The sequence below is a fragment of the Thermosynechococcus sp. FA-CM-4201 genome, from assembly GCF_054689355.1.
The window spans coordinates 1-57,671 of sequence record NZ_CP079920.1 but is presented as its reverse complement, the minus strand read 5'-3'; the positions used below and the strand labels follow the sequence as shown (position 1 = coordinate 57,671).

The 57,671-nt window shown below is 52.3% G+C and carries 56 protein-coding genes (1 of these 56 running past the window's edge); 31 read left to right on the top strand and 25 right to left on the bottom strand.

Going from position 1 to position 57,671, the window contains the following annotated elements:
* Positions 1–85, bottom strand: partial view of a GGDEF domain-containing protein gene (locus tag KV190_RS00280; protein WP_460194042.1) — the beginning only. 956 nt of this gene lie to the left of the window's left edge; 85 of the gene's 1,041 nt are visible here — the first part of the coding sequence; the start codon lies at positions 83–85; the stop codon falls past the left edge of the window.
* Positions 86–229: 144 nt separating this feature from the next.
* Positions 230–445, bottom strand: coding sequence for a helix-turn-helix domain-containing protein (locus tag KV190_RS00275; RefSeq protein ID WP_149817070.1), 216 nt, complete (start codon positions 443–445; stop codon positions 230–232).
* 164 nt (positions 446–609) lie between these two features.
* On the opposite strand from KV190_RS00275, the gene KV190_RS00270 reads away from it, so the two are divergent.
* The 8 genes from KV190_RS00270 (at position 610) to urtE (ending at position 8,095) form a co-directional block, all read left to right on the top strand.
* Positions 610–975 carry a helix-turn-helix domain-containing protein gene (locus KV190_RS00270; RefSeq protein WP_460194040.1) on the top strand — a complete coding sequence of 122 codons (366 nt, stop codon included), beginning with the start codon at positions 610–612 and terminating at the stop codon, positions 973–975.
* A 121-nt stretch (positions 976–1,096) separates the two neighbouring features.
* Complete coding sequence (gene ispG, locus KV190_RS00265) at positions 1,097–2,305, top strand: (E)-4-hydroxy-3-methylbut-2-enyl-diphosphate synthase (RefSeq protein WP_460194039.1); 1,209 nt, start codon at positions 1,097–1,099, stop codon at positions 2,303–2,305.
* Positions 2,306–2,334: 29 nt separating this feature from the next.
* The gene (locus tag KV190_RS00260) at positions 2,335–2,679 is read left to right on the top strand and encodes a histidine triad nucleotide-binding protein (protein ID WP_149817064.1); all 345 of its coding nucleotides are present in this window, start codon (positions 2,335–2,337) and stop codon (positions 2,677–2,679) included.
* A gap of 149 nt (positions 2,680–2,828) precedes the next feature.
* Positions 2,829–4,142, top strand: coding sequence for an urea ABC transporter substrate-binding protein (urtA, locus tag KV190_RS00255; protein WP_460194038.1), 1,314 nt, complete (start codon positions 2,829–2,831; stop codon positions 4,140–4,142).
* Between the two features lie 111 nt (positions 4,143–4,253).
* Positions 4,254–5,411 carry an ABC transporter permease subunit gene (locus tag KV190_RS00250; protein ID WP_460194037.1) on the top strand — a complete coding sequence of 386 codons (1,158 nt, stop codon included), beginning with the start codon at positions 4,254–4,256 and terminating at the stop codon, positions 5,409–5,411.
* Positions 5,404–6,573 carry an urea ABC transporter permease subunit UrtC gene (urtC, locus tag KV190_RS00245; protein WP_460194036.1) on the top strand — a complete coding sequence of 390 codons (1,170 nt, stop codon included), beginning with the start codon at positions 5,404–5,406 and terminating at the stop codon, positions 6,571–6,573. Before KV190_RS00250 ends, urtC begins: the two co-directional genes overlap by 8 nt.
* 5 nt (positions 6,574–6,578) lie before the next feature.
* Entirely contained in the window at positions 6,579–7,346 is a 768-nt protein-coding gene (gene urtD, locus KV190_RS00240) for an urea ABC transporter ATP-binding protein UrtD (protein ID WP_460194035.1), read from the top strand.
* A gap of 50 nt (positions 7,347–7,396) precedes the next feature.
* Complete coding sequence (gene urtE / locus KV190_RS00235) at positions 7,397–8,095, top strand: urea ABC transporter ATP-binding subunit UrtE (protein WP_460195308.1); 699 nt, start codon at positions 7,397–7,399, stop codon at positions 8,093–8,095.
* Positions 8,096–8,098: 3 nt separating this feature from the next.
* Here urtE and KV190_RS00230 read toward each other — a convergent pair whose 3' ends face one another.
* On the bottom strand, positions 8,099–9,436 hold the full coding sequence (locus tag KV190_RS00230; protein WP_460194034.1) for a MotA/TolQ/ExbB proton channel family protein: 1,338 nt from the start codon (positions 9,434–9,436) through the stop codon (positions 8,099–8,101).
* 47 nt (positions 9,437–9,483) lie between these two features.
* Positions 9,484–10,425, bottom strand: coding sequence for a bile acid:sodium symporter family protein (locus tag KV190_RS00225; protein WP_460194032.1), 942 nt, complete (start codon positions 10,423–10,425; stop codon positions 9,484–9,486).
* A 421-nt stretch (positions 10,426–10,846) separates the two neighbouring features.
* On the opposite strand from KV190_RS00225, the gene KV190_RS00220 reads away from it, so the two are divergent.
* The 7 genes from KV190_RS00220 to KV190_RS00190 all read left to right on the top strand — a co-directional run bounded on the left by KV190_RS00220 (position 10,847) and on the right by KV190_RS00190 (position 21,031).
* Positions 10,847–11,989, top strand: coding sequence for a response regulator (locus tag KV190_RS00220; protein ID WP_460194031.1), 1,143 nt, complete (start codon positions 10,847–10,849; stop codon positions 11,987–11,989).
* Positions 11,990–12,367, top strand: a complete 378-nt coding sequence (locus KV190_RS00215) for a response regulator transcription factor (protein ID WP_460194030.1) — start codon at positions 11,990–11,992, stop codon at positions 12,365–12,367.
* On the top strand, positions 12,364–12,879 hold the full coding sequence (locus KV190_RS00210) for a chemotaxis protein CheW (protein WP_460194029.1): 516 nt from the start codon (positions 12,364–12,366) through the stop codon (positions 12,877–12,879). The genes KV190_RS00215 and KV190_RS00210 overlap by 4 nt, the downstream gene beginning before the upstream one ends.
* On the top strand, positions 12,876–14,435 hold the full coding sequence (locus KV190_RS00205; RefSeq protein ID WP_460194027.1) for a methyl-accepting chemotaxis protein: 1,560 nt from the start codon (positions 12,876–12,878) through the stop codon (positions 14,433–14,435). Before KV190_RS00210 ends, KV190_RS00205 begins: the two co-directional genes overlap by 4 nt.
* A gap of 13 nt (positions 14,436–14,448) precedes the next feature.
* Positions 14,449–17,061, top strand: a complete 2,613-nt coding sequence (locus KV190_RS00200; RefSeq protein WP_460194026.1) for a hybrid sensor histidine kinase/response regulator — start codon at positions 14,449–14,451, stop codon at positions 17,059–17,061.
* Between the two features lie 108 nt (positions 17,062–17,169).
* Positions 17,170–20,487: a tubulin-like doman-containing protein gene (locus KV190_RS00195; protein ID WP_460194025.1), complete on the top strand. Its 3,318-nt coding sequence runs from the start codon at positions 17,170–17,172 to the stop codon at positions 20,485–20,487.
* A 76-nt stretch (positions 20,488–20,563) separates the two neighbouring features.
* A complete protein-coding gene (locus KV190_RS00190) occupies positions 20,564–21,031 on the top strand; it encodes a type IV pilin-like G/H family protein (RefSeq protein WP_460194024.1) in 468 nt (155 codons plus the stop codon).
* Here KV190_RS00190 and KV190_RS00185 read toward each other — a convergent pair.
* On the bottom strand, positions 21,028–21,396 hold the full coding sequence (locus KV190_RS00185; RefSeq protein ID WP_460194023.1) for an ArsR/SmtB family transcription factor: 369 nt from the start codon (positions 21,394–21,396) through the stop codon (positions 21,028–21,030). The genes KV190_RS00190 and KV190_RS00185 overlap by 4 nt on opposite strands.
* A gap of 118 nt (positions 21,397–21,514) precedes the next feature.
* Between KV190_RS00185 and KV190_RS00180 the strand changes: the two genes are divergently transcribed.
* Positions 21,515–21,682 (top strand): metallothionein, encoded by a 168-nt coding sequence (locus KV190_RS00180; protein ID WP_460194022.1) that lies wholly within the window; start codon positions 21,515–21,517, stop codon positions 21,680–21,682.
* Here KV190_RS00180 and KV190_RS00175 read toward each other — a convergent pair.
* Genes KV190_RS00175 through KV190_RS00165 form a run of 3 tightly spaced genes read right to left on the bottom strand, consistent with a single transcriptional unit; the run spans position 21,679 to position 23,843 of the window.
* Positions 21,679–22,653: a glycosyltransferase family 2 protein gene (locus tag KV190_RS00175; RefSeq protein WP_460194021.1), complete on the bottom strand. Its 975-nt coding sequence runs from the start codon at positions 22,651–22,653 to the stop codon at positions 21,679–21,681. The two genes, KV190_RS00180 and KV190_RS00175, sit on opposite strands and share 4 nt — an antisense overlap.
* Positions 22,650–23,396: a glycosyltransferase gene (locus KV190_RS00170; RefSeq protein WP_460194019.1), complete on the bottom strand. Its 747-nt coding sequence runs from the start codon at positions 23,394–23,396 to the stop codon at positions 22,650–22,652. The genes KV190_RS00175 and KV190_RS00170 overlap by 4 nt, the downstream gene beginning before the upstream one ends.
* 27 nt (positions 23,397–23,423) lie before the next feature.
* Positions 23,424–23,843: a DUF4168 domain-containing protein gene (locus KV190_RS00165; RefSeq protein WP_460194017.1), complete on the bottom strand. Its 420-nt coding sequence runs from the start codon at positions 23,841–23,843 to the stop codon at positions 23,424–23,426.
* A 322-nt stretch (positions 23,844–24,165) separates the two neighbouring features.
* Between KV190_RS00165 and psaC the strand changes: the two genes are divergently transcribed.
* Entirely contained in the window at positions 24,166–24,411 is a 246-nt protein-coding gene (psaC, locus tag KV190_RS00160; RefSeq protein WP_011056855.1) for a photosystem I iron-sulfur center protein PsaC, read from the top strand.
* A gap of 117 nt (positions 24,412–24,528) precedes the next feature.
* On the opposite strand, the gene KV190_RS00155 is transcribed toward psaC, so the two are convergent.
* A complete protein-coding gene (locus KV190_RS00155; protein WP_460194015.1) occupies positions 24,529–24,807 on the bottom strand; it encodes a hypothetical protein in 279 nt (92 codons plus the stop codon).
* 235 nt (positions 24,808–25,042) lie between these two features.
* Between KV190_RS00155 and KV190_RS00150 the strand changes: the two genes are divergently transcribed.
* The 5 genes from KV190_RS00150 (at position 25,043) to KV190_RS00130 (ending at position 31,858) form a co-directional block, all read left to right on the top strand.
* The gene (locus KV190_RS00150; protein ID WP_460194014.1) at positions 25,043–25,510 is read left to right on the top strand and encodes a type IV pilin-like G/H family protein; all 468 of its coding nucleotides are present in this window, start codon (positions 25,043–25,045) and stop codon (positions 25,508–25,510) included.
* A 66-nt stretch (positions 25,511–25,576) separates the two neighbouring features.
* Complete coding sequence (locus tag KV190_RS00145; protein ID WP_460194013.1) at positions 25,577–28,969, top strand: O-linked N-acetylglucosamine transferase family protein; 3,393 nt, start codon at positions 25,577–25,579, stop codon at positions 28,967–28,969.
* Between the two features lie 7 nt (positions 28,970–28,976).
* Positions 28,977–29,963 carry an FkbM family methyltransferase gene (locus KV190_RS00140; protein WP_460194012.1) on the top strand — a complete coding sequence of 329 codons (987 nt, stop codon included), beginning with the start codon at positions 28,977–28,979 and terminating at the stop codon, positions 29,961–29,963.
* Positions 29,964–30,313: 350 nt separating this feature from the next.
* Entirely contained in the window at positions 30,314–30,610 is a 297-nt protein-coding gene (gene petF1 / locus KV190_RS00135) for a ferredoxin PetF1 (RefSeq protein ID WP_460194011.1), read from the top strand.
* 105 nt (positions 30,611–30,715) lie between these two features.
* A complete protein-coding gene (locus KV190_RS00130) occupies positions 30,716–31,858 on the top strand; it encodes an N-acetyltransferase family protein (protein WP_460194010.1) in 1,143 nt (380 codons plus the stop codon).
* Here the strand turns inward: KV190_RS00130 and KV190_RS00125 are convergent.
* From KV190_RS00125 to KV190_RS00110, 4 genes are all read right to left on the bottom strand, one after another.
* The gene (locus KV190_RS00125) at positions 31,855–32,610 is read right to left on the bottom strand and encodes a hypothetical protein (RefSeq protein ID WP_460194007.1); all 756 of its coding nucleotides are present in this window, start codon (positions 32,608–32,610) and stop codon (positions 31,855–31,857) included. The two genes, KV190_RS00130 and KV190_RS00125, sit on opposite strands and share 4 nt — an antisense overlap.
* Before the next feature lie 29 nt (positions 32,611–32,639).
* Complete coding sequence (locus KV190_RS00120) at positions 32,640–34,115, bottom strand: hypothetical protein (protein WP_460194005.1); 1,476 nt, start codon at positions 34,113–34,115, stop codon at positions 32,640–32,642.
* An 80-nt stretch (positions 34,116–34,195) separates the two neighbouring features.
* Positions 34,196–35,746: a DUF697 domain-containing protein gene (locus tag KV190_RS00115; protein WP_460195307.1), complete on the bottom strand. Its 1,551-nt coding sequence runs from the start codon at positions 35,744–35,746 to the stop codon at positions 34,196–34,198.
* Positions 35,743–36,126, bottom strand: coding sequence for a hypothetical protein (locus KV190_RS00110; protein WP_460194004.1), 384 nt, complete (start codon positions 36,124–36,126; stop codon positions 35,743–35,745). The genes KV190_RS00115 and KV190_RS00110 overlap by 4 nt, the downstream gene beginning before the upstream one ends.
* Positions 36,127–36,329: 203 nt before the next feature.
* Here KV190_RS00110 and gatA point away from each other — a divergent pair, with 203 nt between their 5' ends.
* Complete coding sequence (gene gatA, locus KV190_RS00105) at positions 36,330–37,778, top strand: Asp-tRNA(Asn)/Glu-tRNA(Gln) amidotransferase subunit GatA (protein ID WP_460194002.1); 1,449 nt, start codon at positions 36,330–36,332, stop codon at positions 37,776–37,778.
* Positions 37,779–37,781: 3 nt separating this feature from the next.
* Here gatA and pstB read toward each other — a convergent pair whose 3' ends face one another.
* The 4 genes from pstB to pstS form a co-directional block, all read right to left on the bottom strand.
* Positions 37,782–38,582, bottom strand: a complete 801-nt coding sequence (gene pstB / locus KV190_RS00100; protein WP_460194001.1) for a phosphate ABC transporter ATP-binding protein PstB — start codon at positions 38,580–38,582, stop codon at positions 37,782–37,784.
* Positions 38,583–38,604: 22 nt separating this feature from the next.
* Positions 38,605–39,495: a phosphate ABC transporter permease PstA gene (pstA, locus tag KV190_RS00095; protein ID WP_460193999.1), complete on the bottom strand. Its 891-nt coding sequence runs from the start codon at positions 39,493–39,495 to the stop codon at positions 38,605–38,607.
* An 8-nt stretch (positions 39,496–39,503) separates the two neighbouring features.
* Positions 39,504–40,472 carry a phosphate ABC transporter permease subunit PstC gene (gene pstC, locus KV190_RS00090; protein WP_460193998.1) on the bottom strand — a complete coding sequence of 323 codons (969 nt, stop codon included), beginning with the start codon at positions 40,470–40,472 and terminating at the stop codon, positions 39,504–39,506.
* A gap of 115 nt (positions 40,473–40,587) precedes the next feature.
* Complete coding sequence (gene pstS, locus KV190_RS00085; protein WP_460193997.1) at positions 40,588–41,625, bottom strand: phosphate ABC transporter substrate-binding protein PstS; 1,038 nt, start codon at positions 41,623–41,625, stop codon at positions 40,588–40,590.
* 771 nt (positions 41,626–42,396) lie between these two features.
* Between pstS and KV190_RS00080 the strand changes: the two genes are divergently transcribed.
* The 5 genes from KV190_RS00080 to KV190_RS00060 all read left to right on the top strand — a co-directional run bounded on the left by KV190_RS00080 (position 42,397) and on the right by KV190_RS00060 (position 47,420).
* Positions 42,397–43,446, top strand: a complete 1,050-nt coding sequence (locus KV190_RS00080; RefSeq protein WP_460193996.1) for a PstS family phosphate ABC transporter substrate-binding protein — start codon at positions 42,397–42,399, stop codon at positions 43,444–43,446.
* A gap of 9 nt (positions 43,447–43,455) precedes the next feature.
* Positions 43,456–44,229, top strand: a complete 774-nt coding sequence (locus KV190_RS00075; protein ID WP_460193995.1) for a PH domain-containing protein — start codon at positions 43,456–43,458, stop codon at positions 44,227–44,229.
* Between the two features lie 486 nt (positions 44,230–44,715).
* On the top strand, positions 44,716–45,882 hold the full coding sequence (rpoD, locus tag KV190_RS00070; RefSeq protein ID WP_460193994.1) for an RNA polymerase sigma factor RpoD: 1,167 nt from the start codon (positions 44,716–44,718) through the stop codon (positions 45,880–45,882).
* A gap of 10 nt (positions 45,883–45,892) precedes the next feature.
* Complete coding sequence (locus KV190_RS00065; protein WP_460193993.1) at positions 45,893–46,225, top strand: hypothetical protein; 333 nt, start codon at positions 45,893–45,895, stop codon at positions 46,223–46,225.
* Positions 46,218–47,420, top strand: a complete 1,203-nt coding sequence (locus tag KV190_RS00060; protein WP_460193991.1) for a PQQ-dependent sugar dehydrogenase — start codon at positions 46,218–46,220, stop codon at positions 47,418–47,420. Before KV190_RS00065 ends, KV190_RS00060 begins: the two co-directional genes overlap by 8 nt.
* Here the strand turns inward: KV190_RS00060 and KV190_RS00055 are convergent.
* Complete coding sequence (locus tag KV190_RS00055; RefSeq protein WP_460193990.1) at positions 47,406–47,657, bottom strand: Asr1405/Asl0597 family protein; 252 nt, start codon at positions 47,655–47,657, stop codon at positions 47,406–47,408. The two genes, KV190_RS00060 and KV190_RS00055, sit on opposite strands and share 15 nt — an antisense overlap.
* 105 nt (positions 47,658–47,762) lie before the next feature.
* Here KV190_RS00055 and dpsA point away from each other — a divergent pair, with 105 nt between their 5' ends.
* Entirely contained in the window at positions 47,763–48,293 is a 531-nt protein-coding gene (gene dpsA / locus KV190_RS00050; RefSeq protein ID WP_460193989.1) for a DNA starvation/stress protection protein DpsA, read from the top strand.
* Positions 48,294–48,429: 136 nt separating this feature from the next.
* Here the strand turns inward: dpsA and lipA are convergent, their stop codons facing one another.
* From lipA to KV190_RS00025, 5 genes are all read right to left on the bottom strand, one after another.
* Entirely contained in the window at positions 48,430–49,326 is an 897-nt protein-coding gene (lipA, locus tag KV190_RS00045) for a lipoyl synthase (protein WP_460193988.1), read from the bottom strand.
* A gap of 2 nt (positions 49,327–49,328) precedes the next feature.
* On the bottom strand, positions 49,329–50,333 hold the full coding sequence (locus KV190_RS00040) for a permease (RefSeq protein WP_460193986.1): 1,005 nt from the start codon (positions 50,331–50,333) through the stop codon (positions 49,329–49,331).
* A gap of 16 nt (positions 50,334–50,349) precedes the next feature.
* Positions 50,350–51,495, bottom strand: a complete 1,146-nt coding sequence (locus KV190_RS00035; RefSeq protein WP_460193985.1) for a sugar phosphate nucleotidyltransferase — start codon at positions 51,493–51,495, stop codon at positions 50,350–50,352.
* A 160-nt stretch (positions 51,496–51,655) separates the two neighbouring features.
* Positions 51,656–52,348 carry a helix-turn-helix domain-containing protein gene (locus KV190_RS00030; RefSeq protein WP_460193984.1) on the bottom strand — a complete coding sequence of 231 codons (693 nt, stop codon included), beginning with the start codon at positions 52,346–52,348 and terminating at the stop codon, positions 51,656–51,658.
* A gap of 95 nt (positions 52,349–52,443) precedes the next feature.
* Positions 52,444–53,478 (bottom strand): PstS family phosphate ABC transporter substrate-binding protein, encoded by a 1,035-nt coding sequence (locus tag KV190_RS00025; RefSeq protein WP_460193983.1) that lies wholly within the window; start codon positions 53,476–53,478, stop codon positions 52,444–52,446.
* A 404-nt stretch (positions 53,479–53,882) separates the two neighbouring features.
* Between KV190_RS00025 and KV190_RS00020 the strand changes: the two genes are divergently transcribed.
* Together KV190_RS00020 and KV190_RS00015 are read left to right on the top strand one after the other, a co-directional pair.
* On the top strand, positions 53,883–55,064 hold the full coding sequence (locus KV190_RS00020) for an aldo/keto reductase (RefSeq protein WP_460195306.1): 1,182 nt from the start codon (positions 53,883–53,885) through the stop codon (positions 55,062–55,064).
* 100 nt (positions 55,065–55,164) lie between these two features.
* Positions 55,165–55,554, top strand: coding sequence for a hypothetical protein (locus tag KV190_RS00015; protein ID WP_460193982.1), 390 nt, complete (start codon positions 55,165–55,167; stop codon positions 55,552–55,554).
* Here KV190_RS00015 and ispD read toward each other — a convergent pair.
* On the bottom strand, positions 55,551–56,258 hold the full coding sequence (gene ispD / locus KV190_RS00010; protein ID WP_460193981.1) for a 2-C-methyl-D-erythritol 4-phosphate cytidylyltransferase: 708 nt from the start codon (positions 56,256–56,258) through the stop codon (positions 55,551–55,553). The genes KV190_RS00015 and ispD overlap by 4 nt on opposite strands.
* Before the next feature lie 51 nt (positions 56,259–56,309).
* Complete coding sequence (gene dnaA, locus KV190_RS00005) at positions 56,310–57,671, bottom strand: chromosomal replication initiator protein DnaA (protein ID WP_206200529.1); 1,362 nt, start codon at positions 57,669–57,671, stop codon at positions 56,310–56,312.

The following is a 57,671-nucleotide window of genomic DNA, read 5'->3' as shown; positions in this document are numbered from 1 at the left end:
TGATTGCCAGAATTTCACCTCTACTGTTCACAATTGCGATCGGCTCAGGGAAAAGGCGAATATATTCAGCAAGTGTGCCCCTCATTTGTTTCGTTTAAGCCTATCAAAGGAATGGTTATACTAATAAGAAATATTTCAGGAACACACCAAAAAATTAAAGGTTAGTTGTCAAAGTAAACTTTTTCTAATTGTTAGGCTACACTAAAAGATAGACAATTAGAGAGAAAAATTAATCCGAGGGCGATTGACAACTGTAGTAATCGGGGAAAACAACGTAAAGGGGCTTTTCAAGAATCGTTGCTATTTCCTTCTCAATCATTGCCGAGCGGGAGCGGCCACGAATTACTGCCGATACACAATGACGGGAAACCCCTAGCTTTTGGCCAATTTTGGCTCCATTCCAGCCCCGTTTCCGCAGTTCCGCCTTGATGTCCTCAGGATGCATAGTGCTGTTATAAATCTGTGCCCAACAGTTCAATGCTAATTGCGGGCATTAAGGTTGTCAAGCGACAACTTTTGACAAGGTGGCAGGGGTGTTCATTGATGAGGTTGACATGTAAAGTTAGTGAAAGACGCAGTGCCCTTTCCAAGGGTATATTTAGGTTTCGCATGGTTAGTCCACTCTCTCGCAAACAACTCTCTAGGCTTCTACGCCAAAAACGGGGGATACGCAGTCAACGTGCCTTTGCCGCCGAGCTGGGAATCTCCTATACCTGCCTGCAAAAATGGGAAAATATGGCGTCATTTCCAAATACTGAAAATCTATTAAGGTTATGTCGTGTTTTTGGCTTTGAGGATTTAGAAAGTTTTATTGCCTACCTCAATCAAACAGATGCCACCAATCGGGAAGAGGAACAACTGGTAACTGAGATTCTTGGCAAATTGCGTCACTTACCTCCGGCGACAGCAGTTCGGGTGCTGGAAACAGCCTTAGGGTTGTTAAAGGCTGCTGCTCACAATGAAGGGAACGCTTGAGAAGTTTTTAGGTTCCGAGAGAATTATAGCAAATGTTTTGGGGGGCGATCGCCTGCCGCAGCTTGCCGCTTCTATGGCATCCTGAAAGGGAGACGTTGCGCAATTTGGCCACTCACATCCTATGCAAACGCTGCCGAGTCCTGTTCAAGCTACTCCGACAGAAACCGCCATTGTCCGTCGCAAAACCCGTCCTGTGCCCGTTGGCTCTGTCATCATTGGGGGCGGGCATCCCGTGGCGGTGCAATCGATGATCAATGAAGACACCTTGGATATTGAAGGCTCAGTGGCGGCCATTCGTCGTCTCCATGAAATTGGCTGTGAAATTGTGCGGGTGACGGTGCCCAGCCTTGCCCATGCCAAAGCCATGGAAGAGATTCGCGATCGCCTCTACAAAACCTACAAACCTGTGCCTCTTGTCGCCGATGTCCACCACAACGGCATGAAAATTGCCCTCGAAGTCGCCAAGTATGTGGACAATGTACGCATTAATCCGGGGCTATACGTCTTTGAGAAACCCAAGCCCGATCGCACTGAATATACCCAAGCGGAATTTGAGGAAATTGGTGCCAAAATTCGCGAAACCCTTGAGCCACTGGTGATCTCGCTGCGGGATCAGGGCAAATCCATGCGCATTGGCGTCAATCACGGTTCCCTTGCTGAGCGGATGCTCTTTACCTATGGCGATACCCCAGAAGGAATGGTGGAATCGGCTCTGGAATTTATCCGTATCTGTGAGTCTTTGAACTTCTACAACCTTGAAATTTCCCTCAAGGCCTCACGGGTACCCGTGATGATTGCCGCCAACCGCCTCATGGTCAAGCGCATGGACGAACTGGGCATGGACTACCCCCTCCACTTGGGAGTCACCGAAGCCGGCGATGGCGAGTATGGCCGCATCAAATCCACTGCTGGCATTGCCACCCTCCTCGCCGAAGGCATTGGCGATACGATTCGTGTCTCCCTCACAGAAGCCCCCGAAAAAGAAATTCCTGTCTGCTATGGCATTTTGCAAGCCTTGGGACTGCGGCGAACCATGGTGGAGTATGTAGCCTGTCCCTCCTGTGGCCGGACGCTCTTTAACCTTGAGGAAGTGCTGCACAAAGTCCGCGAAGCCACCAAACACCTGACAGGTCTCAACATTGCCGTTATGGGCTGCATTGTCAATGGCCCCGGGGAAATGGCCGACGCCGACTATGGCTATGTGGGCAAACAACCCGGCTATATCTCCCTCTATCGCGGCCGTGAGGAAGTCAAGAAAGTCCCTGAAGCCGAAGGAGTGGCTGCCCTTGTGGAATTAATCAAGGCTGATGGCCGCTGGGTGGATCCCTAAACCATCAGGCATCTCTGAGGAGTGAAACCATGACCACGGAAACCATTTTTAGCCGCATCATTCGCCGCGAGATTCCAGCGGATATTGTCCACGAGGATGAGCTGTGTCTGGCTTTTCGCGACATCAACCCCCAAGCCCCCGTGCATATTCTGGTGATCCCCAAAAAGCCGATTCCCCAACTCAGCTTGGCAGAACCAGAAGATCACCGTGTGCTGGGGCACCTGCTGCTGACGGCGAAACGCATTGCTGAGGCAGAGGGTTTAACAAATGGCTATCGGATTGTCATTAACAATGGCCCCGATGGCGGTCAAACTGTCTATCATCTGCACCTGCACCTGTTGGGGGGACGAGCCATGCAGTGGCCACCGGGCTGAAAAACGGTAAATACCAATACAGTTGCTTTTTAGAGTCAATTGTTCGTGGGGAGCGATCGCCCAAACTTAGTAGTCTAGGATACAGTTTGCGCCAATAACGTCCCCTTAACCTATGGGAGATTATTGCTTATACGAGACAGCAAAACCCCATGGCTCAACAATTTGGACTCGGACGACGGAAATTTTTGGTCTATGGCTCAGCCGCATTGGGAACGAGCCTACTGATTAAAGGGTGTGCTCCAGCCACAGAAACGGGAGGCGGCGGACAAACGCCAGCTTCTGGAGGGGACACGATCAAAGTGGGGATTCTGCATTCCCTGAGTGGCACGATGGCCATTAGTGAAAAGAGTGTGGTGGATGCTACCCAACTGGCCATTGAGCAAATCAACCAAGCGGGAGGGGTTCTTGGCAAGCAGATTCAAGCCATTCTGGAGGATGGGGCATCCGACTGGCCGACCTTTGCCGAAAAAGCGACGAAGTTAATCGATCAAGATAAAGTGGTAGCAGTTTTTGGCTGCTGGACGTCTGCTTCTCGGAAAGCAGTGCTGCCCGTCTTTGAAGCCAAGAATCACATGCTTTGGTACCCTGTGCAGTACGAAGGCCAAGAGTGCTCGAAAAACATTTTCTACACGGGTGCCGCTCCCAACCAGCAAATCGAACCCGCCGTAGATTGGCTCCTGCAAAACAAGGGTAAGAAATTCTTCTTGGTGGGGTCAGACTACGTCTTTCCTCGCACGGCCAACACAATTATCAAGGCGCAACTGGCAGCCAAAGGTGGTGAAACAGTGGGCGAAGACTATCTGCCCTTGGGTAACACTGAAGTCACGCCGATCATTACTCGCATCCGCAATGCCTTGCCCGATGGCGGTGTGATTTTCAACACCCTCAATGGCGATAGTAACGTGGCCTTCTTTAAGCAGTTGCAGGGGGCAGGTCTCACACCCGATAAATACCCAACAATGTCGGTGAGTATTGCCGAGGAAGAGGTGCAAGCCATTGGTGTCGAGTACCTCAAGGGCCACTACGCCGCTTGGAACTACTTTATGACCGTGGATACCCCTGAAAATAAATCCTTTGTTGAGGCCTTCAAAGCGAAGTTTGGCCAAAACCGCGTCACCAACGACCCGATGGAGGCCGCCTACATTGCCGTTCACCTCTGGAAACAGGCCGTGGAACAGGCGGGCACCGCCGATGACTTAGAAAAAGTGCGTCAAGCCGCCATTGGCCAGACATTTAATGCGCCGGAAGGTCCTGTGAAGATGTTCCCGAACCACCACATTTCCAAGACGGTGCGCATTGGTGAGGTGGGTGAAGATGGTCTCTTTAAGATTGTCTATTCCACACCCCAACCCGTGGATCCGCTGCCTTGGAACCAGTTTGTGGCGGAAACAAAGGGATTTGCCTGTGACTGGACGCGCACCGATGTGGATAACCCCGGCAAATTTAAGGCTGCAGGGGCTTGATTCCCTAATTTCTGTAATTTAGTAGTCCTGAAAACAGTTTTTGCCCCCCAAGGCGGTTGACGATCGCGGTTAACTGGCCGGGGTGGCTTTTTTCCCACAGGTTTGAGAACCATGACCTTTTTGCTCGAAAGTGTCTTCAATGGCATGAGTATTGGTGCGGTGTTGCTCTTAACCGCACTGGGGCTGGCGATCGTCTTTGGCATTATGGGCGTGATTAACCTTGCCCACGGTGAACTGATGATGCTGGGAGCCTACACCACCTTCGTGGTACAAAATGGCTTCCGCCAATTGGGGGAGGGTTGGTTTGATGCTTACCTTTTGATAGCAGTGCCCTTGGCCTTTGCCGTGGCAGCGGGGATCGGTGTTCTCTTGGAACGGGGCGTCATTCGCTATCTCTATGGTCGCCCCCTCGAAACCCTCTTGGCCACTTGGGGCGTGAGTTTGATCCTGCAACAGTTGGTGCGCAGTATCAGTTGGCAGATGACGCTGCAAATTGCCCTCTTTTGTCTGCTCTTCTTTGGTGGCCGCTGGCTCCTCTCCAAACGGGCGATCGCCCCCCGTTGGCAAACTTGGGTAACGCCAGTGTTACTCGTGCTCTCTGTCGGGATTGGCCTAACGGCTGGCCTTGTGGCTGGGGGCGCGGTGGGTCTGGCCATGACAAAGCCCTGGTTTGGTGCGCAGGGGGTGGATGTGACGGCCCCGAGTTGGCTGCGGGGAGGGGTGAATCTGTGGGGGGTGCAGTTTCCCTTTGTCCGCCTCTTTATTATTGCCCTGACGGCAGTGTGTCTGGTGGCGATTTACCTCTTTCTGCTGCGATCGCAATGGGGGCTACGGATTCGCGCTGTGACCCAAAACCGCAGTATGAGCGCCTGCTTGGGGATTCCCACCCAAACGGTTGATGCCCTCACTTTTGCCCTTGGCTCTGGCCTAGCGGGGGTAGCAGGCTGTGCCATTAGCCTCTTGGGTTCTGTGAGTCCGAATACGGGTCAGAACTACATTGTCGAAGCCTTCATGGTTGTTGTCGTGGGCGGGGTCGGCAAAATTGTCGGTTCGATTGTGGCTGCCCTTGGCATTGGCTTTGTCAACTATGTCATTGGTTCGGGGTTGATGACCCGCTTTCTAGAACCGCAAACGGCACTGTTTGACTTCTTTGAATTTTTTGCCAGTACCAGCATGGCACGGGTGATGGTCTTCATCCTGATCATTGCTTTCCTGCAACTGCGTCCCGCTGGTCTTTTCCCACAAAAAGGACGGACGGTCGATGCCTAAGCTCTCGCAGTTCTCTTTTCCCAAAGATCGCCTCAGTGGTCGCGAGTTAATCGTGGTGGCGGCCCTTGCTCTGATTCTGATTTTTGTGATGCCACCTCTGTTGCCGGGGTTTCGCTTGGATTTGCTGCACCGCTATCTCGCCTTAGCGATTGTGGCGTTGGGGATTGATCTGATTTGGGGCTTTACGGGGTTGCTTAGCCTTGGCCATGGCATTTTCTTTGCCTTGGGGGGGTACGCGATCGCGATGCATTTGAAACTACAGGTGCCCGCCACTGCCTCTAGCCCCCTGCCGGACTTTATGTCCCTCTACGGCGTCACGGAGTTGCCGTGGTTTTGGTATCCCTTCTATTCTTTTGCCTTTGCCGTCGCGGCAGTGGTGCTGATCCCAGCCCTGCTGGGGGCACTCTTGGGGTACCTTGTCTTTCGCAATCGCATCCGGGGGGTCTATTTTTCCATCCTGACCCAAGCGGCGATCATCGTCTTTTTTAACTTCTTCAATGGTCAGCAAAAGCTCTTTAACGGCACCAATGGCCTGACGGATTTTCAAACGCTGCTGGGGTTCCCTGTGCGCGATGCCCAGACCCAGTATTGGTTCTATGTCCTAACGGTGATTTTCTTGGCCTTGGCCTATCTTCTTTGCCGTTGGCTGACGATGGGACGTTTTGGGCGCTTGCTGGTTGCCATCCGTGATGATGAAGCCCGTGTCCGCTTTTCGGGATACAACCCCACTAGCTATAAAGTACTCGTTTTTGCGATTTCTGCGGCCTTGGCGGGGATCGGTGGTGCTTTCTTTACCCTGCGCACAGGCATCATTTCACCACGGGCGATGGACATTGCCTTCTCGATTGAGATGGTGATTTGGGTAGCGGTTGGCGGTCGTGCCAGCCTGATTGGAGCGGTACTGGGGGCACTCTTGGTCAACTTTGCCCGTAGTCTGTTGAGTGAGCAGTTTGCCGATATTTGGCTCTTTTTCCAAGGGGCGCTGTTTTTAATTGTGGTGTTGGCGCTACCTACGGGCATTGTCGGCTGGCTGCGCACTGAAGCCCCCAACCTGATTGCGAAACTCTTGGGGCGGCCGCAACCAGTGGCAACATATCCCGAACTGGAGTTTGATCCCGAGGTGCAATATGAGCGTGAAGTTCTCGAGCAGGAGGGCAAATAATTGCTGTGACACCCATTCTTGAAATTGAGGATCTCACCGTTAGCTTTGATGGCTTCAATGCCCTGAATCATCTCTCGTTTCAGATGCAGGCGGGGGAGCTACGGGTGATTATTGGCCCCAATGGTGCGGGTAAAACCACCTTCCTCGATGTAATTACGGGCAAAGTCAAGCCGACCCAGGGGCGAGTGCTCTTCAAGGGGCGCAATCTGCGTCGCTACAGCGAAGATCAAATTGCCCGTATGGGGATTGGTCGCAAGTTTCAAACCCCCCGCGTCTATCTCAACCTCACGGTGCGGGAAAATTTGGAGTTGGCAGCAGCCCGCCATAAGGGCGTTTTTGCAACGCTGTTTCAGCCACTGTCACGGGAGGAGCGCGATCGCCTACACACCTTGATTGACACCATTGGTCTGCGGCCAAAGGCCAACTTTCCAGCAGGACTCCTCTCCCACGGTGAAAAGCAGTGGCTAGAAATTGGCATGCTGGTGGCGCAATCTCCCGATCTGCTGTTGGTGGATGAACCCGTGGCCGGTCTCACCGATGAGGAAACGCACCTCACGGGAGAGCTTCTCGTGGCCTTGGCTGAAAGCCACTCCATTATTGTCATTGAGCATGATATGGAGTTTGTCCGCCAAATTGCCCGCACAGTCACGGTTCTCCATGAAGGCTCGGTACTCTGTGAAGGCTCTATTGAAACCGTACAAAATGATCCCCGCGTGATTGAAGTTTATTTAGGCGCTCCCCTCGAAGAATCCCACTCGACACAACGACCATGACCCGCGTTGATCACTATCCCCTCCCCACGACAGCAGTGGATGCCGATTGGATGCTGCGCATTCGTGGCCTCAATGTCTATTACGGCGAAAGCCATATCCTGCGGGATATTGACCTAAGTGTGCCCGCTGGCAAAATGGTGTGCCTCATTGGCCGGAATGGCGTTGGCAAAACCACACTCCTGAAAACCATCATTGGTCTGCTCAAACCCCGTAGTGGCCAACTGGACTGTCAAGGGGGATCCCTCCTGCCGTTGCGCCCGGATCAGCGAGCCAAGCTAGGAATTGGCTATGTGCCCCAAGGACGGGAAATTATTCCGCGGTTGACGGTGAAGGAGAATCTGCTCCTTGGTTTAGAGGCGCGTCCGCGGCAGCGGGCAAAACAGGAGATTCCAGAGGAAATTTTTGAACTCTTTCCTGTACTGAAGAAAATGCTCCACCGCATGGGCGGAGATCTCAGCGGCGGGCAGCAGCAACAGTTGGCGATCGCCCGCGCCCTCATGGGCGAACCCAAACTTCTCCTATTGGATGAACCCACCGAGGGAATTCAACCCTCGATCATCCTTGAGATTGAGGCGGCAGTTCGTCGCATTATTGCCGCCCGAGGCATTTCTGTCCTCCTCGTGGAGCAGCACCTCCACTTTGTCCGTGAGGCGGACTGGTACTATGCGATGCAAAAGGGGGGCATTGTTGCCTCTGGTCCCACCAGTGATCTCAGTCAAGAGGTGATTCAGCGGTTCCTCGCGGTCTAACCTCTAAATCGGGCGATCGCTCCCATCCAAGGAACTGGGTTGCTCCACCAGCGTTACCCGTCGCGGTTGTGCCAGTTGCCGTAGCACCGGTTGCAGATTCCCCAGCGTGTGGTTGAGGCTATCGAGGAGCAGTTGCAGATTACCGGTATCGGCGAGGGCTTGCAGGGCTTGGTTGAGAGTTTCTAACAGTTGTAACCGCTGTTGCAGCGTGCGATCGCTCTCCGCCAAGAGTTGAGCAATATATTGGCTCTGTTGCCGCAGTTCTTGGGCAATAGCGGTCTGTTCCTGATTGACCTGCGCCAGTAGTTCCCCTTGGTTGTGCTGAATCTGGGTGACGAGGCGCTCAAACTGCTCAATGGACTGTTGCTGGCGCTCCTCTAGTGTGGCCACAAATTGCTGCCGATCCCTGACCACGGCACGGGCAAGTTGATTTAAGTTGTCCAACAGTTGTTGCAGCCGTTCCTCGGTGGGCAGCTCCGTGCGAATGGTTTCCTGAATCACTTCTTGGAGAGTGTCGCGATCCACCCCTGCGGACGTATTTGTAACGGGGAGGCGGGGCAGCAGTTGATCGTTAATGTAGGTGTCAATTTGCAGCAGCAGCTTATTCTCCCAACGTTCAACGATCACCATCGGGATCATGACGAGAACACTCAGCACCAAAGCCACGAGGGTAGTATCAAAGGCCACCGCTAGCCCCGTCGTCACACCGCCAATCCCCTCCTTGATTTGGTTCACGTCCTGAGCCGTCTCCAAAAAGCTGGAAAAGCCACTGACCGCTTGGCTAATCCCAACCACAGTGCCAATAAAGCCCAGCAGGGGAATCGCCCAGACTAGGACACGGGGAATCGTATAGGAGGCATCGGTGGCTGCTGCAGCACTGCCACTATCTTCAGCGGCGGCTTCAACGGCAATCTCTCGCTGGCCACTACTGAGAAACGCTCCTAAAACACGGGCACAGCGATTGGGCAGCAGTGTCCGCCGTTGGGCAAGGGTTTGCTGCAGTTGCAAAATATCCCGCATCGAGGTGAAGGGGTAGTTGGCGGGAATCCAGATTTGCCGCAGGCTGGGGGCTTGCTGAAAGAGGGCGATCGCCTTCAAAATCGCAAACACCAAAACTGTCCACGCAAAAAAGACAGCCACAGGTTGCGTCCAGCCACGATTGAGGAGCAGTTGGCCAAGGTAGGTGCCCTGAAGGGGCAAAAAGAAAATGTAAAGGATAACCGTGGCAACGGCAGCGATCGCCAACGCTAACCACAGCGGCACAGTGAGATCACGGCGGGGTACCGCCACTGGCGTTAGGGAAGGGGCAGTTGTTGTGGAAACGGGGGAAGAAGCTGTCATGACGATACTCAGGGCGCAAACATCTTTCAATCTATCGCGAAGGCGCCTCAAATTTTGGGAACCACTGCTGCTCCCTGCTGCCACCGCCAAATACCCGCCAAGAGACTGCCAATCAGGGAATGAACCACCCCCGAAATCGCACAGGGTACTGCGGTGAGAGGATTCGTAAAGGCTTGCCGCGCCAACGCCACCCCTAACCCAGAGTTTTGCATGCCCACCTCGATGGCGATCGTCCGACAGGTGCGCTCTGAGTAGCCCACAGCGCGGGCAAGATAATAGCCACCCAGAAAGCCCAGACTGTGGAGAGACACAACGGCTGCCAACAGTTGCAAACCATGACTAAGAATCGCCTTGGCACTTGCCGCAAACACGCCACCACAGATGACACAAATACCGACAACTGAAACAAAGGGAGAAATGGGGAGCACTTTTTTCACCACGTTGGGCGCTTTGGTATTCAAAGCTAAGCCGACGAGAATGGGCAGCAACACCACCTGTACCGTACCCCAAAATAGTTGGAGAGCATTGACTTCAACGTATTGACCCGCCAGTAGCTTGGTTAATAGGGGAGTCAAAATAATCGCTGCCAGCGTTGAGCACAGGGTCATGACGACTGACAACGCCACATGGGCGCGGGCAATAAAGGTCACCACATTGGAGGCGGTTCCCCCAGGGCAACAAGCCACTAAAATCAACCCGACAGCAAAGGGCGTGGGTAATTGATATAACTGGGCAACCAGCCATCCCGCCGTCGGCATAATTAGGTATTGGGCAACAAATCCAAGAGCAACCGTGCGAGGCATCAACCCCACGGCTTGGAACTCCTGCCAACTCAGCGTGATCCCCATCCCCAGCATCACAATCATCAGTATCCAGACAATGAGATCGCTACTTACCCACAGAAATAGGGGTGGATATAGCAGCGCCACAATTACCGTCAGCAGTACCCAGAGGGGGAATAGGTTGGTCAGCCATTCGAGGCGGGACATCAGGAAAGACCTTTAAGGTGTTTAAGCATCCTAGTCAAGAACGTCAAAAAAAACGTTAAGTAGAATACATTTTTCGGGAAGACATCAGCTTTACAATGGACGATACAGTAAAAATACTGAAAAGCATAGAGGTTGGGGGGGATAATTCAAAAAATTGGAGCAGCTACAGCCCTTTTCTAAAGTATGGTGTAAATACAAGGGATGGGAACGTGTCTGAGAACGGTTTTCACTGTTTTGAGCCTGTTCAATCCTGATAACAAGGGCAATAAACTAGCCCTCTTTTGAAATAAACATAAAATTTTAGCATTGGGTAGCCTCTATATTTTGACCCTAACTATGTCAAAAAATTTATAGACCTTTAACGCAGTGGTTGTCTATTGCTGATTCAGCGATCTATCAGATTGTCAAAGGGACAATTTCTATGACGACGAGCACACCTACGTCAAGTTCAGTAGCGCACGTGAGCGACAAAGCATTGGCATTTCCAGCACGGGTGATTCAGAAGGTGATTGGCGATCGCCTTTCTGGCCACTTAACCTTTACCGATCCGAGGGACTCCTCCATCGGTTGGAACCTGTATGTGGGCAATGGTCAACTGCATTACGCCAATAGCACTGTCGGGCATCAGGAACGCTTCACCTACCTGTGTCAACGCTATTGCCCCCAACTCAGCACCACATTGGCAACCAACGAAACGGAGTATCAGTATCTCTGTCGTCTTTGGCAACAGGGGCAATTGACCCTTCCCCAACTGCGTAAGCTGCTCTTTCTCTTTAGTCAAGAAGCGCTGGTTCATATCTTTGCCATGCCCCAAGCCTCAGTGCGGGTGGAGCGGGTGGCGGGTCTCGATCACTTGGTGCTCTGTGTGCCGATCAAGCAAACCCTGAGTCAACTGCGGCAAGCGATTACCCAAGCGGTACAGGTGCGCACCTATTTGAACTCGCCACTGCAACGCCTGGTGCTCACCACCACTGAACGAATTCCCGCTGATCTGTGGCCGATGGATTATGGCCGCGATATTGCCGCTGCCTTGCCTCAACTCTTGGAGCAAACCCCCGTACTCTATGAGGTGGCGACTCAGTTGCGCATGGAGGCGATCGCCACCGCTCAGTTGCTGCAACCTGCCCTCGTCAATGGCTTGATTGCCCAGCATCCCTACAATGCTCCCACCAGTGATACTCGTCCGATCGTGGCTTGTATTGACGACAGCCGCACTATTCAGCGCAATGTCCGCCTCATTTTGGAGACCTGTGGTTATCGGGTGCTCGGCTTGATGGAGCCAACCCATGCCCTGAATGCCCTCAATGACACTAAGCCTAACTTAGTCTTGATGGATATCTCGATGCCAGAAATGGATGGCTATGAGCTATGCCGTCAACTGCGGCAAACAGAAACCCTTAAGGATGTGCCAGTGGTCATGCTCACGGGGCGGGATGGCCTAGTGGATCGGATTCGGGCACGGATGGTGGGGGCGACGGACTATTTAACGAAGCCCTTTACCCCCCAAGAGTTACTATCGTTAGCAGAGCGATTTACCCAGACTGCGGCGATGGAGAGTCATTAAATGAAGCAGGTGCTAGTCGTTGAGGATTCCCGCACAGAGCAAACGATGATTGTCTCAATTTTAGAGAAATTGGGACACCAAGCCCATGTGGCGGAAACAGCGGAAAAGGCCATGGAATGGTTGGCCACGCATCAGCCTCCCGATTTAATTGTGCTCGATATTGTGATGCCGGGAGCCAATGGCTTGGAACTGTGCCGCGAAGTACGGGCGAATCCCCTCCTCAAGACAGTGCCAATTATCTTTTGCTCCTCTAAAGATCAGGACTTTGATCGCTTTTGGGCCTTGCGGCAGGGGGGCAATGCCTACGTTACGAAACCCTTTGAACCCGAAGATTTAATTGAAACCATTAACGAGTACTTACCTCCCTTGCCTCAATGATGTCTGTCAGTGCCCCAGCCATTCAGGAATACTTTCATGTGGAACTGCCCCGACGGGTGAATGTGGCGATTCCCCTTGGGCAAACGGCTGAGGTCTTAAGTGTTGAGCCACGGGATATTTGTCTGGTGCCGGGGGTTTCAGCCGCTCTTTTGGGCATTAGTAACCAGCGGGGGCGGTTATTGTGGATGCTTGACCTGTTGCAATTGCTGGGGGTGCAGCATGCTTGGGGGCGATTACCCACAGGGTACGCTACGCGATCGCCCCACCAACGTTGGACAGCACTGGTGATGCGAGACGGCTCATCGCCGCGGCAACTGGCTTGTTTGGTGAGTCAACTGCGGGGGATTATTCATGTTTCGCCAGAGCAGCAGCAACCGGTGCCGCAGCGACTTCAGCGGGAGGTGCAGCAGTATTTGCAGGGTTTTGTGCAGTTGGATCGCCTGCCAATTTTACTATTGAATGTTGAGGCTGTTTTTGAAGCTGTCGCCCGTTCACCCGCTCCTGCCCTATGACCTCCCTTGCGAATTCCACCCCCCCCACCTCATCCCTGAGCGATCGCTACTTCAATGCCATCCTTACTCAGGATATTCCGACCCTGCGTGCCCTCCTTGAGGAAGACCCCACTGATCGCTTGGTACAGTTGACCTTGGCCACTGCCCTAGAACAGGCCGGTGATGTTGCCGCTGCCCAAGCCCTCTATCAGGCGATCGCCGAAGCGGATCAGGGGATTTTTGGCCAAAGTGCCCGCAATGCCTTGGCGCTATTGCAGGGAAGCCCTGCTGCCCCCCCTCCCCCCCCACCAGCCAGTGCCCCCGTTGCGCCGACGCCCATTCCCCTCGGACGGGGTCAAATCAAGCAGTTGCGGCAGGGACTGCACACTTTAGAAACATGGCTGGTGCAACTCCAGCAACAGGAGTGGGATGCACCCATTCCCGAGATCACGGATCCGCAACTCGCTGCCATTGGCCAAGGAATTGCTGCCTTGGTGGCTCAACTACAGCAGCAGCAGGATCAGATTCAAACCCTCGAAGCCCAACGTCAAGGGGAAGTCCAGCGGCAGCGCCAAGAACGGATGAAAATGCAGGAGGCGGTGATTAACCTATTGTTGGATATTGAGGGGGCACAGCGGGGTGACCTCACCGTACGCGCCAAGGTAGACGAAGGGGAAATGGGATCCATTGCCGATGCCTTCAATGCCACGGTGCGCAGTTTGCGGCAAATTGTCGTGCAAGTCCAGACCGCTGCCAACCAAGTACAGGCTGCTGCCCAAACCACCCAAGAGGCGATCGCTGGACTTGTGGCAGGGGCAACCCAGCAAGCCGCCGACATTGATCGCAGTGTAGAAGCGGTTGAGAGGATGGCCGCCTCAGTGCAAGCAGTCGCCAATTCTGCCCAAGAAGCAGCCGCGATCGCCGCAGAGGGGTTGACGGCGGCACAATTGGGGGATGCAACCATGGACACCACCGTGGAGAGTATGGAAAATATCCGCCTCAGTGTGGCCGACACCGCCAAGAAAATGAAACGCCTTGCTGAATCCTCCCAAGAGATCTCCAAAATCATCAACATCATCTCCAGCATCTCTGAGAAAACCAACCTTTTGGCCTTTAACGCTTCGATTGAAGCCGCACGCGCCGGGGAGCACGGCCAAGGCTTCCGGGTGGTGGCCGATGAGGTGCGCCGCTTGGCCGAGCGGGTGACAGAATCAGCGCGGGATATTGAGCAGTTGGTGACGGGGATTCAGCAGGAGACGGCTGAGGTGCTTCAGGAAATGGAGGGCAGTACGGCGCAAGTGGTCAAGGGTACCCAGTTAGTGAGTCAAACCAAAGCAACATTACAGGGACTCGCTCGCCTCAACCAACAGATTGATTCACGGCTGCAAATGATTTCTGAGCGCACTGCTTCCCAAACGTCCACAGCCGCAGAAGTGACGCAGATTATGCAGGGGGTTGCCCAGATGGCTCAAACAACAACTTCAGCCGCTGCTGCTGTGGTGGATGCCATGGAAAGCCTAGTGGCCGTTGCCGCAGAATTGCAAGCCTCGGTATCGCGGTTCCGTGTGGATGCCTAAGGAGGGCTAGCCCATGACCCTCAACGCTGCCGACCTTGACGCCATTACCCAAGAGGCACGCCATTGCTTCCTCTACGAAGATGCCCCGGAGTACTTACTGCTCCTCGAACAATGGGCAGAACAGGTGACCACCGATCCCGAGCGTCACTACACGGCTGAGGATTACAACACGCTGATGCGGGCGGCACATTCCCTCAAGGGGGGGGCTGGGATTGCCCAACTCAGTGAGCTACAGGCCTTGAGCCATTGCCTAGAGGATGTTCTGGAAGCCCTCAAAGAGGGTCGCATGGGCGATCGCCCCCGTGCCCATCAGCTTCTAGTGCAAGGGATTGAGCAAGCCCAAGAACTCTTGACCGCCGCCAAACAGAACCATTCCCTAACACCCACTCCCCGCTATCAAGCCCTGCTGGCAGACCTGACAGAACTCCTTGGCACCGTCGCAGCCACCCCCTCATCCCCCACTGCGGCTCCCCCCGATCTGCGCACCGCCTTGACGCAAACCCTTGAGGCATCCCTGCAGAGCCTAGAGGCTAGTACCACGGATGCAGAGCGGGAGACCGCTTTGGCTCACCTGATTGCCACCGCCCAAACCCTAGGGGAACAGTGCGCGATTCCTTGGTTGCAGCAACTGGCCGCAGAATTACCGCAGCTCGCAGCGGATTTACCCCTTGGGGAATTAGTGCCCGCCGTTGTCACTGAGTTTCGGCAATTGCAGCAGGCAGAACTAGCCAAGTTGCCGCCACCCGAACCGACCCCTAACCCGCCTGCAGAAACCGCCTCCCCCCAAGACAACTATCTGCGCATTCCCGTCAGTCGCCTAGATCGCCTCGGTAATACCGTCAGTGAATTGCTCATTGGTCAAGAACGCCTCACCCTTTATCAACAGCAGTTTTTGCGTGCCAATCGCGAACTGAAGCACCGCCTTGAGCAATTTCGCCCGATTCGCGATCAGGTGCAGACGTTCTACGATCGCTTGGCCACCCCCCTTGGGAGTCGAGGTTTAGTTGCAAATGGTCATAACGACTTTGATGCGCTGCAATTTGACCGCTACACCGAACTGCACACCGCGCTCCAAGATTTTCAAGAATTGCTGGTGCGAATTCAGGAGACGGGCGCCGATATTGATCTGCTCAACCGCGATCTCCAAGAAGCCCTTGATCTCAACCGCCAGCACTTAAACAGTCTCTACGGTGAACTGACAAATTCCCGCTTAGTGCCCTTTCGCCAACTGGCAGAAAAGTTTGTGACCGCTGTGCAAACCTTGGGCGATCGCCACCATAAGCCCGTCCAACTGGTGATTGAGGGGGGCGATACCCTTGTGGATCAAGTGATTTTGCAGCAACTCAAGGCACCCCTGACCCATCTGGTGCGCAACGCCTTTGACCACGGTCTTGAGCCGCCCCAACAGCGGCAGCAACTGGGCAAGTCCCCGACGGGAACCATCTGGCTGCGGGCACGACTGCGGGGGAATGCCGTGGAAATTCAGGTGGCCGACGATGGTCGGGGGATTGATCTAGAGCGGGTGAGTCAAAAGGCGGTGGAACTTCAACTTTGCTCTCCCGAAAAAATGCCCCACCTGAGCCGCGAGCAGATTTTGGAATTTCTCTTTGTACCGGGGTTTTCAACCGCCAAGCAGGTGAGTGATCTTTCCGGTCGGGGGGTGGGCTTGGATGTAGTGCGCGAGCAAGTCCAGCGATCGCGGGGGCGTCTGCAGATCACCACTGAACCCCAGCGGGGCACAACCTTTACCCTTACCCTGCCCTTGACCCTCAGTCTGCTGCCCATGGTGCTGTGTCAAGTCGGGGAGCTAACCTTGGCCATCCCAGATCTGAGTATCCGCGAAGTCATTGCCCTGAAGGAATACACCGATATTCGCCACCCCAGCGCCACCATTGACTGGCAGGGACAATCCATTCCCCTGTATCCACTGCATCAATTCTTGCCCTATCAGCGTCCCCTGAGTGCGCCAACGCAGCCCCTTGGTGTGGGTGTGGTGGTGGATGTGGCGGGTCAGGCGGTGGCCTTGGCAGTGAACTATCTCATTGCCGAGCGGGAGTTGGTGGTCAAGCCCTTTGATCAAACGGTACCCGTGCCCCCCTACGTCATGGGTTGTACGGTTCTAGGAAGCGGTGAAGTGGTGCCGGTTCTCGCTCCCGACAACTTTACAGTGCTGCTCACGCCCATACCAGCCTCGCCGGTGACGGCCACAGCCCAGCAGCGCACCATCCCCCAAGTGCTGATTGTTGATGATTCGATTGCCGTGCGACGGCTCTTGGATCGTGTGCTGCGGCAGGCGGGCTACGATGTCGTGCAATGTCGCGATGGCAAAGAAGCATTGGATTTTCTCCTTGGCCAAGGGGATCAGGTGTCCCTTGTGATCACCGATATCGAGATGCCCCGCCTCGATGGCTATGGTTTGCTAGAGGCGATTCGTCTTTCGGCGCGTTTACGCCATTTACCGGTTGCCATGTTAACGTCACGGGGAGGGGATACCCACCGCCAAAAAGCCTTTCAACTGGGTGCCAATGACTACATTACCAAGCCCTTTCAACCCCAAGGGTTGCTGCAAACGGTGACCCAACTGCTCGCCGGTCGTCCTGCTGCTGTGGTGACCCTCAGCCGCTAAAACTATCAGATTGCATTGCGGCAAAAATTTTTTATGAAAGATTGCGATCGCCAGATTTCACGGACATCCTTGCTAGGATCGGGGTGACTTGCGGCGGAGAGAGCAACCATGCCTGCACAGGTGGAAGAAAAATCAATTGTGCCGACGGTAATTGTGGGAGTGGGTGGCACAGGAATTGAGGTACTATCGCGGGTGCGGCGACTGGTGGAGGAAACCTACGGCAGCCTGAAACAGTTTCCGGTGATTAGCTTCCTCGCCATTGACACCGATCGCGACTACAAAGTGAGCAACCCCCTCGCCGCTGGCTCTCCCCTCAAGGACAACGAAAAGCACTGGGCCAGTGTCAGTGGCAAAAACGTGCAGCAAATCATTCAAAACCTCGACAACTACCCGTGGATTGCCTCTTGGTTTCCCAAGGAACTGGAGCGCAACATTACTGCCCTAGAGGCCGGAGCCGGTCAAATCCGTGCCTGTGGTCGGTTTGCCTTCTTTTGCAACTACCATGCGATTCAACAAAAGTTCCAAGCGGCTAGCGATCGCGTTAAAGGCCACGAAAGTTATATGCAAAGCCGCTACGGCCTCAAGGTCAACAATAGTAGCCTCAATGTCTTTATTACAGGTTCCCTCTCTGGGGGCACGGGTAGCGGTATGCTCATTGACCTCGGCTATTGTGTCCGCCACTGGTTAAAGGGGCAGTCGAGTCCCCTCGTCACGGGAATTGTGCCCATGCCCAATGCCTTTGCGGCAATTAGTGTCGGCGATCGCGTACTGGCCAATGGCTATGCCGCCCTCATGGAACTCAGTTACTTTGCCGACTACCGCACCGAGTACGTGGCGCAATTTAGTAGCAGCCTCAGCGACGAAGTGCGCTACAACTCCCCTCCCTTTGACTTTACCTACCTCGTGGGCACCAAAAATGGCGAGAATGAATTCAAGCTCGATGAGATCCGCGAGATGATTGCCCAAAATATCTTTTTGGATCTCACTTCTGACTTTGCTCCCCACAAACGCTCGATTCGCGACAACATTAAGGCGGCTTGGGCCTCTCAAGATGCCGGCGGGCGGGGCTATCCCAAGAGCTTTATGGCCTTTGGCCTCTCCAGTGTCGAAATTCCCATTGCCCAAATTCGCGCCTCCTTGACCTATCGCCTCTGCCAAGACTTTATTCACTGGTGGCTGAATGAATCGGTGCAATTGCCACCCCAGCTTTTAGAGGTGACCCAGAGTCTCCTGAAACCCATGAACTTGCTGGATATGGATTTAGTACTGGCCTTAGCAGCAGCGGGCGATCGCCCCTACATGCAGGAAATTTCCCGCTGGATTAATGATCTACGCAATCAAATTAGCCGTGAAAACCTCCTTGAATGTACCCAACAGGGGGTAGGGGGCATGATTGGTGCGGAAAGAGGCAAAATTTTGCAGTTTGTGCCTTGGCTGAGTGAACAGGTGGACAATTACCGCGCTGCCCACTTGCGCGAACTGAGTCCGGATGAGCGCCTCCATGGTGACTTTTTGCAGCGCATGTACGACAACCGCCATCAAATTATCCAGCAGGCTCGCCAAAGTCTTGAGGAGGAGTTCTACCGCATTGTTGAAGATCGCAATCGGGGGCTGAAGTTTGCCAACGCCTTTCTGCAGCAAATTCGCCAAATTTTTATCAGTCAGAAGGAAAAATATGACCGCGAAATTCAGCAAACTTGGCAACCCAATATCACCAATCGTCAGCGACAGTACGAAAATGCTCTCCAAGACATTACCCACTTCAGCACTCTCTTTGGCATCTCCAAGCAAGCAAAAATGGAGGAATTTTGCCAGCAGGCTCTAGAAGGCATTGAGGGCAGTTTCAATGCCACCATTCAAGCCAAAGCCCGCTTTCTGGCCAAAGAGGTGATGGACAAACTGGAGGAATGGCTGCAGGGGATGGAGGCACGTCTTGCCAAGCTCAACCAGCGGCTCCTCAATTTACGGGATGGTTTCAAGGCGATGGCCGATAGTCAAGCGGATAGTGCCGATGCCCTGCGAATCAATGGGGTGAAGCTCTACGATCGCCAAGAACTCAATGGCCTCTATCAAGACCTCGTCGAGCGCTATGCGGGCGCCAATACGGGTGTGGCCTCCACATTTACCATTGGTCTCAATCAACTCTGTACCACGACAGCGACAACGGTGTTGCAGGAGGCAAGTCCCCTCTGGAAGGAAACCCGCGCCGCCAATGAGGTGATGCGTCTATTGGATTTGGCGCAACTGGCGGATGTCCAAGAAAGTGACCTGCGGGAGATTATCCAAGAAACGGTCCGGCGCACAGTGCAAAATGCCCCAGAAGAGAGCCGCCTTGTGCGGGATCTCACCGCCTGCGATCGCCTGTTGCAGTTTTATCGCAATGATGAAGCAGAGATCCTCAATGCCCTGCGCATGGCCTACCAAAAATCAAAGCCGCTACTATTGCTCTCCCAAGCGGTCATGAGTGGCCGTGATGCTGGCTTTACTCCTTCAGTGAATACCAATATTGCCATTGTCGGCGGTGAAAATACGGCTGATTTGGCTGCCAAAAAACTGATTCCCCTGCTCAAAAACCTCGTCAAACCCAATGGCCAGAGCATTACCAGTGATGATATTAAGCCCTTGGGCGATCGCGAACGCCACCGCATTGTCTTTGTCCAAGAGATGGGGGGCTTTTCCCTACGCTGTATTGAGGGCATGCCCGAACTGCGCCAGTCCTACCAAGATTGGCGAGGCCAAATGATTACCGCCAAACGCGCCCGCCTGCGGGGAGAAAACCGCGATTTGCCCATCCCTGTTCACCTGCAAAAGGATCCCCCCTTCTGGGATGTCTTTCCAGAAAACCCGCAAATTCTAAAACTGGTGGTGGTTGCTCGCGCCCTTGATGTCCTCAAACAGGCAGAAAACCGCGCCACCCGCGAAGCCACCATCCGCTACACTCGTCATACTGCTGTTGGCCTTGAAGATGTGGACATTGCCGCCAACTGGGAGGAAGTGACCCAAGTCCTAGAAGTGCTGGCCTGCCGTCCCGACTTAGAGGAAATTCAGCGCCAAGTGACCGTCATCCTCAAGGCAGCCGAAACCCCAGCAGAAAAGCAAGCCCTCTATGAGCATCTACTGAACTACTTGAAGCGACGCGAGGAAGAACTCCATAAAGCCGGGGGACGCGACAGCCTTGAATACAAGCGGGAAGCCGCCATTCTCCAAGAGGTGATCCAAACCTATCAATTGGCTCAAGGCACACCCACACCAACGCCCCCTGCTCCTGAACCACCCCCGCCCCAAGCTGAACCAACACCTGAAACCAGTGCTGCGGCAAGTTCCTCTGGCTTAGAGCAACTGCAACAACTCATGGCCATGTACCAGCAGGGGCTACTCTCAGAGGCGGAGTTCCAAGCGGCCAAGAAAAAACTACTGGGACTTTAGGGGAGATCTCTGTAATTTCACGGGGATCTGTGGGAACACTTTAGGGTAAAGACGAGTCCAACACTGGAGCACTCCTATGTCTCCCTATCGTTCCAACCTGCCTTGGTTCTACCGATCGCTCATCGTCTCGAAAGGCTTTACCCTCATTGAACTGCTCGTCGTTGTCATTATTATTGCGATTTTAGCGGCGATCGCCCTCCCTTCGATGTTGAATCAGGCCACCAAAGCCCGCGAATCCCAAGCCAAAACCAATATTGGTGCCGTGAACCGTGCCCAGCAGGCCTACCGTTTAGCCAATCCCACATTCACCACCGACATCGCAAGTTTACAAATCGGCTTTAGTGATACGCCCGACTATGAGTACGCGATCACCGTTGCGAATAGTAACTACGCAGAATTCCAAGCCACCCCTGAGCGTCCAGAATTGAAAGCGTTTACAGGCTGTACCTACGCCACGTACACAACATTGACCACAACCCAAATTTTAGAAGCCGCTCCTTCGGGTTCTAGCATTGCGTCGCCACCTGCTTGTCCATCTCCCTAGGATTCTGAATCTTCCTCATCTAAGTGTTCCGCCACCGCCTCATAGAGCGCCAGCACGTGGTGATCCAGCAATTGGTAAAAGATATGTCGTCCTTGGCGACGGAAACTCACTAGCCGCATCGCCTTCAGCATACGCAATTGGTGGGAGACAGCAGATTCACTCATTTCCAGTGCCACGGCAATATCGCCAACACAGAACTCCCCTTGGGCAAGCAAGGCGACAATCCGCAGTCGGTTGGCATCGGCTAGCAGGCCAAAAAATTGCGCCATCCGTTGGGCTTTTTCCGTGGAGAGCAGGCGATCGCTGGCCCTTGCCAACGCTTCGGGATGATGGGGATGAGGAGCAGCAATGGTTTTAGGATTCATACTTCCATCATAGGCGTTGATCAGGTGCTGACTAATTGACGTTTGAACAACTATTCAGATATATTAAAGGAGAGGTGAACCATGCCTCCCTTGTATCACCTATTTGGAGAGAACAGCCATGACAACCGTTACCCAAATGAAATGTGCTTGCCCCCACTGCCTCTGCATTGTCTCCCTCAGCGATGCAATCATGATCGAAGGCAAACCCTACTGCTCCGAAGCCTGTGCCAACGGCACCTGCAAAGAAAGCGGCGGTTGTGGCCATACAGGCTGTGGCTGCGCCTAGAAAAAGCTAGTTCCTTCCCTACTAGAAGAAATGCGCTGGGCTTGTTCTCGTTGATGTTGATGTCTTAGGGACTTGATTCGGTTCAAGAGACCTGTTGGCAAAACATTCAGCACAGCCAGCGCAAGTATTGCTTTATAACATTTCCCCCGCCACGCCAGACGTAGCAGAGTCGTTACATCTACTGAAGCTCCTTGAATTTTTGCATTGGTTAAAGTAGCTAAGGCAATCCGCTGAAAACAAGCTTGAATGCCCCTGTAGTGGCAAATAGGCGTTTCTTGAGAATGCAAAAGTTCTACTAAAAAAGGTAATGAGGCAGGAATAGGCAGTGTTTGAGGTTCGCCGCAGCGATTCTCTGCATCCTGATTGTAGATTGCTGTTACTGTCGCTTCATGGGCAACAGGAAATCGCAGAGCTACCTTGCACCAAGTGATGTAGTCTTCATTGAGCTTTACACCCACTGGAAAACCACCCACAGCTAATAAATGTTCTTTACGCACACAACAGGTTGAAGAAGTCACAATACTCAGTCCCTTGGCATAAGCTTCAAAGAAAGGATCAACGATCCCTCGCCATCCTTCTGAAAAGGGAGAAGGGGGTAAACGATACTCACCATCTCGACGAATAACACAACAAGTACTCCACAGAGAGGCCGTTGGAAAATCTCGAATCAATGCTCGCAGTGTTGTGAGATGCTCAGGCAACCACTCATCGTCAGCATCCAGAAAAGCAACGTATGGTTCAGTCGCTTCTGCTAGTCCTCGATTCCGAGCAGCACTAACCCCTTGATTTGTCTGCTGAATCAAGCGTACGCCGTGACTTACAAATTCTTGAACAATAGCAGCACTGCCATCCGTAGAACCATCGTCAATCACAATAATTTCTGCCGCTGGACTGGCTTGCTGTAAAACACACTCAAGGGTATGACCAATATGGGCAGCCTTATTGTATAGAGGAATAACAACGGAAATCATCCTTTCTGTTTCTGAATGCGAGGCCAGCATCTGATGAGCCGGTAGAGAAGGAGCAGAGTTTGGAAAGTCAATGAATGTCCCATTTTGACCTGAATGTGGTACAGCTCAAGAATGAAACCCAGTACATCGCGACTACTAGTTCCTTGGGGATAGTAACGTCCAGCAATAAAATCTCTAAGCACAACCTTAGCTCCTTGATGTATGGCTTGCAAAATAAACAACTGATCTGCCAGCAACGGAAAATAGCGAGAGTATTCGCTAACTTCCTTATGCAAGTCCCGCCGAATTGCTAAACCTACGGCATGGCCAGTTACATAAGCATGCATTCCCCTTAGCCACTCCCAAGCTGGTTGCTGAATACCTGTGACCAAGCGATCGCCATCGTAGTAGCAGGTTGTAATCAAGTCCGCATGAGTTTCTGCACAAGCTGTCTTGTAGTGGGCAACTGTTTCAGGAAATAAAACATCATCTGCCCCAACAACCACGTAATAGTCACCAGAGGCTAGCTTCACGGCACGATTCAAAGCATCATAAATTCCGAAGTCTGGACGCGAATCCACAGTAATTGTCTTCAATTGTGATTTTGCTTCGTTGATTAGTTCTAAAGTTCGATCTGTAGAGCCACCATCAACAACCACCCACTCAAAATCTGGATCAGTTTGAGCAACCAAGGAAGCAATCAAGTGGGAAAGATAATTCTCAGCATTATAAGTTGCCGTAATGATACTAAGAGTTGGTTGCACAGAAGTATCTAGTACGAAGAAGTATGATCAAGGTTGTTGCAATCGCAACATTTCAGCTTGAATGCGTTGGCTAAAGGCGCTGTCCTGCTGTGCCCGCAGTGTAATCGCATTGAATTGCTCTAGAGACATATTATATTTCCTCAGCACCTGCATTGCCTCGCGCACATAGTTGGCACAGATGGTCTCCAAGCCACTGGGGATATTTTGGGGATTCATACCAAAGCAGGAATTCCGGGGCACTTGACCTTGGAAAGCCGCCTGCGCTTGACGATAGTATCTTTGGCGGATGGGTTCAATTTCCAGAACCACGCGGGCATAGTTCATGATCTCCCACGGGGCAATGACATCTGCGCGCGGGGAAGTCTGGGCCAAGGAATGAGGTGAAGGCACAGGCACCAGCAGCAGACCTGCACTACACACAGCAAGGGGCAACCACTTCCAAGACATTGACCACCACACACAACGCATCCGACTACACTGTACTTGGAATCCCTAGAACCCCTTCAAGTTCCTCAACGCAGGCAGGCATCACGGATTAAAAACTGTTTTGGCCAAGATTGACCCCACAATAGGTAAATTTACCAGACTTTACAAAAAAGTTACATTCTTTGAAGTTTGCTCATCCACCCCGCCCAGCAATCAACCACTGCGGTATCCTAAATCTCGGTATTTATCTCCAGACTGCCCTTATTGTCGTAGCTTAGGGGCTTCCTGAGTTGGCGGCAGGGCATCCACCTGTCATCCTGATCGTTTTAGGAGCGGTTATTACATGGCTCACACTGTCAAAATCTACGATACCTGCATTGGCTGCACCCAGTGTGTGCGGGCCTGCCCCACCGATGTGCTGGAAATGGTGCCTTGGGATGGTTGCAAAGCTGGCCAAATTGCCTCCTCCCCTCGCACGGAAGATTGCGTTGGCTGCAAACGCTGCGAAACGGCTTGTCCTACTGACTTTTTGAGTATTCGCGTCTATCTGGGTGCAGAAACCACCCGCAGCATGGGTCTAGCCTACTAGTCCCCTATTTTCGTGAAACCTTCGTCAAATTCTTGATTGGGCTTGAGGCAGCATCCCTACGTCTCAAGTCTTTTATTTGTTGTCCTTAGCACCAACCAACCCATACTCACCTACGGCTCAGGGCTGATCTTCGTTGCTGAGGCGGTTTTGCAAGTCATCCACCGCTTCATTAATTTGGGCAATTTTTGCCTCTAGCTCTAGGCGCATGGATTCCATCAGATTGTCATCACTGCCATTGAGGGGAGCAGCCTTATCCCCCTTCAGCCGTCCAGAGTCACTCGTGATTGCTTCGCTCAATCGATCCTTGACTAAAAGCGTGACAAGGGAACCCGCAATGCCACCAAAGAGGGCACCCGCAAGAAATCCCCAGCCAAAGCCATTGCCACGGTTATTCATAAAGAGACTGATCAGGCTTGATAACTATAGACTAGCCTACTGCACATCATGCGAAGATACCACGCGAGCAAGCTACCGCAAATTTACCAGATTGGGAATGACGCCTACCGAGGGCACTCCAGCAGTGGTGGGGAAAAAATCAGAAACTTTTTAGCAGGGGTGTTAATTTTGCCGCAGGGGGTGGGTATGTTATGGCTAGAGGCGAATATGTCTTGACCTAAGGAGTCTCAAAAATATGAAAAGCGAACTGAAAGCGAAATTCCTCCAGCACCTGCTGGCCAAGAAAAAAGCCAATGAAGGCTTCACCCTGATTGAGCTGCTGGTGGTGGTCATCATCATCGGTATTCTGGCCGCCATTGCCCTGCCCTCGATGCTCAACCAAGCCAACAAAGCCCGCTTGGCCACAGCCAAAAACACGGCTGGTGCCATCAACCGCGCGCAACAGGCCTATCGTCTTGAGAAACCCACCTTTGCTAGCACTGTGACTCAGTTAGGCGTGGGTACGACAGCAACCAATGTTGAAGGCTACACTGTTGCGATGACAGCAGGTACCGCTACTGATGCGGCTGTTAAGCTGACAGCAAATGACCCGGCAGGGACGGGGGTTATTGGTTGCGTTAAAGCTGAGGCTGGTACCACCAGCGCAACAGTTGCGGAGAAAACAGGCGATCCTGCCACTGCTGCTCCCGACTGCCCATTGTAATTAATACTATTGAATTGATATTACAACTGTTAGGCTAGGCTTATGGTCTAGCCTTTTTTATCGTTCATGCGGCTGCTCTTTGTTGACTTTGGTTCTTGGCAATACGACATTGACACCCCCAATCACGCACCATTGGGCGGGTCTCATTCCGCCCTTTGCTACCTCATGCAGCAACTGCACAGTTATGGTCATGAGATCTTCTTGAGCAACCGACGCGATCATATTTTACTCCCGTCAGGAGTGATGCATTTTCCGTTGACACTTCTTACAGATCGGTTGATTACGGCACTGAATCCCAATGTCTGTATTCTCCTCAACGCTGGCAATCTTGGCCAAGAACTGCGAAAAATTCTTCCTCCTACGACACCACTCATCTTTTGGACACAACACCATATTGCTGAAGATGCAGTGGATCAGTTTCATCATCCTGAGAAGCAAGCTATGTTTGATCGTATTGTTGTTGTCAGTGAATGGCAGCGACAACAGTACATCAGTCACTTTGGGGTTGCCCCCTCTACACTCCACATTCTCCGAAATGCTATTAGCCCCGCTTTTGAGCAGCTATTTGAGGAGAATGAATCTATCCTTAAGCACAAACTTCCCCAAATCCGCCTTGCCTACACAAGTACACCTTTCCGTGGCCTTGATCAGTTAGTTCAGGTGTACCCTGAGATTTATCGTAACTATCCTGAACTACACCTCGATATTTATTCTAGTTTGCAGGTTTATCAATTTGCTCCTGAAAACGATCCCTATCAACCACTCTACGAGCAGTGCCAACAGCTAGAAGGCTCGACCTATCATGGCTCTGTCCCCCAAGCTCAACTCAGCCAAGCTCTCAAACAAGTTGCCATTCTCAGCTATCCCAACACATTTCCTGAAACTTCCTGTATCGCTGCCCTTGAAGCGATGGCAAGTGGCTGCCTAATTGTAACCTCAGCATTGGGGGCACTGCCAGAAACAACAGCAGGTTTTGCTGACCTAGTAGAATTCACCACTGACTGGCCAACCTACCGAGCCAACTACGGAAAAGCCCTTCGCAAAGCTATCGAACGGTTTCGTGACCCCACAGCACACTCTGCCCTAGAAGAGCACTTGCGTGCCCAAGTCAACTACATTCACAAAAATTACACATGGTCAATTCGTGCCCAAGAGTGGATCGCCTTCTTGGAGTCACTACTCACCCCTCAAGTCACGCTGGTACCCGTATCGGCATGGCAGCGTCGCTTACGCTACTACCTAGAGTTGGGACGTTATGCAGATGCAATCTCCCTGTGTGAAACACTAGCTGATGAGTTTGTCACTGAACCCCATTGGCCAGCCTATCAAGGTGCTGCCTATATCTTGCAAGGTCAGGAAACAGAAGCCCAGCTTCTATGGTCTGTCTATTTGAGTCAAGTCCCTGAACTGGAGCAATCTAGGATTACAACACTTTGGGGAGAGATTCTAGCGGATGTTGCCAGCTTTGAACACCACGTCCCAGAGATACGCTTTGCCCTAACCACCTATGCCTACGAATTTGCGGCTACCCTCGCCAACGGCCTGAGACTACTGCAATTATCAATGCAACTAGGATTAGAAAAATCAGCCATTGAGGAGCTTTTGAGTCAATTGAATGAAATGCTGACAACTAAAACATCCTCAGTGTCTCAGGAAGAGATTCTTAACTTGATTAACACTCTCCTTAACCAGTATGCTACTGCCACAGGTGTGCCTGAATTTATAATGGCTTGCCACCAGATCTTCAACCTTGGTGACGCACTAGAAAATTTACTCTTTGAGCTACTGCGTGATCATCCTGATACGTTTGCACCTTTGATTGGTCAGCAATATTTAGCTCTTGCAATAAAGCAATGGGGTCTCTATGAATTTCTCTCTCGTAACTTCACAAAAGCAAAAATAGCTGATCTAGCTCTGCAATGCGCAAATCAACTCTTTCAATTTGAACTCACTCCTCTTGGCCACGATGTCAGCTACACTTCTAAGCTGAATGTTCTCTCAACATTTAAGTATGATTTAAGCTATTCTGAGAATGTTTCCAGTTTGCTTAAGAATTGGTTTAATAACATAGATAGTTGCTACCATTTCCTTGTCGAAAACATAGATAAAAGTCAAATTGATATTGGTAGCCTATATTATTCAATTTCTTCGTATTTTCATCTTTCTCATCTTTTAGATAAACCGAATTTGCTAAAACCAATCTTTAATCAGAGAAATCTTATTTTTTATCAGAATGCGCATCATTTCCTGCCAATTGAGAAATACTACGCAAAAATAACAAACAATAAACCAAATATAAGTACAAAGAACACTTCTCTATTAACTAACCAGAAGATTAGAATTGGCTTCATTGGTACTTGTTTCCATCGCCATCCGGCTGGTTATCAAATTCGCTCATTTGTTCGCCTTTGTAATCGAGATATTTTTGAACTATACATTTATCACCCATGGATGCGAGCGTATCAAAAGGATGATGTGAATCACTGGTTTCGTAGTGTTGTTAATCGCTATGAGGAGCTAGGGACAGGTTCCCAAGAAATTGCTGAAAAAATTTACAATGATCAAATTGATATTCTCATTGATTTAGATAGCTGCACGAGTGATATCACATATCAAGTTCTCACCCTCAAGCCAGCACCCCTACAAGCGACATGGGTAGGGTTTGATGCCATTGGCTTGCCAACAGTAGATTACTTTATTGTTGACCCTTACATTCTCCCTGACGGAGCGCAAGCATGGTACCCAGAAACGCTGTGGCGACTGCCGGATTGTTATCTCTCCTTTGATGGCTATGAGGTGGCCAATAAAACCGGAATTCGCGATCAATTGGGACTGAGTGCCGATACGGTGATCTTTCTCTGTGCCCAGCGAGCCAGCAAAATTCAACCCGAAATGCTCAAGCTGCAATTTGCCATTGTTGAAGCGGTTCCAAATGCTGTACTCATTGTCAAGTACCACTCTAGTAGCTCGATTTTTGAAGAGTGGTGCCGCAGTGTTGCTGAAGCTGAGGGGTTTGATTTAGATAAACTCTACTTTTTAACGTCGAACTTGCCAGAGATTCACCGTGCCAACCTCTATGATGTGGATGTGGTGCTGGATACCTATCCCTATGCAGGTGGGGCAATGAGTCTCGAAGCCCTCTGGTTGGAGGTGCCGATTGTGACGAAGGTGGGTCAGCAGTTTGTGGCACGTCACACCTATACCTTCCTGAAAAATGTCGGCGTCGAGGAGGGGATTGCCTTCAATGATGAGGAGTATGTGAATTGGGGAATTCGTTTCGGGACGGAGCCAGACCTGCGGCAGCGAGTCAGTTGGAAGCTGCGCCAAGCTAAACGCCACGCCCCCCTGTGGAATCCCCAACGCTTTAGCCGTGAGATGGAGCAAGCCCTAACGGCCATGGTGAATCGGTATCAGACAGGGGAGTTGGTTGTGCCCCCCCGCCATCGAGTCGGAGAATAGAGCATTTATGCCTAAAATCACTGAATTGCTGAAAACTGCGAATAAATTAGAAGGCATTGACTTTACACTAGCGATCGTTGGCTCTCGAAAAATGTACGAGACCGATGATTTTGGTCACTCTCCTTGGTCTATCCTAGCGCCAGACCTGATTATTTATGGATTTGATGCTGACGCCGAAGCCTGTGAAGCTGCAAATCAAGCCTTGGCTGATGCTAATATCCCTTGGCAAGAAAAACACTATCCCCTAGCGTTATCCCGTGAAGAAGGCACCAGCGTTCTCCATATTACTAACCTGACGGCTTGTAGCTCACTATATCAGCCGAATGACTCCTTTTGCGATCGCCTTGCAGGCTTCAATGAAGCTCTCAAAGTTGTGGCAACAGTAGAGATAGAAACAACCACTTTAGATGCTTTTAGTCGTTCTCAAGGAATCACAAACCTAGACTATCTTCAGGTAGATGTTCAAGGTGCTGATCTAGATGTTATTAAAGGAGGAAGTGAAATTATTCGATCTAGCACCTTAGCTGTCTTAGTTGAAGTTGAGTTTAATCCACTATACAAAGACCAACCTCTTTTTAGTGATATTGATACTTACTTACGCAGCCTAGGATTTAGTTTGTTTGATTTAGTCATGCAAAACTCCTCTTGTCATCTATGCCGTTCTATATCACCCATTATTTCTGTAATGCGATCGGGTCAAATTCTTTGGGCAGATGCTATATATTTGCGTGATTTGATTAATCCTGAATTCTATTCAATAGTGAATGATTTACAGAATCCTGAATCTTATATCAAATTAGCAGCAATCGCGGACGTTTTAGATTTTCCTGACTACTCACTTGAAGTATTGACTCATTTAACTCGTTCTTATGGAAGCAGCAATGAACGCTTTAATTGTAGTGATGTGATTTATCAGTTCTTAAGTCAATTCCCTGCTCTTGTTGAGAGAGGCCTTGAAAATCTACCAATCATTCAATTGCTAAATAATAGATAGAAGCCTATGATTAGTAAAATCAATGAAACAAAATAAATTTAATAAATGCAGCTTATGGCGAGTTTGATATAGTGTTCCTATCTCAGGTTTTTGACTATAAATTTTGCAATTATTCTAAAGACTCAAGTACAAACTCTAAGGGTTAACAACAAGAGAGTCTCTATGGTTTTCCTTGATTTTTTTACTATTCGTGATGCCTATAAGTATTTCAGATACCTTGGGAGCCTCAAATTACGAAAACGATACAAAGAGGGACTTGAATCCAACCATCAAGGTTGGGGTTTTCCCCTAGTATCTAAATTGGAGCGTGATGGCTCCCTGCCTTTTCCATACATGAGAGGACAAGATTCATGGCAACCTACAAAGTAACGCTAGTGCGTCCTGATGGAAGCGAAACAACAATTGACGTGCCTGATGATGAGTACATTCTGGATGTGGCTGAGGAGCAAGGCCTAGACCTGCCCTTCTCTTGCCGTGCTGGTGCTTGCTCTACCTGTGCCGGTAAGCTGCTGGAAGGGGAAGTAGATCAGTCGGATCAATCCTTCTTGGATGATGACCAAATCGAGAAGGGCTTTGTGCTCACCTGTGTCGCCTATCCCCGTTCTGACTGCAAAATCCTCACCAATCAGGAGGAAGAACTTTACTAAGGCGATTTTGCACAATTTATCTTGCTGGGGCGGTTGTCGTTGGGCATCGCCCCTTTATTTTGGGGCTGGAGTCCTTAAGATGGAAGTAGTGATTGGTGCCCACTGATGGTTTCCGACTTGCCCCCCACTGGTGATTTGATGATTCGTCCCTTAGCCTATCGGGATGTGGAGGTGATAGAGCAGCGGCTGTGCCATGAAGGGGTACACGATCAGCCCTTTGGCCTGCCGTCCTTGGGGAGCGGACTGATGACCTCACCGCTGCATCTCTTGCAGTGGCTCACGGGGATGAGCAAGCAGCGCATTTATGTCGCGGAGCGGGACAACCAAGTGTTAGGGGTTGTGCAGGTGGCTCCCTTTAATGAAAGTCGCACCACATGGCAGGTGCAGCAATTGGCCGCCCAAGAGTTTACAGAGGTGGGGACACAACTCCTGCGCCACTGTTTTAGTACCCTTGTGGAAGCCCGTACATGGATGGTGGAAATCAACATTGACCACCGTGAGGCACTAGACCTCTACCGCCAAAATGGCTTTCAACCCTTGGCACATCTCACCTACTGGCAGATTTCAGCGGATCAGTTGGCAGAACTGGCACAGGGCACGCCTTGCTTGCCGAATTTGCTGAAGGTCACGAATGCCGATGCACGGTTGCTGCATGAGTTAGATACGATGTCGATGCCGGCATTGGTGCGCCAAGTCTTTAATCGCCACTATCGGGACTTTCAAACGAGTCTTTTGGATTGGCTACACCACGGTTTGGCCAGTTGGTCACAACAGGTACAAGTGCATCGTGCGTACGTGTTTGAACCGCAGCGGAAGGTGGCGATCGCCGCCTATACGCTCCATGCCAGCCAAGATGGACACACGCCCCACTGGCTAGACTTAACGGTGCATCCTGCCTATACAAATCTGTATCCCGGGGTACTGACCCACATTGCTCGCTTGGTGCAGGCCTATCCACCCGTACCTCTACTGCTGTCTTCGACGGATTACCAAGGGGAGCGAGAAGCCTACCTTGAACGCTGGGCTGAACCCATCCGCCGCAGTTTAATGATGTCCCGCTCGGTGTGGCACAAGGTGCGGGAAGTGCGATCGCCCCTGCCGGAAGGCCTGACCTTATCAGAAGTTCTCCAAGGCCTGCAAACCCATCGCCGCCCTCAACCCGGTCAGATTAATACCAAAGAGGGAGCACAGGCCTACTACCACGAGCACCCACCCGAAAACACGTCCCCTCCAGAAGCCCAATCCTAATCCTGGGAGACGGAAATTTCTGAGGTTTCAGTATAGCCTTGCAGGGCTTGCAGGAGACGCTGGATTGCGGTTTCATTGTCAAGGGGTAACCGTTCAGGCTCAGCAACAGCCGTGCGCTGCGGGAGCTGCGGTAGATTTTCGAGGGGTTGACCGTAGGTATTGCCCTTGGTGGCCAGCGGTGTGCTTTGGGGTAGCGGATTGAGGAAGCTAATCTGCTCGGGCAAGTAGAAGATGGGTTGTAGTTGCTCTAGGGGGAAGGTGCCATAGCCTTGGGCATCTGCTGGGTGGTGTTGCCAATAGTCCAAGAGGGTCTGGCGATCGCAAAAACCTAGCATCTGTGCCTGACGGCGATCGCGATCCAAGCCAACAGCAACTGCCAAATCGGCGTTGATGACCCCCAAAAATGTCGGGCAATGAATCCGCAGAGACTCTCCCTGCTCGACAGGATAGATAGATAACTGCACCCCTTCCAAGTTGAGATCCGCAATGTCCACAAGGTCAAGAACCTCTGGCCGCTCACACCAAGTCGTACTCAAGGTGAGATCATCGGGCAAATCCTCAAAATCATCCTGCTTACTGGGAACACCCTCATTTTCCCACCAGTCTATAAACGAATAAAGCGCAACCAAATAGGGCAGAACCTGCCGTTGCCGACTGGGACGACATCCCTGAAGCACCGCATGGGCGGCATCCAATATCAGGGAACGAATGGGAACAGTCGGTGCCAAAAAGGAAGTCATAGCCGTCGTCATCCAAACCAAGTACGAAAAAGCGAGGCTGCCTAGGGAAGGTAGTAAATGTCGTTATGCTCACACCACTGGGCAAGTTTGGCCTCTATTTGCTCATCAATTTGTTTTGCGGTGCAGAGGCCACGGGCATAGTCAGGGTGAATTTCACGGCGGGTTTGCCGTCGTTGGTGGGGGCTGGGGATTGATTGGGTTTCATACCATCGCCTCATCCATTGCGGAATCTGGGGATCTTGAAAGAATTTACGGTAGAGCCACAGGCGATATTCACGACCGAGGCAGCGAGAAATCGTGGGCTGGCTGACAAAGAGTTCACGGGCAATTTCCGCTTGGGTACGGCGACGCTCACACCAATCCCTGACCCATGTCGGCGTCTGCGGGTCATTGAGAAACTCCACCATGCACTCCACCCCTTGGCCATTGCTGGTTGGCAGTGTGCGGGTATCGGGATAGTTGTCAATCCATTCTTGGTTGCTGTCGGTGGAGCAAATGTTCAAAGAGCGGGTGGACTGCACATAGCGTCCCAGAATGCGCCGCACCTGTTGATGAATGTCGCGGGTGTACTCAATCGTCCAGCCCAAGAGTTGGGCAATGTGCTGGCGCAAGCGAGCCGTCGAAGCCCGGATACGGGGATCGGTAATTTCCGTTTGGACAATTGTAATCAACTGAGCGCAGGCTTTGGGGTCAATCTCCCGCTGTACCTCCGGGGGCGCTGCTTGATAACGATCTTGAAAGACTTGCAGGGCACGGTTGTCATAGAAGAGCAGTTCATCGGCCTCGCGCTTGAGGAGTTTGCGTTTTTCATCCGCTAGTTTATTGCTGATGACCGTGCGCACCCATGCTTCAAAGGTGGGACGACCATGGCCGGTGGCACCAAAGGGCTTGAGGGGGTCAAAGGATTTCATGGCTTCCCAGAGCCAGCCCGTGAGGTTACTTTGGCATTGCTCGGGATCAGAGCTACCTAGACACACCGTACGCAGCAGATCGCGGTACTCTTGGCGAAACTGGGGGGAGAGGAGAACCGTTGCGCCGAGTTCTTGACGTAGGCACTGGATAAAGAAAGCAAGGAAACACTCGGCCTCTGTCAGTTCCGGAGAGGGATTGCGGTTGGCTAGGGCTGGGCGACTAAAGGCAAGCACCAGTTGCTTGAGGGGTTGATTGTACTGGCCCCGATTGAGGCGATCGTACTCATCTTGAATGACGGTGGCGGGAATTTGCAGTAACCGCTGCACTGTTTTTTGCACCGCCTGCTGTTGGAGTTGATCGCGGCTCAGATTTTCTAGGCACCGAGGAAAGAGACGAAAATAGGCTTCCACTAGGCGTTGGAGATAGCCGCCGCGTTGGCTAAGCTGAGTATCAATGTTGCGCTCGAGGATGGCTCGCAGGGCTTGAGAGAGGGGCTTCATCACAGCGGGCGATCGCTCCCCGGCCAAATAACGAGACCGAGCCGCCTGCAATAACTGCGGCAGTTGTTCCACCTCAAGATCAGGACTGCGGGTCGAGAGACTCATCCGAAATCGGCAACATGAAAATAATTACTCAACATAGTAGCGGTTTTTGCCGATGTCCTTGGGACAATTGTTAGGATCGCTTAAGATAGCTCTTCCTCATGGGATAAAGGGGTTTTCATCGCCTCAGGAATCACGGTTCCCAGTTGTGCCGGTAAGCGGGCGATCGCCTGCTGCACAAAGGAACGAATAAATTCATCGCGGCGATTGAGTTGAAACTGCCGTTGCACCACTTCACCCATACCGCCATCCCCCCAGTCTTGGTTGTGGCGAAAATACTCAATAAAACTTTTACCGGCAATGCGAGTGAGGTAGGCGGCTGTAATCCCTTGGACGGCTTTGCCCACCACCAGCCCCCCGACACTCAACTGTAAAGCCGTCCCCACCAGATTCATGGCACCTTTGACGATGCCGAGACTGGCCAAGGTTTTACCCAAGGAAAGGGCTAATTCGCGGGCGCGATCGCGATTCAGATCACAGCCATAGACCTTGCCAATTTCCATCACCATTTGCGCATTCACAGCAGCAGCGGCCAGCAGATCTACTCCGGGAATCGGCGTGACACAGACCACACCCGCACTAATCCACTGGTAACGTTCCACCACCTTATCCGCTTGGCGGCGGCGTTGCTGATCAATGATTTTGCGGGCTTGCTCCCCTAGGCGTTGAGACTGCAACAGGATATTATCTGCCACCAGGTCATCCCCTTCCTCGCGCAGAATGGCACTCATCCGCCGAATCAGTGGCCAAATATGGGGTTCGGGTTCTAGCCACTCTCCTGTGTCGAGGCGAATTGGTTGGGGACGGGCGGCAATGCCCACGACATCTTGGGGCGGAATCAACCCCTTCACCCGCTGCCGTAGATGGCGCAGCAGAGCCAGTTGATCGGCCTCAGAGCGCAGATCAATTTTATTGAGAACCAAGAGCGATCGCTTGCCCATTTCCACCAAGTTGACCAAGGGGGTATATTCCGATTGGCGCAAGTCATCGTCCAGCACAAAAAGGAGTAAGTCTGCTTCTGCAGCCAGTTGGCGGGCTAATTGCTCGCGGTAGGTGCCAGCGACACCTGCTTCCAAGATGCCGGGGGTGTCAGTAATGAGAATTTCTTGATCCGTATGGGGCAGCCAAAAGCGATAGGTTTGCCCCACCTCCGTCGTGCCCATCGTTGGTGCCACTTCCCCCACCATCTCTCCCATGAGGGCATTGACAAGAGAGGTTTTACCCGCTGAACCGGTGCCAAAGACAACAATGCGCAATTCTTGGCGGTAAAAGTCCTCCTCTAGCTCCCGTGCCCGTGCCAACAACGCTTGCCGTGCTACTTCATCTTCAATTTGACTCAGTTGCTGCCGTAGGGCTTTGAGATTTTCAGCGGCGGCCTCCGTTTTATCGAGGGGGGCTTGGGGCGTAGCGGTGGCGGGCTTGCCCTTGCGTTCCAGTAAATACAGGTAGCGAAAGAAGGTATAGAGCAGTCCCCCCAATAGACCAATGAAAATCAGCACCAAGAGATTGGCCAAAAAGGGCGCCGTAAAAGCCACCTGCACATAGAGCCACGTGAGTGCCGATATCAACCAGAGGATGAGCACCAAGATGGCGCTGAATCCCAATAGTGGCCAAAACCAACGCTTGGGGGTCATGGCAGGTATTTCATCAGACGCTGCAAGACGGGCAATTTCAGCGATCTCCCCCGCCATAGGCGCACCATTAGCCCCAAGTTGACCAGAAAGTAGGCGGATCCCCAGAGACTATTGAGAAAGAGCAATAGGCCATGATGCAGAGACTGGACTTCACTCACACTGGCAGCGCCATTCAGCAGACCATAGCCCAACAGCCAAATGAGACCAATGAGAAGGGCAAGGCGACTGACTTGGCGGGTCTGGCGATCGCTGCCGCGGCGGCTCAACTGCCACAGTGCCGGAATCATGCCAAAGATGGGCAGCAAATAGACAAAGAACCACAATCGCTGCAATGTCGGGTTGGTAAAGGCTTCCCGATCCACGGGGTCGAGCGGTTCCATCAAATACTCCGCAGGGGCATGAGCACCGTCGTCAGGGCTTCTTGATTCCTAATATATCGCTGATTGATTAAGAGACAGCCCTGTGCCAAAGCGCTGCATCTGGGGCGATAAATGATCAGCCACATTGCTAAACTGAAGATCGGCCTGTTTGCGGCCATGCCCGCGATCGCCAGTGTTGCATTGTTACTAGGGAATCTGCCTTTATGTCAGTGATTCAGGAGCTACACCGTCAACTCGTTCGCAAAGAACGCTCCGCCACTGAAATCACCCAAGCCTATTTAGACCGCATTGCCGAAGTGGAGCCAACGCTCCATAGCTTCTTAACCGTGACGAGCGATCGCGCCCTTGCCCAGGCTGCTGAGGTGGATCAACGCCTTGCTGCCGGTGAAGAGATTGGTTTGCTGACAGGGATTCCCTTGGCCATCAAGGATAACCTTTGCACCTACGGCGTGCGCACCACCTGTGCGTCTAAGATGCTGGAGCACTTTGTCCCCCCCTACGAATCCACCGTGACCCAAAAGTTGCAGGCCGCTGGCGCGATTATGGTGGGCAAAACCAATCTCGATGAATTTGCCATGGGCAGCTCTACCGAAAATTCTGCCTTTGGTTTCACCGCCAATCCTTGGCATCCAGAGCGCGTCTCTGGGGGATCTTCTGGGGGGTCTGCTGCCGCCGTTGCTGCCGGGGAATGTGCTGCTGCCCTGGGTTCCGATACGGGCGGTTCCATTCGTCAACCCGCTGCCTTTTGTGGGGTGGTTGGCCTCAAGCCCACCTATGGTTTAGTGTCGCGCTATGGCCTTGTTGCCTATGCGTCGTCATTAGATCAAATTGGGCCTTTGGCACCGACAGTCACCGATGCGGCGATTCTTTTGGGGGCGATCGCGGGGCATGATCCCAAGGATGCCACCAGTCTCAGCGTGTCGATTCCCGACTACACCCAAGCCCTCAAACCCGATCTCAAGGGGATGCGCATTGGCGTTATTCAAGAAACCGTGGGTGAAGGCATCCAACCAGAGGTGAAATCTGCCCTTGAGGCCGCCCTAAAAACCCTAGAGGAATTGGGGGCAACGATTGTTGAACTCTCCTGTCCCCGCTTTGCCTACGGCCTGCCCACCTACTACATCATTGCCCCTTCGGAAGCCTCGGCAAACCTAGCCCGCTATGACGGCGTCAACTTTGGTTTTCGCGCTGAAGGAGCCAGCGATCTCCTTGAAATGTACATGAAAACCCGCGCCCAAGGCTTTGGGGCTGAGGTGAAGCGACGGATCATGATTGGCACCTACGCCCTTTCCGCTGGCTACTATGATGCCTACTACCTGCGGGCACAAAAGGTACGCACCCTGATCAAAGAAGACTTTGCCCAAGCCTTTGCACAGGTGGATGTTTTGGTCTGCCCCACCGCTCCCACCACTGCCTTCAAGGCTGGGGAGAAAACCGCTGACCCTCTGAGTATGTACCTGTCAGACCTGATGACCATTCCCGTCAACCTTGCCGGGCTACCGGGCTTGAGCCTCCCCTGTGGCTTTGATCAGGAAGGGCTGCCCATTGGTCTGCAATTGATTGGCAACGTCCTAGGGGAAGAGACCCTATTTCACGTTGCCTATGCCTATGAACAGGCGACCCCTTGGCACCAGCAGCAGCCGCAGCTTTAGGCTTTAACCAAAACGGCCACTGACATAATCCATCGTGGCTTGCTCTTTGGGGTTATTGAAGACGACGCTAGTATAGTCATACTCAACAAGGTAGCCCACCCGGTTGCCCCGTTCGGTGGCCTCGGCATTAAAGAAGGCAGTGCGATCGCTCACCCGAGTCGCCTGTTGCATATTGTGGGTCACGATCACAATGGTGTAGTTCTGCTTCAATTCATGGATCAGTTCTTCCACCTTGAGGGTAGAAATCGGGTCAAGGGCAGAACAGGGTTCATCCATGAGGATGACCTCGGGCTTGGTGGCGATCGTCCGCGCAATGCAGAGGCGTTGTTGCTGACCTCCCGATAGAGACAGGCCACTTTCTTTCAGCTTGTCCTTTACCTCATCCCAAAGCGCTGCTTGCCGTAGCGAGGTTTCCACAAGCTCGTCTAAGTCTCCCTTGTACTTATTGACCCGCGCCCCAAACACGACATTGTCATAGATGGACTTGGGAAAGGGATTGGGTTTTTGGAACACCATGCCAATGCGCCGCCGCACCTCCACCGGATCCACCTCTGGGGCGTAGAGATCTTTGCCGTGGTAGGTAATTTTGCCTTCGACTCGAGCACCCGGCACCAGATCATTCATGCGGTTAAAACAGCGCAGCAGCGTGCTCTTGCCACAGCCGGATGGGCCAATGAGAGCCGTCACTTCATTGGCATAGATGTCCATCGTCACATCCCGTACTGCCCGAAATGAGCCATAAAAAATCGAGGCATTCTGGACTTGGAGAACCACTTTGGGAGTGGGTTTAGGGTGAGTCGTCATAGAACAGTTACCTTTTAAGTCTTTAGTAGCGTTTCTTGCGAGTGAGTAAGCGGGAGCCAATACTGACGATCAAAATGATGCTCAGCAACACCAACGCGCCTGCCCATGCCAGTTCCTGCTGGGGTTTGTAGGGAATGATGGCAAAGAAATAAACCTGCACTGAAAGCGTGGAAATGGGGCGAAACAGATCCGTTGACCAGAAATTATTATTCAGAGCCGTAAAGAGGAGAGGTGCCGCCTCACCACCTGCCCGTGCCACCGCTAGAGTCACCGCAGTCGCAATAGAGGGCAACGCCGCAGGAAGCACGACTCGACTAACGGTTTCAAAACGAGTCGCCCCCAACCCCAATGCTGCCAGCCGAACCTCTTCAGGAACGAGGACTAATCCCTCCTCTGTGGTTCGCATCACAATGGGCAGCATGACAACTGCAAGGGCAACACCACCGGCAAAGGCACTAAAGGTGCCCATGGTCATTACCACAATCGTATAGGAAAACAAACCCGCGATAATAGCGGGTACCCCACTGAGAACATTGGCCGAAAACCGCACCCAATAGGCGATTTTGCTCCCCCGCCCAAATTCGGACAGCCACACAGCGCCCAAAACACCAATGGGAACACTAATGACGACGGCCACTGCCAAGACAATCAACGTGCCCACAATGGCATTGCCAAGACCCCCACCACTCAAGCCGGGCGGCGGCGGCAGCTTTGTAAACAAGTCCAAGTTAATCAGAGGTAGCCCCTGAGAGGCGACATTAAGGACAATGGCAGCGAGGGGAATAATGGCGATCGCCGCAAACAGCCCCGTTAGGCCTGTCATGAAAAAGCCAAAGAGGGTACGTGCCGTCAAAACTAGCTCGAGTTGAATATTCTCCGAGTCTGAAGAATGAGGTTGACTGCTCTCTGTCATGGTGGAACCTATCGCTCAACATTCTGAAACTTCTTAATAATGATTTCTGCCAAGATATTGACGATCAGTGTCAAAATCATCAAGATTAAACCCGCATAGAGCAGAGCGGCCACTTGATCGCGCCCAGCCTCACCAAACTGAGAAGCAATCAAGGAAGCGATCGTCGAGCCAGGCTCAAGGATAGAGATGCTGATACGATTAGCGTTCCCAACCAGCATGGCTGCGGCCATTGTTTCCCCCATCGCCCGACCGAGGGCAAGCATAATCGAACCCACAATCCCTGAAAATCCAGCGGGAATGAGCACCCGCAAAATGGTCTCCCAACGGGTGGCGCCTAGAGCCATTGCCCCTTGACGCAAGTGAGGGGGTAGGGAAACTAATGTGCCCCGTGAGATTGAGGTAATCAGGGGCAAGATCATAAAGGCTAGAACGAGGCCTAGTGTCAGCAGACTATTGCCCCGTGGCTCCGTCCCAAAGATGGGAATCCAGCCGAGGGATTGATGCAGAAAAGCGTAAAATGGCCGCAAAAAGGGAATCAGGACAAAAATACCCCACAGGCCAATAACGACGCTGGGAATGGCCGCCAATAACTCAATGGCAAAGGCAATCGGCGTGCTGATATAGATGGGCAGGAAGTCCTCACTCAGAAAAACAGCAATGCCTAGCCCGAGGGGAACAGCCACCACTAGGGCAATAATAGCGCTGACAAGGGTGCCATAGATCTGTGGCAAAACGCCGTAAATATTTTGCACCGGATCCCAAGTGGTGCTCGTCAGAAAGTCTAGGCCAAATTTGCTAATGGCTGGGAGTGCTGTAATGCCGATTTGAACAATGATCCATGCCAAGACAACCGCAAGAGCGAGGGCAAAGATCATTGTTGTGTAGTAAAAGGCTTGGTCAAGGTAATAACGTAGATTTTTTCGCGCCTCAATGGCAGCGACATCAGGAGCTTCAGGTGAGTTATCTGAGACAGACATGATCTTGTGTTGGGGAAGTTAAGATTTCTTAATGCTAAAGATTGGTTTCTTCCTAATCCTAGGGGATGAATTTCAACGATGACTAGAGGGGGCATATCGACCCCCTCCACTTGGATTAGGCAGTTTTCACTTTGTCCAAGGTTGCCTTAACCCGCTCGACAATATCGGGAGGCATCGGCACATAGTCCAGTTGTTCAGTAATGGGTTTGCCATCGGTCAGTGCCCAAGTCAAGGCACCTTTCAGCGCTTGCCATTTTCTGGCATCAGCATACTCGGGGTACACCATAATCCAAGTCAAACCGGCAATTGGGAAGGCTTCCGGATTTTCGGGGTCAGGCACCAACAGGCCAAAGTCCTCAGGAATCGTGGCTCCTTCAAAGGCTTTGGAGGCTGCCTCTGGAGAGGGGTAAATAAATTTACCGGCCTTATTTTCTACAAGTGCCCGCGAGAGATTGTTGAGCTTGGCGTAAGCATACTCCACGTAGCCGATGGTGCCTTCATTTTGCTGAATCTGAGCAGCCACTCCTTCATTGCCTTGACCGCCAACACCGACGGGCCAATCCACAGAGGTTCCGACACCGGCTGGCCAATCAGGACAAACAGTATTGATATGGTTCGTAAAGATAAATGTAGTACCACTGCCATCAGAGCGGTGAGCAAAGGTGATCGCCTTGTCTGGCAGAGTTTTGTCAGGGTTGGCAGCCACGAGTTTCGCGTCATTCCAGCGGGTAATTTTGCCTGTAACAATGCCACAGTAGACTTCACGGGGTAGCTTCAGTTCATCCACACCGGGCAGGTTATAGGCAAAGACAACAGCACCGCCTGCCATGGGCACTTGAATCGGGTCTGCATTGTATTTTTCCTGGAAGGATTTTAGGCGATCGCCTGTCATCGGCGCATCGGAAGCACCAAAATCCACCGTACCATTGATATATTGCTCTAGGCCGGCACCACTACCAACGGATTGATAACTGATTTGAACCTTGGGGTCAACGTCTTGGGCATAGGTTTTGAACCAGTTTTGGTAGAGAGGCGCTGGAAATGTTGCTCCTGCACCATTAATGCTAATGACCTCACCAGTTGGTGCACCGCTATCTCCTTGAGGACCGCAAGCAACAACGATGCCAGCGGTAATAATAGCGGCGAGGATCATGAGAATTCGAGATTTCCTGAGTTTGAAGATCATAAGCGCGATCGCAAGTAAGAACAATGAACAAATGCATTGATGCATCAGTATTTACAGCCCCTCTCGTGAGGATTGAGACTGCTCAAAACAGTTAGAACTACTGTGCATTGACAGCAGGCACGAGGATCTCATCCCCGTTCATGTACTCCATAGTTTTCAGAACAAGGGCTGCATGACAGCTTGCTCGATAGCAACGACAAATCTATCGCAACTCAAAAACAAGCTAGGGCGATAATACCGGAACGATGTAAAGGTTAGGTTAAGAACGACTCTCTCTGTTAATTAAGTTTTTTTATTATTTTGCAGCCCCTGTCGCTCCGAACCAAAGCTTGGGTAGGATAGTCTAAGCTTAATTTATGGCCAAGTGTAGTGAGGAATACTTTCAAGGAAGCAATTTATAAAAATTTTCTTAATCTCTAGGTCACCCAAACCAAAAGCAGCCTAAGATGACCTCTAGGGCTAAGTTCTTCATGTGTTCTCAGCAATACTTTCTCTAGGGAGAAGAGCCAACGAAATTATTTAAGAGAATACTTTTTTAATTCCCACGCTTTTGAATTCAAGTTACTAACTTTAGAACACTTTATATTATCCGATCATCTTTCAAGTATCTTTGAGGTATCAATAGTTTTGGCTAGTTCTTCATTATTTTTAGTGATTTTGTTTTAGTAGGAAAATAGTTGGATTCACCAATTTTCTAATTGATACAATACCTTTCATTTTTAGAGTGAGGCTTGAGTTATGCAGTTTCAGCAATTGAGGCGCGGAGTTTTACCCCTTTTGGCCATCGCCCTTGTGGGTTGTGCAACGGAGGCCGCTTCCAATGATCTGATGCTGAAGGTGATTCGGGTGGATGGCTCGAGTACGGTTTATCCGATTTCCAAGGCGATCGCCGAAGGGTTTAAGACCACGCCTAATGGTCAAGAGGCCGATATTGCCGTTGCCTTTTCAGGGACATCTGCTGGCTTTCGAGCCTTTTGTAGCGGCAAAACAGATATTAGCGACGCTTCCCGCCCGATCCTCATTACTGAAATGAATGAGTGCATTGCCAATGGTGTCCCCTTTATTGAGTTGCCCATTGCCTTTGACGCGCTGACGATCGCCGTCCATCCCCAAAATACTTGGCTGAAAGAAATTTCTGTGGCCGAGTTGAAAAAGCTCTGGGAAAAAGCAGCGGAAAAAAAACTCACTCGCTGGAACCAATTACGCCCCGACTTTCCCAATGCACCGATTGTGCTCTGGGGACCGGGTCAAGATTCAGGTACCTTTGATTATTTCAACGAAGCCATTCTTGGCAATCAGCGCGGCTCTCGCACCGACTACAAAGCCAGCGAAGACGATAACGAAATCGTAGCGGGGATTGCTGGGGATGTGAATGCCCTTGGCTATCTTCCCTATGCTTACTACATGGCCAATCAGCATCGTCTGCGAGCTGTGCCGGTCAGTGATGACCGAGGTGCCATTCTGCCTTCCGTGGAAACGGTGCAAAACAGTACCTATCAGCCCCTCTCACGCCCCCTCTTTCTCTATGTCAATGCCCAATATGCCCAAGACAAGCCCCTGCTGCGACAGTTTGTCGAGTATTACATCCAGCAGGCACCGACGGTCGTTCCCAAGGTTGGCTATGTCCCCCTTACGCCGGAAGGCTATCGCTTGGCAGGCATTCAGTTTATTCGCCTAGAGGTGGGGACTGCCTTCAAGGGCGTGCCTGAACCTGAGGTGACGATTGAAGAGGTGCTGCGGCGTCAGGTGATCTTCCAAGAAGCCCATGCCAATAATCCGACCCCCTAGAATAGGGGCATGGAAATTATCGAGAGGTCTCAGCAGCGGCTGATTTTGCGCAGTCGCCCTTGGGGGGTGTGGCTGGCAGGTCTGATATGCTGTGTTGGCGCTGCTGTACCGATTTGGTTTGCCGCTCGCTATGAGCTGGTGTGCCGCCATGAGGTTCGCGTTATTGATAGTCGCTGTCGCTGGGTGCGCTCTGGGGCAACGGGGGTACAGATCACCCAAATTCCCCTAAATCGGCTCCAAGGGGTGGGCATTATCGAGCAGTGGCGCTCTAGTCGCGGACGACGCTACCGTGTCTATCAGGTGCATCTAGAAACCACAGGGGGTTCCATTGCCTTTGGTGAATTTACCCGCGATCGCCAGAGTCGAGAAGCCGTTGCCGAACGCATCCGTCGCTTTTTGCAGCAGCCGCAACATCCCCCCTTGACATTAGTGGAAGATAACCACTGGTGGGGATTTTTGATCTTAGCTGTTGGCTGGGGTCTAGGCTTACCCCTGATCTTGCTCGGAGCCAAGGTGCTGGTGCTGGTTTTTGATAAAAGTGCAGGCGTGGTATCGCTGCAATATAGTAGTCTTCTCAGAACAGAAAAGAAAACCTTCCCTTGGCATGACCTCAAGGACGTGGTCGTACAGCTCTCCCGTGGTAAGAAGGGCAGATTATCAGCTCGTTTGGCTCTGGAATTGCAGAATGGGCGGGTGATTCCCCTGCGGTTCTATTACAGCAGTGATGTCAGGGGCAATCAGGCACTGCAAGCCACGATTCGGGCGTTTCGTGATCGTTCGTGATCAAACGTAACGGGTACGGCGGAACGGCAATAAATTAGCTAGGCTAGAAGCAAGAAATTTCCCTCAGCAGGGATAGAAATTTTATCTCAGAACAGCAAATTAGAATTTGTTAGCGGTTGTTGACGCAAGCGATCGCTAGCCCTGAATTCCCGAAAAATTTATCCCTTTGCTGTGGGCGATTTCTGTTAGAAAGGCTACAATCAATGAGGTTTTAGTTAAAATTAGTCAAAAGATTCCTGCACAGTCTCAACCGCTCGCTACTGCCTGCTCCCTGACCCCGTGGGTCACACAGGACATTTTTCAAGATGATCCAGCGGCAGAGATCCTGAGGATATGGAATCTAGAGCCTATCCCCCCGTCCAACCGCTTTCCTTGGCTGCATTCCATGATTGAAATGTGGCTGACGATTCTAGCGTCACCAAAGGCAACGGTTGCCGACAACACACTGACAATACACATTTAGGGAGATTTTACGAGGACAACGGCATGACCCAAGCGAATGTACTTGACGTTTACGACCCCGCAACAGCCCCCCTTGAAGATGAGGTGGCTCTGCTCAGTGACTATGGCCTTGATGCGGTAGAGATCGAGGAAGAGGAGAGCGAAGACTTTGAGGAGGTCAGCGATGATCTTGACGGCAAGCCCACAAAAGGTCGTGCCAGCCGACGACGGACACAGGTCAAAAAGAAACATTACACTGAGGACTCGATTCGTCTCTATTTGCAAGAAATTGGCCGCATTCGTCTGTTGCGTGCCGACGAGGAAATTGAACTGGCTCGTAAAATTGCCGATCTCCTAGAAATGGAGCGAGTGCGCGATCGCCTGTGCGAAGAACTGGGCTGCACCCCTGAAGAACTAGAGCGCAATCCCGAACCCTGGGCCAAAGAACTGGGGATGACGGTGCAGGCATTTCGCCATCGTCTCTTTGTCGGTCGCAAAGCCAAGGAAAAAATGGTGCAGTCGAACCTGCGACTGGTGGTGTCGATCGCCAAAAAATACATGAACCGGGGGCTATCCTTTCAGGACTTGATTCAAGAGGGCAGCCTAGGGCTAATCCGCGCTGCCGAGAAATTTGACCACGAAAAAGGTTATAAATTTTCCACCTACGCCACATGGTGGATTCGCCAAGCCATTACCCGCGCCATTGCCGATCAATCTCGCACCATTCGTCTGCCCGTACACCTGTACGAAACCATTTCGCGGATTAAGAAAACCACCAAACTCCTCTCACAGGAAATGGGGCGCAAACCCACCGAAGAGGAAATTGCCGATCGCATGGAAATGACGATTGAAAAACTGCGCTTCATTGCCAAATCGGCACAACTCCCCATCTCCCTAGAAACCCCCATCGGTAAAGAAGAGGATTCCCGTCTCGGGGACTTTATTGAATCCGACGGTGAAACCCCTGAAGATCAAGTGTCGAAGCACCTACTGCGCGAAGATTTAGAAACGGTATTGTGCACCCTTAGCCCCCGCGAGCGAGATGTGTTAAAACTGCGGTATGGCTTGGACGATGGTCGCATGAAAACGTTGGAGGAAATTGGTCAACTCTTCAACGTCACCCGTGAGCGCATTCGCCAAATTGAGGCCAAGGCCCTGCGGAAACTGCGCCATCCCAACCGCAACAGTGTCCTCAAAGAATACATTCGTTAAGGAGTCGTTTATGTTGCGTCCCCTCATTGCCCTGACCGTTGGTCTGTCTGCCACTCTGGTGGCAATGCCGCAACCCAGTTCTGCCCAAGCCTGTGCCTATGCCAAAGGGTTGAGTCAAAGTCTGAGCAATTCCTCATTCTTCGATAGCAGCAAGCTGCCGATCGCCCTTGGACTGGGTGCAGGTGCCATTACAGCAGCGGCAGTGGGGGTGACCCTCTGGCAACGGCGGCAGCAAAGTGATGCCCCGACCCCTGCTTCTGATGCTGCCTCTTTGGAACTGCCGGTGGTCTTGCCGGAGTCTGAAGGTGCAGAGCGTTCTGAAGATGTGACACCCATTGCCTAATTATCGATTTGTCAAATTACTCCCCCTCGTAGGGGCGATCGGGGTATTCCTAGGCTGTAGTCCCATTGCGCAGTCGGATACCCCGTTACCTTTATCAATCTCTGAACCCCTCTTAGAATCGCAGCCACCACCAACACTGGCGGTACGCATTGAAACCGTTGTTGAAGGGTTAGAACATCCTTGGGCAGTAACTTGGCTGCCGGATGGCAGTGCGTTGATTACTGAGCGCCCCGGACGGTTACGGCGATTTCACCAAGGGCGTTTAGAAGCCCCCATTCGTGGCGTGCCGCCGGTCTTTGCCCAAGGCCAAGGGGGCTTATTGGATGTCGCCCTTCACCCCCGCTTTGCTGAAAACAATTGGGTTTATCTTACCTATGCCCATGGCACAGCATCCGCGAATCGTACTCGCCTCGCACGGGGGCGTCTGGTGGGCGATCGCCTTGAAGAGGTGACAGTTCTCTTTGAAGTCTCGCAAGCGAAAACTGGGGGACAGCACTTTGGCTCCCGCTTGGCTTGGCTCCCCGACGGTACATTGCTCATGGCCATTGGCGATGGCGGCAATCCCCCAATTGAACTGGAGGGACGGTTAATTCGCGAGCAAGCCCAAAACCGCCGCAGTCATTTGGGCAAAATTATTCGCCTGCGGGACGATGGCACTGTGCCCGAGGATAATCCCTTTGTGGGCGACGCCACGGCCACCCCCGAACTCTGGAGCTACGGCCACCGCAATATCCAAGGACTCGTGGTTGATCCAGTCACAGAAACGGTGTGGTCAACGGAGCACGGCGCCCTCGGTGGCGATGAACTCAATCGTATTGAGCGCGGTGCCAACTACGGTTGGCCAGTGGTCACCTATAGCCGTGAGTATTGGGGCGCAGAAATTACCCCAGAGCGACGCCGGCCGGGGATGGTGGATCCTTTGGTGGTGTGGACACCGGCCATTGCGCCTTCAGGGCTAGCAGTTTATCGGGGCGATCGCGCGCCCCAGTGGCAAGGTGCCCTTTTTGCCGGTGGTCTTGTCTCCCAAGATGTGCGCAAAATTCGAGTCAATACCAATAATGCTGTTGCAAGCCAAGGGCGCATTCCGATAGGTCAGCGGGTACGGGATGTGCGCCAAGGCCCTGATGGTTACCTATACGTTCTCACCGATGATGCCCAAAATGGCCGATTGTTGCGCATTTTACCCCCTACCTAAAGAACCTGAAAGATTCACCTGCCAACACTCTTCTAGCCAGTCTATCAAAGTCTCGCGAGGGGCAGAGACTTGGCGTACCACTGACCACACCTGTAAGGCAGCTAGGGGGGAGTTGACCTCGACCCTCAGGGGCTGATAGGGAGCATAGTCACAGGGTACCTCTAGCTCAATCAACCGTTGGTAGATCGGCCAGCGTAATTGCCACTGAACTGCAATAAGGTGGGGGTTTATAGACATTCAATAAGCACTCCATTATTGAAAATGTACAGAAAGGTAGTTTAGGATCGGGCTGTCAGAGCTAAGTTAGTTAGCTCACTAGTGTCCGCAAAGGAGCATCGTGCTATGACGACCAGTGCATTGCCACGCCAAGCGTTTGGCGAGATGGGTGACACGGTTGTGTTGCTGGAGAAGGCCACCACCACCCCAGTCTGTGAGGGGATGAATCGCCTCTTGGCCAGTTTTCAAGCCCTGTATTTGCAGTACCAAAAGCATCATTTTGTGGTTGAGGGGGCAGAATTTTATCCACTGCATCAGTTTTTCCAAGATTGCTATGAACAGGTGCAAGGCCACGTCCATGACTTGGGTGAACGTCTGAATGGTCTGGGGGGCGTGCCTGTGGCCGGTTTTCAACAGTTGGCCGCTCTTTGCTGCTTTACCCCTGAACCGGAAGGGGCTTTTAACTGCCGGCAAATGCTCAGCAATGATTTGCAAGCGGAGCAGGCGATTATTGGGATTCTGCGGCAACAGGCTACCCAAGCAGAGAGTTTGGGCGATCGCGCCACGGCTTATCTGTACGATCAAATCCTGCTGAAAACGGAGGAGCGCGCCTATCACATCGCTCACTTTCTGGCCGATGACAGCCTGAAGGCGTAGTCTTTCGCAATTTTGGTTAACGAACCCTAACACAAGATGACAGTTATTCATACAATGCCCCCACTACAGGGGGTTTTTTAATGCGGATTTTTCCTACTGCTTAGCCTAGCTTAGTTGCGATTAAATTGCAATAAATCTATCCAAGGGGGTTTGTTGCAGGACGCTGGCGGGGATACTGTTGCATCAGGGCACGCACCTGCTCGGCATGGTAGGAACTGCGGGTGAGGGGAGAGGAGACCACCTGCAAAAAGCCCATGGATTCGCCAAGCTGCCGCCATGCTTCAAATTGCTCTGGTGGAATAAAGGCCTGCACGGGTAAGTGTTTTGGACTCGGTTGGAGATACTGGCCAATCGTGAGAATATCACAGCCCACTTGACGCAGATCCGCCATCACTGCCGCCACTTCCTCAGGGGTTTCTCCCAAGCCCACCATGATGCCCGACTTTGAGTAGATCCAAGGGGCGCGATCGCGCACTCGTTGCAGCAATTCCAGACTGCGCTGATAGTTGCCTTGGGGACGCACCCGCCGATAGAGACGCGGCACGGTTTCAGTGTTGTGGTTCAGCACTTCGGGACTGGCGGCGAGAATTTGATCTAAGGCTTGCCAATTGCCACAGAGATCGGGAATGAGGACTTCAATGGTTGTTTGGGGCGATCGCGCCCGCACGGCCTCAATCGTGGCCACAAACTGCGAGGCACCACCATCGGCCAAGTCATCCCGATTCACCGAGGTAATGACAACATGATTGAGCCGCATCCGCACCACCGCTTCCGCCAGTCGCTGGGGTTCAGTGGCATCCAAGGGCAGTGGCTTTTTCTCAAAATCAATATCGCAGTAAGGACAGGCGCGAGTGCAAGCTGGACCCATCATCAAAAATGTCGCCGTCCCCTCATGGAAACATTCACCAATATTGGGGCAAGAGGCCTCTTCGCAAACGGTATTGAGGTTTAAGTCCCGCAACAGTTCCTTGACCGAACCCACCCGCTGCCACTGGGGTGCTTTGACCCGTAACCACTCTGGCTTAACAACCACGGCTAACTCCACTGCAAATTCAAAAACAAACAAAGAGAAAACGTCAACTGTGCCACCAACAGAAAGATGTAGATCAAAGCACGGGGGCGAAAAATCGTCAGCAGTAACCCCAGCCCCTTGAGATCCACCATCGGTCCAAGGACAAGAAAAGCAAGAATTGACCCCGGCGTAAACGTGGCCGCAAAGGCAAGGGCAAAGAAGGCATCAACCGTTGAGCAAATGGAAATCACGGTGCCCAAGATCATCATTGCCACAATCGAGATCACCGGCCCTTGGCCGAGGCTGAGGATGAGTTCGCGGGGGGCAGCCACCTGAATAATAGTCGCCACTAGGCTACCGAGGACTAAAATTCCCCCCAATTCGCGAAATTCCTGCACCACATTCTCTAGGACTTGGGGCAGACGCTGCTGCCAAGGCATCGTTGCAGTAGGTGGCGCAAGCGTGAGGGTTTCCATGGCAAGGGGTTGGCCGGGGGTTCCCAACAGGTAGGTGCCCGACTGGAGCAGGGCAGGGACAGCAGTGGCTTGGGGTTGGGGGCGACGCATCACACTGGTTACCGTGGGCTGCAAAAAGGGAGTTAGATCCTTTTGGAAACTAAAAACCCAGCCAATAATGGTGGCGATCGCCAGCGAGAAGAGGACACGAAAGACAACAATCTCCGGCTGATCGCGAAAGGCCGTCCAAGTGGCCCAAATCACAATCGGGTTGATGGTCGGTGCCGCCAACAAAAAACCAATGGCCACGGATGTAGGCAGTCCTTGCACCAGTAATCGCCGCGCCACTGGCACATTGCCACACTCACACACCGGAAAAAGAAAACCAATGCAACTGCCCACCAAGGCGCCCAGTAGGGGCGATCGCGGTAAGCGCCGAATCAGTGCCTGCTCATCTACAAACAGCAGCAGCACGCTAGAGAGCAAAATGCCCAGCAGCAGAAACGGCAGTGCTTCCACCAGTAGGCTGAGAAAAAGGGTAAAACCACTTTGCAACTGATTCGCAAATGTCATCGGCGTAGAGCGGGGTCTAGGACACAATCTCCTTCAACTCGAGGGGACTCGGCTGAATATCCGTTTGCCGCGAATCGGTAATTAACCAATCAAGGGCAGCGGCCTTCAGGTCAATCGTCGTACCTGTTTTATCAACACAGTAGCGGCCAAAGACCAGCTTATCCACAAGACGAACATCAGAGCCAAGGCGAGAATATTCAAAAATGACACAGTTATCGACGACCGCACCACTACAAATGTGGCAATTGGGACCAATCATCGTCGGGCCAATAATCGTCGCGCCATCTTCAATCTTCGTCATGCCGCCAATGTACACCGGTCCTTGGATCGTCACCTTCTCCCAGTTGACCGCCACATTCAGCCCCGTATAAATGCCGGGGAACTGCTCATGGCCGGGAATCGCAACATTTTTAATCGAGCCATCGAGAACGCCGCGCACCGCTTGCCAGTAGTCGGGGACTTTCCCAATGTCAATCCATTCAAAGTCCATCGGCAAGCCATAGAAGGGGGCACCCATTTCCACCAGTTTGGGGAAAAGCTGACTACCAATGTCGTATTCCTGATTGGAGGGAATATAGTCGATAATTTCTGGCTCAAAAATATAAATCCCCGTGTTGATATTGTTGCTCAGGGCTTCTTCGACACTGGGTTTTTCCTGAAAGGCAACAATGCGATCGCTCTCATCGGTGACAACAACGCCATAGCTTGAGACATCCTCTTTGGGCACTGTCTTCATAATCACGGTGGCGATCGCCCCCTTTTGGCGGTGCCAAGCCACGGCTGCGGTCAAATCCAAGTCAATCAGGGCGTCCCCACACAGCACCACAAATGTGTCATCAAAAAAGGGGTGAAAATCCTGAATCCGCTTGATCCCCCCCGCAGAGCCTAGGGCTTTACCGACGAGTTCGCCATCTTTGATATAGCCTTCAAAGGAATAGGCAATGTCCACCCCAAACCGCTGCCCATCCTGAAAGTAGCTTTCAATTTCATGGGCGAGGTGGCTCACATTCACCATAATCTGGTTAAACCCATGCTGACGCAGGAGTTCCACGAGAAATTCCATCACCGGCTTTTGCAAAATTGGGATCATTGGCTTAGGAAGGGTGTATGTAATCGGGCGTACCCGCGTGCCTTTTCCAGCCGCCAAGATCATTGCTTTCATATCGGTTTTACCCAATCTACCAACATTGAATAGGGAGACACCCTCAGACAGCCCTTTTCCCAAGGATGGAAGACACTCGCAAGAGTCAAAGCTAGGGTTGATCAATACTCCTTGCGGTACTCCACATTTTAGAAAAAGGCTGTATCCCCCCTAGCTTACCTCAATCCAGCGCATACACCCGCCCATGGTAAAGCAAGCGGGTAATCCCTTTGGACTGAAGATAACTGCGCACTTTCCGCAGCATTTCGCCGTCAGGTACCTTAACAACGGTCTTGCGCCACTGGACATCACTGGCCTTATAGAGGCGCTGATTTTGCTGGGAATAGCGTAGGGCCACGGGGCGGCTATCGAAAATGGGTAGGGTACTTTGTTGCGCTTCCTCACTGGAGAGGGCACCTAAACCGCGAAAGGCTTCTAGGGGACGGGTGAGCAGTTCCGCCCGCCGATCCACGACAACATAACAGGGACGGGGTAGCACCGCTTCTGCAAGGGGAATGACTTCCACCGACTGCACCACTTCTACATCGGCGAGATCAGGTAAAGGAATGTCCCCCTCAAGTTCCTCGTCATCGTCATCTTCGAGATCGTCATCCTCTTCATCGCTGTAGTCATCCTCATCGAGGACAACGGCCTCTGCCGTCTCTACATCTTCTAGATCCTCTTCCTCTGGCATGTCATCCGTTGTGGCCACGGCCAGTAGGGGAGCCGCTTCCTCTTCCATTTGCTTGATCACACGCCGAATGGTGTTTTCACTGACACCAAATTCCGCTGCCAGAGCTTTGATCGTTTGTCCGGCGGTGTACTGTTGAAAGACACGCTGGCGTTCGCTGTCACTGAGTCGCTTGTAGGTCATGGATCCAGATTAAGAAGCAGGTGGCCAGATCTATTATCTGAGGTGGCGGTGCCAGAATGTTGATTTTGGCCAAAACCCTGTTCAGTGGGCGATCGCTAGCGCAGGCGCACAAACCCTGCCTTTTCAATGGCCGCTTGTCCTTGATCGGTAAGCAAGAGGTCAGCATAGGCGCGACCGGCTTTGGCATCAAGGCTATTGTCTTCCTTAGCAATCACAAAGAGGCGGCGGGTGATTGGATACGTCCCCTCTTGAAATGCGCGGTGATTCAGTTGGTTGCGCTCTTGGGGGCAGCGTTCCGGGGGAACGTAGGGTTCCTGATAGGGAGGCACGTATTGATTGGCTTGACGACCGAGGGGAAGCGGGTGGATGCTGCACTGACCCACCACCTCTGGTGCAGAGGCATAGTAGATACCCCCCAGTGTCGCGGCAACGCGCCGTAGGCCATCCGTGGTATCCCGAACCATGACCACATTGCGACCAAAGGGCTGCTTCCCTAGCACTTCTTGGATAAAGTATTCAACGGTGCCACCATCTTCCGGGCGGCGAGAGAAGGGGGTAATCTTTTGGTTGGGGCCGCCCACCTGCTGCCAACTGGTGACTTTGCCGGTGTAAATATCCACCACTTGTTGCACCGTCAGTCCGGCAATCTCTAGCCTCGGATTAACAGCGATCGCCAGCCCATCAATAGCAACGGGAATCGCCGTTAATTTCACGCCCTGAGCCGCCGCCTTGGCTAACTCTTCGTCCTTGAGGGGACGGGAAGATTGCGAGAAAGACAGTTGATTATTTAGTAACATGCGGATACCACTGCCCGACCCCGGTGTTCCTGTGGGCGGATCGACATAGCGCAGTTGAAAATTGGGCCAAGCAACTTGCAGCAGCGGATCCACATCGCGGCGAATGGGTGCCCAAGTGGTGCTACCGCCATAATTAAAAAGACCACTGGGGACATTCTTCACTTGGGTAAACGTGGATTGACCCTCAGTTCCGAGATTGAGACTGCCATTGCCAATGATTTCGCCATTATTGATCAGACGCAGCACCAACACCACCCCAATGCCCAAAAGGCCGAGGGTGGCCAGCAGGGAAAGGAGGAGAGGCAGGAGAGAATTACTTTTCCCTTGGGACATACAAAATAATTGCTGTGACTCTCCGCACGCCCTAAAGGGACAGCGGCTTCTCAGTATTGTTACACACTGAGCTACATCGGGCTTAACCCAATGGGGGGAGCCATAACCCCAACTACTGGGACTGACCTGAGACCCAGATACTTTTTAGATAGTTTGCACGTCTCTAACTGAACGTGGAAACAACTCAATTTTAGCAAATTAGAAAGCGCCTAACTGCTTAGATTAAAACCGTAGCAGCTTGCGGCGGGCTAAAGCCCATTCTTGTGATTTTTTCTAGCCTAGCCCAAACCAAGGGATATTTGTGGATACTCTCTTGAGTGCCGCTGCCTCAGCCCCTCATGTCCCCGTTAGCGAAGGATCGGGAATTCCGCGACAATGATCAAGAAACGTTTCTTGAGTTGCCTATGCGCTACCGTCGCTTTGGTCGTACCCAATTACCGATGCCTATCTTTTCCTGTGGCGGCATGCGCTATCAGTTTTCATGGCAGGATGTCAGTCCGAGTACGATTCCTGAGGACAATCAACGCAATTTAGAAGCAACGATTTGCCGTGCCGTGGAGCTAGGAATTAACCATATTGAAACTGCGCGGGGCTATGGCACCTCAGAAGTACAGTTGGGCAAAATTCTGCCTCGGTTACCTCGGGAAAAACTGATTGTGCAAACCAAAGTGAGCCCGCGACCCACCGCCAAGGAATTTCGGGAAACCTTGGAAACCTCGCTGCGCAATCTGCGGCTAGACTACATTGATTTACTGGGGATCCATGGCATTAACCTACCCGAGCATTTAGAACAGGTGCTGCGACCGGGGGGCTGCCTAGAGGTGGCACGGGACTTGCAAGCGGCAGGAAAGATTCGCTTCATTGGCTTTTCTACCCACGGCAGCCTAGAGGTGATTCGCCAAGCGATCGCCAGCGATGTGTTTGATTATGTCAACCTGCACTGGTACTACATCAATCAGCAGAATTGGCCCGCCATCCTCGATGCCCAAGCCCGTGATATGGGCGTCTTTATCATTAGCCCTGCGGATAAGGGGGGGATGCTCTACAAACCACCCCAACGCCTTGTGGAACTGTGTGCCCCCCTCAGCCCAATGGTCTTTAACGATCTGTTTTGCCTCGCCCATCCCCAAGTGCATACCCTGAGTGTCGGTGCCGCTCGCCCCAGTGATTTTGATGAACACCTAAAGGTGCTGGATCTATTGGATCAGGCCGATGAGATTTTGCCGCCGATCTTGGCACGGCTGGAGCAAGCCGCCATTGAGCGTTTGGGGGAAGACTGGTACCACACTTGGCATCAGGGACTGCCAGACTATCGCCACACCCCCGGTGAAGTGAATATCCCCACCATTCTCTGGCTGTGGAATCTGGTGCAGGCCTACGATTTGCTCGAGTATGCCCGTATGCGCTATAACTTGCTTGGCAACGGTGGCCACTGGTTTCCGGGGGCAAATGCCGCACAGGTCAAGCACTTGGATTTAGCCCCCTGTTTGCAAAAGAGTCCCCATCGGCAGAAGATTCCAAGGATTTTGCAAGCAGCCCATGAGTTGCTCAGTGGCACTCCCCAGCAGCGGTTATCTCAATCCTGAGGATAGGGGGGTTTCCCCCAGCAAATCGCGGACAATTCCCCTAGGCGATCGCCCGGCGTGCCACCGACAATAAAAGTATCAAGGGTAAGAGGTCAACACCATGGATTTCATCTATCACCTCAGCAATGCCAGCCTTACCCTGCGGGTTGTGCAATTCTTGCATGAATACGCCAAGCTACCAGTTCAGTTTGTTACAGTCATTCATCAAGTGGATGGGTGGGTGGTTCGCATCAAAATGCATTCGCCCCTCTCCGACGAACAAGCAGGGAATTTCCGCGCCTTCTTGAACGAATTGGGATTCCCCTACACGCCGGGGATTTCGCTGAAAATGGCACTGTGGGCACTGGAAACCGGACAGTCAATGGTGGATGTGATGCGCCGTTATCAAGTGGCGATCGTCTCCCACGGCTACCCCAACTACGATGACATCGAAGCATTTCGCAAACAATTTATTCAAGGCTTGGGCTACTGCCCTGAAACCTTGGCCTAGGGTATTTTGTCCCTTTGGCCTTGCTCCCGGCGATGCTGCAAGATTCGTTCTGCAAGGGGGAGATCGCTGGGAGTCGTTATCTTGAGATTGGTTTCTTCGCCCAAGACAATGTGCACGGCATAGCCTAGGCGTTCAAAGAGGGCAGCATCATCTGTGACTTCCCAACCTTTGGCCACCGCCATTTCATGGGCAATACGCAAGGGTTCGACGCGAAAGCCTTGGGGAGTTTGAGCCGCCCACAGGGAGTCCCGCTCTGGCGTTTGGACGACAACCCCTTCACGATTGACAATTTTAATCGTATCTTTGACCGGTACGGCTGCAATCAGTCCCGCATAGGTCTCTAGGGCTTGGGCACAGCGGTTGATCAGATCCGGGGTGGCAAGGCAGCGGGCACCATCGTGGATCAGCACCTGCTCAGCCGTTTGCGGAAGCGCCTGTAACCCATTAAAAACGGAGGCTTGACGGGTCTCACCCCCTTCGATGAGCTGGACGGGCTGCCGTAGGTTCAAGTCCCCAAGGAGTGCTTCCCAAGTGGGAAAGTCCTCTGGCTGCCCAATAACGCCAATCCATTCAATCGCTTCCGCAGCAGCCACCGCTGTCAATGTCCATGCCAACAGGGGTTTACCCAAGAGTTGCAAGCGCAGTTTATTGTGGCCTGCCCCCATGCGTTTACCCATGCCGGCGGCGGGAATGAGGATGTGCATTCATACCCCTTGTAAGACTATTTTTATCTTGGCATAGGAAGGCTCTGGGCACTATGGCTCTGTGGGACGGCTGGCCAAATTGATGCGATCGCTGAGTTGTCGCAGCAGGCTACCCATTTCTGGATCCGTACGTTGCAGTTCGGCCACCTTGTCACAGCTATACATGACGGTGGTGTGATCCTTGCCGCCAAACTCTTCGCCAATTTTCGGCAGACTCAAGCCCGTGTATTGGCGCATCAGATACATACCCACTTGACGTGCCATGCTAATTTCGCGACGGCGGGAGTTGCCCTTGAGATCACTAATGGACACATTCAGGGCTTCAGAGACCACATTCAGGATCACCTCTGGGGAGGTCTCAATTTTACGGATAGCTGGACTCAAGACGGGGGCAATATTTTCCACCGTCATCGGCAACCCAGAAATGGAAATGTAGGCCACCGCTCGAATCAGTGCCCCCTCTAGTTCCCGAATATTGGAGGTGTAGCTGGCGGCAATATACTCAATCACATCGCGAGGCAGGCGGATATTTTCGTACTCCGCTTTTTTCTGGAGAATGGCCATGCGGGTTTCCAAGTCGGGGGGTTGAATATCGGCGATCAGCCCCATGGAAAAGCGGGAGCAGAGGCGCTCTTGCAGGCGGGGAATTTGACTGGGGGGGCGATCGCTGGCCAAGACCACCTGCTTACCGGCCTCGTGCAGCGTGTTAAAGGTGTGAAAAAACTCCTCTTGGGTGTATTCCTTGCCCTCAATAAATTGAATATCATCCACGAGCATTACATCCACCGCCCGATAGTGCTCGCGAAAGCTCTGCATACTGTCTTTGCGAATGGCGGCAATTAAATCATTCGTAAACTGCTCGGTCGAGACATAGAAAATCTTGGCATTGGGGTCAATTTCCAAGCGATAGTGACCGATCGCCTGCATGAGATGGGTCTTGCCCAAGCCAACACCGCCACAGAGAAAGAGGGGGTTAAACTCCCGCCCCGGTGATTCCGCCACTGCCAAACAGGCGGCATGGGCCATGCGATTATTGGGGCCAACGACATAGCGGGAAAAGACATATTTGGGATTCAGTTCACTGCCGCGATGGCGAGCGGGCGGGGTGGTGGCCTCTACCTCAGCACGACTGGTGGGGCGAATACTGGTATCGTGCTCTGCCCCTTGGGCGATCGCCAGCTCAATCTCCACCGCCTCACCGACAATTTCCCGTGCCACATCGGCAATGGTTTTCAAATAGTACTTTTGTAGCCAATTGCGGGCAAAGGGATTGGGGGTGCAAATCGTAAGGGTCTGGCCATCAAAGGACTGCACCGTTGCTGTCTTAATCCAAGTTTCAAACGTCGGGCGACTGAGCAACAGTTGCAACCGCTCCAAAATTTGGTGCCAGAGATCTTCGGCAGAGCTAATCAC

Coding starts and splice junctions, on each gene's coding strand:
- KV190_RS00275 (WP_149817070.1), bottom strand. CDS start 445: ATGCATCCTGAGGACATCAAGGCGGAACTGCGGAAACGGGGCTGGAAT.
- KV190_RS00270 (WP_460194040.1), top strand. CDS start 610: ATGGTTAGTCCACTCTCTCGCAAACAACTCTCTAGGCTTCTACGCCAA.
- ispG (WP_460194039.1), top strand. CDS start 1,097: ATGCAAACGCTGCCGAGTCCTGTTCAAGCTACTCCGACAGAAACCGCC.
- KV190_RS00260 (WP_149817064.1), top strand. CDS start 2,335: ATGACCACGGAAACCATTTTTAGCCGCATCATTCGCCGCGAGATTCCA.
- urtA (WP_460194038.1), top strand. CDS start 2,829: ATGGCTCAACAATTTGGACTCGGACGACGGAAATTTTTGGTCTATGGC.
- KV190_RS00250 (WP_460194037.1), top strand. CDS start 4,254: ATGACCTTTTTGCTCGAAAGTGTCTTCAATGGCATGAGTATTGGTGCG.
- urtC (WP_460194036.1), top strand. CDS start 5,404: ATGCCTAAGCTCTCGCAGTTCTCTTTTCCCAAAGATCGCCTCAGTGGT.
- urtE (WP_460195308.1), top strand. CDS start 7,397: ATGCTGCGCATTCGTGGCCTCAATGTCTATTACGGCGAAAGCCATATC.
- KV190_RS00230 (WP_460194034.1), bottom strand. CDS start 9,436: ATGACAGCTTCTTCCCCCGTTTCCACAACAACTGCCCCTTCCCTAACG.
- KV190_RS00225 (WP_460194032.1), bottom strand. CDS start 10,425: ATGTCCCGCCTCGAATGGCTGACCAACCTATTCCCCCTCTGGGTACTG.
- KV190_RS00220 (WP_460194031.1), top strand. CDS start 10,847: ATGACGACGAGCACACCTACGTCAAGTTCAGTAGCGCACGTGAGCGAC.
- KV190_RS00215 (WP_460194030.1), top strand. CDS start 11,990: ATGAAGCAGGTGCTAGTCGTTGAGGATTCCCGCACAGAGCAAACGATG.
- KV190_RS00210 (WP_460194029.1), top strand. CDS start 12,364: ATGATGTCTGTCAGTGCCCCAGCCATTCAGGAATACTTTCATGTGGAA.
- KV190_RS00205 (WP_460194027.1), top strand. CDS start 12,876: ATGACCTCCCTTGCGAATTCCACCCCCCCCACCTCATCCCTGAGCGAT.
- KV190_RS00200 (WP_460194026.1), top strand. CDS start 14,449: ATGACCCTCAACGCTGCCGACCTTGACGCCATTACCCAAGAGGCACGC.
- KV190_RS00195 (WP_460194025.1), top strand. CDS start 17,170: ATGCCTGCACAGGTGGAAGAAAAATCAATTGTGCCGACGGTAATTGTG.
- KV190_RS00190 (WP_460194024.1), top strand. CDS start 20,564: ATGTCTCCCTATCGTTCCAACCTGCCTTGGTTCTACCGATCGCTCATC.
- KV190_RS00185 (WP_460194023.1), bottom strand. CDS start 21,396: ATGAATCCTAAAACCATTGCTGCTCCTCATCCCCATCATCCCGAAGCG.
- KV190_RS00180 (WP_460194022.1), top strand. CDS start 21,515: ATGACAACCGTTACCCAAATGAAATGTGCTTGCCCCCACTGCCTCTGC.
- KV190_RS00175 (WP_460194021.1), bottom strand. CDS start 22,653: ATGATTTCCGTTGTTATTCCTCTATACAATAAGGCTGCCCATATTGGT.
- KV190_RS00165 (WP_460194017.1), bottom strand. CDS start 23,843: ATGTCTTGGAAGTGGTTGCCCCTTGCTGTGTGTAGTGCAGGTCTGCTG.
- psaC (WP_011056855.1), top strand. CDS start 24,166: ATGGCTCACACTGTCAAAATCTACGATACCTGCATTGGCTGCACCCAG.
- KV190_RS00155 (WP_460194015.1), bottom strand. CDS start 24,807: ATGAATAACCGTGGCAATGGCTTTGGCTGGGGATTTCTTGCGGGTGCC.
- KV190_RS00150 (WP_460194014.1), top strand. CDS start 25,043: ATGAAAAGCGAACTGAAAGCGAAATTCCTCCAGCACCTGCTGGCCAAG.
- KV190_RS00145 (WP_460194013.1), top strand. CDS start 25,577: ATGCGGCTGCTCTTTGTTGACTTTGGTTCTTGGCAATACGACATTGAC.
- KV190_RS00140 (WP_460194012.1), top strand. CDS start 28,977: ATGCCTAAAATCACTGAATTGCTGAAAACTGCGAATAAATTAGAAGGC.
- petF1 (WP_460194011.1), top strand. CDS start 30,314: ATGGCAACCTACAAAGTAACGCTAGTGCGTCCTGATGGAAGCGAAACA.
- KV190_RS00130 (WP_460194010.1), top strand. CDS start 30,716: ATGGTTTCCGACTTGCCCCCCACTGGTGATTTGATGATTCGTCCCTTA.
- KV190_RS00125 (WP_460194007.1), bottom strand. CDS start 32,610: ATGACGACGGCTATGACTTCCTTTTTGGCACCGACTGTTCCCATTCGT.
- KV190_RS00120 (WP_460194005.1), bottom strand. CDS start 34,115: ATGAGTCTCTCGACCCGCAGTCCTGATCTTGAGGTGGAACAACTGCCG.
- KV190_RS00115 (WP_460195307.1), bottom strand. CDS start 35,746: ATGACCCCCAAGCGTTGGTTTTGGCCACTATTGGGATTCAGCGCCATC.
- KV190_RS00110 (WP_460194004.1), bottom strand. CDS start 36,126: ATGGAACCGCTCGACCCCGTGGATCGGGAAGCCTTTACCAACCCGACA.
- gatA (WP_460194002.1), top strand. CDS start 36,330: ATGTCAGTGATTCAGGAGCTACACCGTCAACTCGTTCGCAAAGAACGC.
- pstB (WP_460194001.1), bottom strand. CDS start 38,582: ATGACGACTCACCCTAAACCCACTCCCAAAGTGGTTCTCCAAGTCCAG.
- pstA (WP_460193999.1), bottom strand. CDS start 39,495: ATGACAGAGAGCAGTCAACCTCATTCTTCAGACTCGGAGAATATTCAA.
- pstC (WP_460193998.1), bottom strand. CDS start 40,472: ATGTCTGTCTCAGATAACTCACCTGAAGCTCCTGATGTCGCTGCCATT.
- pstS (WP_460193997.1), bottom strand. CDS start 41,625: ATGATCCTCGCCGCTATTATTACCGCTGGCATCGTTGTTGCTTGCGGT.
- KV190_RS00080 (WP_460193996.1), top strand. CDS start 42,397: ATGCAGTTTCAGCAATTGAGGCGCGGAGTTTTACCCCTTTTGGCCATC.
- KV190_RS00075 (WP_460193995.1), top strand. CDS start 43,456: ATGGAAATTATCGAGAGGTCTCAGCAGCGGCTGATTTTGCGCAGTCGC.
- rpoD (WP_460193994.1), top strand. CDS start 44,716: ATGACCCAAGCGAATGTACTTGACGTTTACGACCCCGCAACAGCCCCC.
- KV190_RS00065 (WP_460193993.1), top strand. CDS start 45,893: ATGTTGCGTCCCCTCATTGCCCTGACCGTTGGTCTGTCTGCCACTCTG.
- KV190_RS00055 (WP_460193990.1), bottom strand. CDS start 47,657: ATGTCTATAAACCCCCACCTTATTGCAGTTCAGTGGCAATTACGCTGG.
- dpsA (WP_460193989.1), top strand. CDS start 47,763: ATGACGACCAGTGCATTGCCACGCCAAGCGTTTGGCGAGATGGGTGAC.
- KV190_RS00040 (WP_460193986.1), bottom strand. CDS start 50,333: ATGACATTTGCGAATCAGTTGCAAAGTGGTTTTACCCTTTTTCTCAGC.
- KV190_RS00035 (WP_460193985.1), bottom strand. CDS start 51,495: ATGAAAGCAATGATCTTGGCGGCTGGAAAAGGCACGCGGGTACGCCCG.
- KV190_RS00030 (WP_460193984.1), bottom strand. CDS start 52,348: ATGACCTACAAGCGACTCAGTGACAGCGAACGCCAGCGTGTCTTTCAA.
- KV190_RS00025 (WP_460193983.1), bottom strand. CDS start 53,478: ATGTCCCAAGGGAAAAGTAATTCTCTCCTGCCTCTCCTCCTTTCCCTG.
- KV190_RS00020 (WP_460195306.1), top strand. CDS start 53,883: ATGCGCTACCGTCGCTTTGGTCGTACCCAATTACCGATGCCTATCTTT.
- KV190_RS00015 (WP_460193982.1), top strand. CDS start 55,165: ATGGATTTCATCTATCACCTCAGCAATGCCAGCCTTACCCTGCGGGTT.
- ispD (WP_460193981.1), bottom strand. CDS start 56,258: ATGCACATCCTCATTCCCGCCGCCGGCATGGGTAAACGCATGGGGGCA.